The organism is Paraburkholderia sp. GAS41, from assembly GCF_050436545.1.
Lineage (GTDB): Bacteria > Pseudomonadota > Gammaproteobacteria > Burkholderiales > Burkholderiaceae > Paraburkholderia.
The window spans coordinates 57,672-113,094 of record NZ_JBNDMK010000016.1 but is presented as its reverse complement, the minus strand read 5'-3'; the positions used below and the strand labels follow the sequence as shown (position 1 = coordinate 113,094).

At 63.0% G+C, this 55,423-nt stretch carries 55 protein-coding genes, 1 other RNA gene and 1 pseudogene (2 of these 57 only partly in view); 30 read left to right on the top strand and 27 right to left on the bottom strand.

Features of this window, described 5'->3' with window-relative positions; translation table 11 throughout:
- On the bottom strand, positions 1–725 hold the 5' portion of the coding sequence (locus tag P3T43_RS21700; RefSeq protein ID WP_429283151.1) for an ABC transporter ATP-binding protein. Its footprint begins 118 nt before the window's first position; only the first 725 of its 843 coding nucleotides appear in the window; the start codon lies at positions 723–725; its stop codon lies beyond the left edge, outside the window.
- Positions 725–1,765 carry a FecCD family ABC transporter permease gene (locus tag P3T43_RS21695; RefSeq protein ID WP_429283093.1) on the bottom strand — a complete coding sequence of 347 codons (1,041 nt, stop codon included), beginning with the start codon at positions 1,763–1,765 and terminating at the stop codon, positions 725–727. Before P3T43_RS21695 ends, P3T43_RS21700 begins: the two co-directional genes overlap by 1 nt.
- Before the next feature lie 752 nt (positions 1,766–2,517).
- On the opposite strand from P3T43_RS21695, the gene P3T43_RS21690 reads away from it, so the two are divergent.
- The 5 genes from P3T43_RS21690 (at position 2,518) to P3T43_RS21670 (ending at position 5,030) form a co-directional block, all read left to right on the top strand.
- Positions 2,518–2,883 carry an ATPase gene (locus P3T43_RS21690; protein WP_429283092.1) on the top strand — a complete coding sequence of 122 codons (366 nt, stop codon included), beginning with the start codon at positions 2,518–2,520 and terminating at the stop codon, positions 2,881–2,883.
- Positions 2,880–3,194, top strand: a complete 315-nt coding sequence (locus P3T43_RS21685; RefSeq protein ID WP_429283091.1) for a cell division protein ZapA — start codon at positions 2,880–2,882, stop codon at positions 3,192–3,194. The genes P3T43_RS21690 and P3T43_RS21685 overlap by 4 nt, the downstream gene beginning before the upstream one ends.
- A gap of 88 nt (positions 3,195–3,282) precedes the next feature.
- A non-coding RNA gene (gene ssrS, locus P3T43_RS21680) (6S RNA) lies at positions 3,283–3,464 on the top strand.
- Positions 3,465–3,569: 105 nt separating this feature from the next.
- Complete coding sequence (locus P3T43_RS21675; protein WP_429283090.1) at positions 3,570–4,028, top strand: EVE domain-containing protein; 459 nt, start codon at positions 3,570–3,572, stop codon at positions 4,026–4,028.
- A 276-nt stretch (positions 4,029–4,304) separates the two neighbouring features.
- Complete coding sequence (locus P3T43_RS21670; RefSeq protein WP_429283089.1) at positions 4,305–5,030, top strand: SIMPL domain-containing protein; 726 nt, start codon at positions 4,305–4,307, stop codon at positions 5,028–5,030.
- Between the two features lie 175 nt (positions 5,031–5,205).
- Here P3T43_RS21670 and lgt read toward each other — a convergent pair whose 3' ends face one another.
- Together lgt and P3T43_RS21660 are read right to left on the bottom strand one after the other, a co-directional pair.
- Positions 5,206–6,111, bottom strand: a complete 906-nt coding sequence (gene lgt / locus P3T43_RS21665) for a prolipoprotein diacylglyceryl transferase (protein WP_429283088.1) — start codon at positions 6,109–6,111, stop codon at positions 5,206–5,208.
- A gap of 148 nt (positions 6,112–6,259) precedes the next feature.
- Positions 6,260–7,243 carry a LysR family transcriptional regulator gene (locus tag P3T43_RS21660; RefSeq protein WP_429283150.1) on the bottom strand — a complete coding sequence of 328 codons (984 nt, stop codon included), beginning with the start codon at positions 7,241–7,243 and terminating at the stop codon, positions 6,260–6,262.
- A 139-nt stretch (positions 7,244–7,382) separates the two neighbouring features.
- On the opposite strand from P3T43_RS21660, the gene ilvD reads away from it, so the two are divergent.
- Together ilvD and P3T43_RS21650 are read left to right on the top strand one after the other, a co-directional pair.
- The gene (gene ilvD, locus P3T43_RS21655) at positions 7,383–9,056 is read left to right on the top strand and encodes a dihydroxy-acid dehydratase (RefSeq protein WP_429283087.1); all 1,674 of its coding nucleotides are present in this window, start codon (positions 7,383–7,385) and stop codon (positions 9,054–9,056) included.
- 123 nt (positions 9,057–9,179) lie between these two features.
- The gene (locus tag P3T43_RS21650; RefSeq protein WP_429283086.1) at positions 9,180–9,506 is read left to right on the top strand and encodes a c-type cytochrome; all 327 of its coding nucleotides are present in this window, start codon (positions 9,180–9,182) and stop codon (positions 9,504–9,506) included.
- 26 nt (positions 9,507–9,532) lie between these two features.
- On the opposite strand, the gene P3T43_RS21645 is transcribed toward P3T43_RS21650, so the two are convergent.
- The 3 genes from P3T43_RS21645 to P3T43_RS21635 form a co-directional block, all read right to left on the bottom strand.
- On the bottom strand, positions 9,533–10,294 hold the full coding sequence (locus P3T43_RS21645) for a DUF2486 family protein (RefSeq protein ID WP_429283085.1): 762 nt from the start codon (positions 10,292–10,294) through the stop codon (positions 9,533–9,535).
- Positions 10,295–10,366: 72 nt separating this feature from the next.
- Positions 10,367–10,783 (bottom strand): DNA polymerase III subunit chi, encoded by a 417-nt coding sequence (locus P3T43_RS21640; RefSeq protein ID WP_429283084.1) that lies wholly within the window; start codon positions 10,781–10,783, stop codon positions 10,367–10,369.
- A gap of 49 nt (positions 10,784–10,832) precedes the next feature.
- A complete protein-coding gene (locus P3T43_RS21635; protein ID WP_429283083.1) occupies positions 10,833–12,359 on the bottom strand; it encodes a leucyl aminopeptidase in 1,527 nt (508 codons plus the stop codon).
- Positions 12,360–12,492: 133 nt separating this feature from the next.
- On the opposite strand from P3T43_RS21635, the gene lptF reads away from it, so the two are divergent.
- From lptF to P3T43_RS21620, 3 genes are read left to right on the top strand one after another with little or no spacing between them, the layout of a single operon-like run.
- A complete protein-coding gene (gene lptF / locus P3T43_RS21630; RefSeq protein WP_429283082.1) occupies positions 12,493–13,593 on the top strand; it encodes an LPS export ABC transporter permease LptF in 1,101 nt (366 codons plus the stop codon).
- Positions 13,594–13,596: 3 nt separating this feature from the next.
- Positions 13,597–14,745, top strand: coding sequence for an LPS export ABC transporter permease LptG (gene lptG, locus P3T43_RS21625; RefSeq protein WP_429283081.1), 1,149 nt, complete (start codon positions 13,597–13,599; stop codon positions 14,743–14,745).
- Between the two features lie 10 nt (positions 14,746–14,755).
- Positions 14,756–15,130, top strand: a complete 375-nt coding sequence (locus P3T43_RS21620) for a sirohydrochlorin chelatase (protein WP_429283080.1) — start codon at positions 14,756–14,758, stop codon at positions 15,128–15,130.
- A 750-nt stretch (positions 15,131–15,880) separates the two neighbouring features.
- Here the strand turns inward: P3T43_RS21620 and cobA are convergent.
- The 6 genes from cobA to P3T43_RS21590 all read right to left on the bottom strand — a co-directional run bounded on the left by cobA (position 15,881) and on the right by P3T43_RS21590 (position 22,085).
- Complete coding sequence (gene cobA / locus P3T43_RS21615) at positions 15,881–16,636, bottom strand: uroporphyrinogen-III C-methyltransferase (RefSeq protein WP_429283079.1); 756 nt, start codon at positions 16,634–16,636, stop codon at positions 15,881–15,883.
- 74 nt (positions 16,637–16,710) lie between these two features.
- Positions 16,711–18,024 (bottom strand): sulfate adenylyltransferase subunit 1, encoded by a 1,314-nt coding sequence (locus P3T43_RS21610; protein WP_429283078.1) that lies wholly within the window; start codon positions 18,022–18,024, stop codon positions 16,711–16,713.
- Positions 18,025–18,044: 20 nt separating this feature from the next.
- Positions 18,045–19,007 (bottom strand): sulfate adenylyltransferase subunit CysD, encoded by a 963-nt coding sequence (gene cysD, locus P3T43_RS21605; protein WP_429283077.1) that lies wholly within the window; start codon positions 19,005–19,007, stop codon positions 18,045–18,047.
- 86 nt (positions 19,008–19,093) lie between these two features.
- Positions 19,094–19,840: a phosphoadenylyl-sulfate reductase gene (locus P3T43_RS21600; protein ID WP_429283076.1), complete on the bottom strand. Its 747-nt coding sequence runs from the start codon at positions 19,838–19,840 to the stop codon at positions 19,094–19,096.
- Positions 19,837–20,382: a DUF934 domain-containing protein gene (locus P3T43_RS21595; protein WP_429283075.1), complete on the bottom strand. Its 546-nt coding sequence runs from the start codon at positions 20,380–20,382 to the stop codon at positions 19,837–19,839. The genes P3T43_RS21600 and P3T43_RS21595 overlap by 4 nt, the downstream gene beginning before the upstream one ends.
- A 23-nt stretch (positions 20,383–20,405) precedes the next feature.
- Positions 20,406–22,085, bottom strand: coding sequence for a nitrite/sulfite reductase (locus P3T43_RS21590; RefSeq protein ID WP_429283074.1), 1,680 nt, complete (start codon positions 22,083–22,085; stop codon positions 20,406–20,408).
- A 216-nt stretch (positions 22,086–22,301) separates the two neighbouring features.
- Between P3T43_RS21590 and P3T43_RS21585 the strand changes: the two genes are divergently transcribed.
- The 3 genes from P3T43_RS21585 to P3T43_RS21575 all read left to right on the top strand — a co-directional run bounded on the left by P3T43_RS21585 (position 22,302) and on the right by P3T43_RS21575 (position 25,007).
- Positions 22,302–23,243 (top strand): CysB family HTH-type transcriptional regulator, encoded by a 942-nt coding sequence (locus tag P3T43_RS21585; RefSeq protein ID WP_429283073.1) that lies wholly within the window; start codon positions 22,302–22,304, stop codon positions 23,241–23,243.
- 157 nt (positions 23,244–23,400) lie between these two features.
- Positions 23,401–24,561 carry an ABC transporter substrate-binding protein gene (locus tag P3T43_RS21580; RefSeq protein WP_429283072.1) on the top strand — a complete coding sequence of 387 codons (1,161 nt, stop codon included), beginning with the start codon at positions 23,401–23,403 and terminating at the stop codon, positions 24,559–24,561.
- A 188-nt stretch (positions 24,562–24,749) separates the two neighbouring features.
- A complete protein-coding gene (locus P3T43_RS21575; RefSeq protein ID WP_429283071.1) occupies positions 24,750–25,007 on the top strand; it encodes a hypothetical protein in 258 nt (85 codons plus the stop codon).
- 43 nt (positions 25,008–25,050) lie between these two features.
- Here P3T43_RS21575 and P3T43_RS21570 read toward each other — a convergent pair whose 3' ends face one another.
- The 7 genes from P3T43_RS21570 to P3T43_RS21540 form a co-directional block, all read right to left on the bottom strand.
- Positions 25,051–25,758, bottom strand: a complete 708-nt coding sequence (locus P3T43_RS21570; RefSeq protein ID WP_429283070.1) for an NAD(P)H-binding protein — start codon at positions 25,756–25,758, stop codon at positions 25,051–25,053.
- Between the two features lie 52 nt (positions 25,759–25,810).
- Positions 25,811–26,962 carry a Gfo/Idh/MocA family protein gene (locus tag P3T43_RS21565; RefSeq protein ID WP_429283069.1) on the bottom strand — a complete coding sequence of 384 codons (1,152 nt, stop codon included), beginning with the start codon at positions 26,960–26,962 and terminating at the stop codon, positions 25,811–25,813.
- 73 nt (positions 26,963–27,035) lie between these two features.
- Positions 27,036–28,094, bottom strand: coding sequence for a sugar phosphate isomerase/epimerase family protein (locus P3T43_RS21560; RefSeq protein WP_429283068.1), 1,059 nt, complete (start codon positions 28,092–28,094; stop codon positions 27,036–27,038).
- Between the two features lie 58 nt (positions 28,095–28,152).
- The gene (locus tag P3T43_RS21555; RefSeq protein WP_429283067.1) at positions 28,153–29,115 is read right to left on the bottom strand and encodes a substrate-binding domain-containing protein; all 963 of its coding nucleotides are present in this window, start codon (positions 29,113–29,115) and stop codon (positions 28,153–28,155) included.
- A 50-nt stretch (positions 29,116–29,165) separates the two neighbouring features.
- Entirely contained in the window at positions 29,166–30,179 is a 1,014-nt protein-coding gene (locus tag P3T43_RS21550) for an ABC transporter permease (RefSeq protein ID WP_429283066.1), read from the bottom strand.
- Entirely contained in the window at positions 30,160–31,647 is a 1,488-nt protein-coding gene (locus P3T43_RS21545; RefSeq protein WP_429283065.1) for a sugar ABC transporter ATP-binding protein, read from the bottom strand. Before P3T43_RS21545 ends, P3T43_RS21550 begins: the two co-directional genes overlap by 20 nt.
- Before the next feature lie 3 nt (positions 31,648–31,650).
- On the bottom strand, positions 31,651–32,637 hold the full coding sequence (locus P3T43_RS21540; protein WP_429283064.1) for a LacI family DNA-binding transcriptional regulator: 987 nt from the start codon (positions 32,635–32,637) through the stop codon (positions 31,651–31,653).
- A gap of 310 nt (positions 32,638–32,947) precedes the next feature.
- On the opposite strand from P3T43_RS21540, the gene P3T43_RS21535 reads away from it, so the two are divergent.
- From P3T43_RS21535 to ureG, 17 genes and pseudogenes are all read left to right on the top strand, one after another.
- Positions 32,948–33,601, top strand: coding sequence for a protein-L-isoaspartate O-methyltransferase family protein (locus P3T43_RS21535; protein ID WP_429283063.1), 654 nt, complete (start codon positions 32,948–32,950; stop codon positions 33,599–33,601).
- 267 nt (positions 33,602–33,868) lie between these two features.
- Positions 33,869–35,191 (top strand): IS110 family transposase, encoded by a 1,323-nt coding sequence (locus tag P3T43_RS21530; RefSeq protein ID WP_429283062.1) that lies wholly within the window; start codon positions 33,869–33,871, stop codon positions 35,189–35,191.
- Positions 35,192–35,239: 48 nt separating this feature from the next.
- Positions 35,240–35,563, top strand: a complete 324-nt coding sequence (locus P3T43_RS21525) for a rhodanese-like domain-containing protein (protein WP_429283061.1) — start codon at positions 35,240–35,242, stop codon at positions 35,561–35,563.
- 303 nt (positions 35,564–35,866) lie between these two features.
- Entirely contained in the window at positions 35,867–36,109 is a 243-nt protein-coding gene (locus tag P3T43_RS21520) for a hypothetical protein (protein WP_429283060.1), read from the top strand.
- Positions 36,021–36,873 (top strand): annotated as a pseudogene (locus tag P3T43_RS21515) (DUF3443 family protein). The gene P3T43_RS21520 and the pseudogene P3T43_RS21515 overlap by 89 nt, the downstream one beginning before the upstream one ends.
- 529 nt (positions 36,874–37,402) lie before the next feature.
- The gene (gene urtA / locus P3T43_RS21510) at positions 37,403–38,701 is read left to right on the top strand and encodes an urea ABC transporter substrate-binding protein (protein ID WP_429283059.1); all 1,299 of its coding nucleotides are present in this window, start codon (positions 37,403–37,405) and stop codon (positions 38,699–38,701) included.
- A gap of 160 nt (positions 38,702–38,861) precedes the next feature.
- Entirely contained in the window at positions 38,862–40,487 is a 1,626-nt protein-coding gene (gene urtB, locus P3T43_RS21505) for an urea ABC transporter permease subunit UrtB (protein WP_429283058.1), read from the top strand.
- A gap of 1 nt (position 40,488) precedes the next feature.
- Positions 40,489–41,679, top strand: a complete 1,191-nt coding sequence (gene urtC, locus P3T43_RS21500; RefSeq protein ID WP_429283057.1) for an urea ABC transporter permease subunit UrtC — start codon at positions 40,489–40,491, stop codon at positions 41,677–41,679.
- On the top strand, positions 41,676–42,539 hold the full coding sequence (urtD, locus tag P3T43_RS21495) for an urea ABC transporter ATP-binding protein UrtD (RefSeq protein ID WP_429283056.1): 864 nt from the start codon (positions 41,676–41,678) through the stop codon (positions 42,537–42,539). The genes urtC and urtD overlap by 4 nt, the downstream gene beginning before the upstream one ends.
- 858 nt (positions 42,540–43,397) lie before the next feature.
- A complete protein-coding gene (gene urtE / locus P3T43_RS21490; RefSeq protein ID WP_429283149.1) occupies positions 43,398–44,090 on the top strand; it encodes an urea ABC transporter ATP-binding subunit UrtE in 693 nt (230 codons plus the stop codon).
- A gap of 182 nt (positions 44,091–44,272) precedes the next feature.
- Positions 44,273–45,154 (top strand): urease accessory protein UreD, encoded by an 882-nt coding sequence (locus P3T43_RS21485; RefSeq protein WP_429283055.1) that lies wholly within the window; start codon positions 44,273–44,275, stop codon positions 45,152–45,154.
- A gap of 498 nt (positions 45,155–45,652) precedes the next feature.
- Positions 45,653–45,955: an urease subunit gamma gene (gene ureA / locus P3T43_RS21480; RefSeq protein ID WP_074266173.1), complete on the top strand. Its 303-nt coding sequence runs from the start codon at positions 45,653–45,655 to the stop codon at positions 45,953–45,955.
- 19 nt (positions 45,956–45,974) lie between these two features.
- Entirely contained in the window at positions 45,975–46,280 is a 306-nt protein-coding gene (locus tag P3T43_RS21475; protein ID WP_429283054.1) for an urease subunit beta, read from the top strand.
- Between the two features lie 67 nt (positions 46,281–46,347).
- Positions 46,348–48,054, top strand: coding sequence for an urease subunit alpha (gene ureC, locus P3T43_RS21470; RefSeq protein WP_429283053.1), 1,707 nt, complete (start codon positions 46,348–46,350; stop codon positions 48,052–48,054).
- 3 nt (positions 48,055–48,057) lie between these two features.
- Positions 48,058–48,789 (top strand): urease accessory protein UreE, encoded by a 732-nt coding sequence (gene ureE, locus P3T43_RS21465; protein WP_429283052.1) that lies wholly within the window; start codon positions 48,058–48,060, stop codon positions 48,787–48,789.
- Complete coding sequence (locus P3T43_RS21460) at positions 48,776–49,456, top strand: urease accessory protein UreF (RefSeq protein ID WP_429283148.1); 681 nt, start codon at positions 48,776–48,778, stop codon at positions 49,454–49,456. The genes ureE and P3T43_RS21460 overlap by 14 nt, the downstream gene beginning before the upstream one ends.
- Before the next feature lie 12 nt (positions 49,457–49,468).
- Complete coding sequence (ureG, locus tag P3T43_RS21455; RefSeq protein WP_429283051.1) at positions 49,469–50,116, top strand: urease accessory protein UreG; 648 nt, start codon at positions 49,469–49,471, stop codon at positions 50,114–50,116.
- Positions 50,117–50,150: 34 nt separating this feature from the next.
- Here ureG and P3T43_RS21450 read toward each other — a convergent pair whose 3' ends face one another.
- The 7 genes from P3T43_RS21450 to P3T43_RS21420 form a co-directional block, all read right to left on the bottom strand.
- Positions 50,151–50,495, bottom strand: coding sequence for a hypothetical protein (locus P3T43_RS21450; RefSeq protein WP_429283050.1), 345 nt, complete (start codon positions 50,493–50,495; stop codon positions 50,151–50,153).
- Positions 50,441–50,842: a hypothetical protein gene (locus tag P3T43_RS21445; protein WP_429283049.1), complete on the bottom strand. Its 402-nt coding sequence runs from the start codon at positions 50,840–50,842 to the stop codon at positions 50,441–50,443. The genes P3T43_RS21450 and P3T43_RS21445 overlap by 55 nt, the downstream gene beginning before the upstream one ends.
- A 120-nt stretch (positions 50,843–50,962) precedes the next feature.
- Positions 50,963–52,264: a lipid IV(A) 3-deoxy-D-manno-octulosonic acid transferase gene (gene waaA / locus P3T43_RS21440; RefSeq protein WP_429283048.1), complete on the bottom strand. Its 1,302-nt coding sequence runs from the start codon at positions 52,262–52,264 to the stop codon at positions 50,963–50,965.
- A gap of 67 nt (positions 52,265–52,331) precedes the next feature.
- Complete coding sequence (locus P3T43_RS21435) at positions 52,332–53,216, bottom strand: Kdo hydroxylase family protein (RefSeq protein WP_429283047.1); 885 nt, start codon at positions 53,214–53,216, stop codon at positions 52,332–52,334.
- Positions 53,217–53,337: 121 nt separating this feature from the next.
- Positions 53,338–54,339: a lipopolysaccharide heptosyltransferase I gene (gene waaC / locus P3T43_RS21430; RefSeq protein WP_429283046.1), complete on the bottom strand. Its 1,002-nt coding sequence runs from the start codon at positions 54,337–54,339 to the stop codon at positions 53,338–53,340.
- 189 nt (positions 54,340–54,528) lie between these two features.
- Entirely contained in the window at positions 54,529–55,164 is a 636-nt protein-coding gene (locus P3T43_RS21425) for a PepSY-associated TM helix domain-containing protein (protein ID WP_429283147.1), read from the bottom strand.
- Between the two features lie 62 nt (positions 55,165–55,226).
- Positions 55,227–55,423, bottom strand: partial view of a Fe2+-dependent dioxygenase gene (locus P3T43_RS21420; RefSeq protein WP_429283045.1) — the 3' end only. Its footprint extends 487 nt past the window's final position; 197 of the gene's 684 nt are visible here — the last part of the coding sequence; the start codon falls outside the window, past its right edge — the gene reads right to left on this strand; it ends in the stop codon at positions 55,227–55,229.

Below are 55,423 nucleotides of genomic sequence, written 5' to 3'. Positions count from 1 at the left end.
AGCGCAGGCGTCAGTACATCGCGCACCGGGCCGGCGAACGCGCCGCCCTTGCCGTCGAGCAACAGCGCGTGGGTCGCGAAACGGCGCGCCAGGTTCAGGTCATGGGAGGAAAACAGTACTGTACGCTTCGGGCTGCCCGCCCAGGTGCCCAGCGCCTCGAGGCAGTCGATCTGGTGATGCAGGTCCAGATGCGACAGCGGTTCATCGAGCAGCAACAGCGACGCATCCTGACACAACACAGCGGCCAGCGCGACACGCTGACGCTCGCCGCCCGAAAGCGACAGGACATCGCGCGTCGCCAGATCCGTGAGACCCAGCAAATCGAGCGCGCGCTCAGCGGCAGCGCGATCGGCTTCACCTTCCCAGCCCCATCCTGCGAGATGTGGAAAGCGATTGAGCATGACGATATCGAGCACGCTGGTGCTAAATGCGTCGTGTGCGCTTTGCGGCATCAATGCGCGGCGCCGCGCGAGCGGCACCGCCGGCCAGTCGGCCACGCGTACGCCATCGACTTCGACCTGGCCTGCGGCGGGCTGCTGCAAACCGGCCAGCGCCGAAATCAGCGTGGTCTTGCCCGCCCCGTTCGGCCCGGCGATACACCACACCTCACCGGGATAGAACGTGTGCGTGAAGCGTTCGAGCAGCGTGCGCTCGCCGGCCCGCAACGTGATCTGTTGCACGCTGAGCGTGGCAGCCGGCGAGGGGGATGTCGTGCGTGTCGTCATCATGGTCTGCGCAACAGCATCCACAGAAACACCGGCACGCCGATCAGCGCGGTGATTACGCCCACCGGCAATTGGGCCGGCGCAATCACGGTGCGCGCGACGAGGTCTGCGCCCATCACCGCCATGCCGCCGCCGAGCGCCGCCGCCGGCAGCAACATGCGCTGATCGTTGCCGAACGCGAGCCGCAAGGTGTGCGGCACCACCAGACCCACGAAGCCGATGGTCCCGCCCGTGGTTACCGCAACAGCCGCCGCGAGCGATGCCACCAGATAGACGCGCAGCCGCAAGCGCATCACGGAGACGCCCAACGCCTGCGCGGCTGCATCGCCGCGCAACAGCACATTGAGTTGCGGGGCCGCAGGCAGAATCGCCGCCAGCACGATCACGAGCGCAGCGAGTGCCAGCCAGGGCAGACCGCCGCCGTTCAGGTCGCCGGTCAGCCAGAACAACATGCCGCGCAAACGGTCGTCCGGCGCGAGCGTCAATAACAATGTGATCAGCGCCCCCCACCCCGCTGCAATCACCGCACCGGTCAGCAGCAAACGCGGTGAGGTGTCCTGCGGCTCGCCACGCCACACGTTGTGACGCGCGAGACCGAGCACCAGCAGGATCGACACGAACGCTCCGGTGAATGCACTCGCATCGACGAGCCACCACGCGCCACCCGCCATCATGGCGAACAGCGCGAAACTCGCCGCGCCGCCCGACACACCTAGCACATACGGTTCGGCTAGCGGATTGCGCAGCAACACCTGTAGCAGCGCGCCCGCCACCGCGAGCAACGCGCCGCACGCGAAGCCGGCCAATGCGCGCGGCAAACGGAGCGAACGCACGATTTCGCCGGCGAGGTCGGCGGAGGCGCCGCTGTGCGTCGACGGCGGCAGTAGCGCAGCGAGCACGCGCGCGGGCGTGAGCGGCACACTGCCGAGCGCGAGCGAGGCGATCAGCACAGCGAGCGCCAAAACGGCGAGCGCGCACCAGATGGCCGCGGCGCGTCTCGCGTGCATGACCGGCATCCGGCGTACGGACAGACGGTTCATCCGCGCCGCTCCAGCGCCGGAGGTGCGGCGTCATCGTTGCTGTCAGCCCAGCGAAAAGCACGCGCTGCGAGACGATTCGATGCAGATGTAGGCCAGCTCATAGTCCTTGTTCGAGAGAGGCTGCTGGTTTTTGCTACGACGTGCCTCGCTTTCGCGAGCGCGCAGCGGTGTCTCGCGCAGTGCATGCGAAGGGCGCGCGATCACGCTCCTACGCCCGGCGAGATCGTGGACGCAGCCCAGATAGTAACTGCTCGCTATGACCGCGCGGGCATACCGGCCTTACCGCGGATTCACCGGAAAATGCGCATACGACCCATGCCGCAAGTGGCAACCGGCTTCCCACGTCCCTCGCGCAATGGCACACTCGCGGCTTCGCCTATGTGTCACACGTCATGGCCGACCCGCATGAAAATGCCCGCGATTAACATTGCGCGGGCATCATTCAGGGTTGGTTGCGTCGCGATGAATGCCGGTCCCTGTTACCGAATTGGATGGCGCACGCTACGCGAAATCGTTTGCGAGCATGAAAAGTGCCGGAAGTTTATGAATGCCGGCACATGCCGTCAAGAATGGTCAATGCGAGTCCGTTCTGTGCGGCAGCACACGGATAAATGTCAAATTCAGGGGGACGTACAGGTCAATTCCGCCACGCAGGTCTGTGCAAAGCGAGGCTGTTACGTCTCGAAACGAGACAATTGTCGGACCGTGCGATATTCCGCGCTAAAATGCCCTGTCTTTAGAGGACGCAGCACATGCTCACCGAACTCGAAACACTTTCACAGAATATCGGCAGACTGATTTCGATCAGCCAGCGTCATAACGAAGCGCGTCAGGCGCTTGAAACCCAGCTCGCTCAGGCGCGCGCCGAAGCCGATGCAACGCGTGCAGAACTTGCCCAGATGCGTGACGAACGCGATGCGCTGCAAGCGGAGCGCGATGCGCTGTCGGCCAAGATCGACGACGCTCAGGTGCGCCTGAATGCGATCCTCGAAAAATTGCCGCGTGCACGCGCTCACAGCGAACCGGACAACCAGCTCGACCTGCTCGCACCCGCGCACGACGCGCGGCAGGAAGAAGAGGCGGGTAGCGCCGTCACCCGTCACGGAGAAAACGCATGACCACCAAGCAGATCGAAGTATCGATTCTCGGCTCGCCGTATCGTCTCGCCTGCTCGCCGGAAACCGAAGCTGCACTGCTCGAAGCGGTGGCACGTGTCGACGCCGAAATGTCGAAGATCCGCGCGAACAGCAATGTGCGCGGCGTCGATCGCATCGCCGTGATGGCTGCGCTGTCGCTGGCATCGGAACTGCTTAAGCTGCAAGCCAGCGTGCGTCACGGAGAAGCATTTCCTGCTGAGGAAATCCGGCGTACAATGCACCAGATGAACGAACAGCTCGGTACTGTGATTCAACAGTACAGCATGCAGTAAAAAGGTTTAAAGTAGCTGTACGGCCCCATTCGAATTCAAACGAAGTGCTCGATCAAGAGTCAGCAAACGTTTGAGTTCAATCAGTTTAGCTTCCCTGCCTGGTTCGCCAAGGTCATATATTCCTTGAACCAATGCCATGTGCACGGTTGTGGAAATTTGCAGCACGGGTGTGCGCGTCACTCTGTCTGATGTACCCGAAGTGCTGCTAACTGCGACCAATTCTGAACTCCCGGTTCAGGATGCCGGCCTAGCGGCTAAGGCGGGGACCTTATCAAACGGCATCGGACATAGGTCCGGTGCCGTTTTTCTTTTGGGGCTTCGTTTTTAGCCCTTGATTTGCGGCGTTTTCTCTTACTTTTCAACGTTCATCGATTCATGCGCTACTGGCTAATGAAGTCCGAACCGGACGAAGCGAGCATCGATCACCTCGCCATCGCACCGAAGCACACCTTGCCGTGGACCGGGGTGCGCAACTATCAGGCGCGCAATTTCATGCGTGACGTCATGAAGGTGGGCGACGGCGTGCTCTTCTATCATTCGAGTTGCCCCGAGCCGGGCATTGCCGGCCTCGCCGAGGTCGCATCCACGCCCTACCCCGATCCCACGCAGTTCGACGCGAAGAGCCCGTACTACGATCCGAAATCGACGCCTGAGACACCACGCTGGGTGCTCGTCGATGTCGTCTTCAAGAAGAAAGTCCCGCTGATTCCGCTCGCCGCATTGCGTGAGCACGCCGAACTCGCGGACATGCGCGTGCTCGCCAAGGGCAACCGCCTGTCGATTACACCGGTGACTGAAACCGAGTGGCGCTTCATCACGAAACGGCTTGCGTAGTGTGACTTCTCGTCGCGGCACGCTAATTGCCAGGTCGGGGAACCAAGGCCGCTGGCAAGCGCCTAATTGGGTCGCAAGCGCGGCTCATGCATCGGTCACAAAAGCTGATTGCACGCGGGGCCGCACGCCTCGTTGGCAAGCGTCGTGCCATTGGGTAGAACGGTCAATCCCGATGCCGAGCACGCGGCGCCCATTGCGGAGCACCTCATGAACGCTCCGCGCACGCAGCCAGTACACCATCGTCACGCATAACCTGCTCAAGCAAGGAGTCTAACCATGACGCAAAAAGCCGCACGTGCCATTGCACTCGCCGTGGCCCTCGCCGCCCCGCTCGCATTTGCATCCGTCGCAGCCAGGGCGCAAAGCGTCACGCAAGCTGAACCCGCCGGCGTGCTGTCGCTGAACGCCCAGGCAAGCGCCGAAATTCCGCAAGATGTGGTGGACATCACCTTGTTCTACGAACAGGAAGCGAGCGACCCGTCCGCGCTCACCAGCACGCTCAACCAGCGCGCCGACGCAGCGCTGCGCCAGGCCAAGGGCGTAAGCGGCGTCACGGCACGCACCGGTTCGTTCTCGATCTATCCGTCAACCGATCGCGATGGCCGTATTTCGGCATGGCGTGGCCGCACCGAAGTCGTACTCGAGTCACATGATTTCGCCGCCGCTTCGAAGCTGGCCGGTCAGATGGCATCGAACATGCAGGTCGGCAACGTGCAGTTCTCGCTGTCGCCCGAAGCACAGCGCGCGGCGGAGCAGAAGCTCACGGGTGAAGCCATCGCCTCGTTTCGCCAGCAGGCGAGCGCCGGTGCTCAAGCGTTCGGCTATAGCAGCTATTCGATCCGTGAAGTCAACGTCGGACACAACGGCGTGATGCCGCGTCCCATGATGATGATGAGCGCACGCGCCATGGGTGCCGACGCCAAGACGGCCGCGCCGCTGCCGCTCGAAGCCGGTACCTCGACGGTGTCGGTGACGGTCTCGGGCTCCGTGCAGATGAAGTAAGGCAGGGCAACACGCCGGTTCGAACATGCCGGCGCGCTGCGTTGCAGGCCACTGAAACGAGCCGCAGACGAGCAGTCATGCGCGCCACCAGCAAAAACGCCACGGCAGTTCAAGACTTGCCGTGGCGTTTTTTTATTCAGTGCGCGCAACGAACGCAACGCACGTAGCATGACACTCAGTTCGCGCCGACCGCCTTGACCGCTTCGCGACCCTTGCGCCGGTACGCCCAGACCAGCATTGCTATGCCGGCGATAATCATCGGCATCGACAGCCACTGCCCCATCGACATTCCCATCGCCAGCAGGCCGAGGAAATCATCGGGTTCGCGGGCAAATTCCACCGTGAAGCGGGCTACCCCATAGCCGATCAGGAACACGGCGGAAATCGCACCGAGCGGGCGCGGCTTGCGCGAGAAGAACCACAACACGAAGAACAGCGTTATGCCTTCCAGCGCGATCTCATACAGCTCCGACGGATGACGCGGCAGCATATGGTATTGCGCGAAAATCTCGTTGAGATTCCACTTCGCAGCCAGCTCCGGGTGCTTCGCCAACCAGATGGCGTCGTCGTTCGAGGCGCTCGGGAACATCATGGCCCACGGCGCGTTCGGATCGGTCACGCGCCCCCACAGTTCACCGTTGATGAAGTTGCCGAGGCGCCCCGCCGCGAGCCCGGTGGGCACCATCGGCGCGACGAAATCGGTGACCTGCAGCCACGAGCGCTTGCGCTGGTACGCGAACAACACCATCGCGAGCGTGACGCCAAGAAAGCCGCCGTGAAACGACATGCCGCCTTCCCACACCTTGAAGATGTCGAGCGGATGCGTGAAGTAGAAGTCGGCCTTGTAGAACAGCACATAGCCGAGACGGCCGCCGAAGATCGTGCCGAGCACGCCGTAAAACAGCATGTCGTCGATGTCCTTGGCGGTCCAGCCTTGCGCGGCGACGTACGGCAGACGCAAGCGCAGCCGGCCGACGACGATCGCCATGATGAACGCCACGAGGTACATCAGACCGTACCAGCGCACGGCGAGCGGCCCTAGATGGATCGCGATCGGGTCGAAATTGGGATGAATGTGCATCGTATTGTTATGGGCGGTTCGGGTTCAAAAGCGGATTCGATAAATCTGGGCGGGTTGGCATTGGACGGGCCACGACGCGATGCGTTCGCCGCATTCGGGTCATGACGCACAAAAAGGCGCAGTGTAAGCCCCGTAGCTTTCACTCCCCTCATCCGGGCAAACTGGCCTGGGTTTCGAGCGTGGCAACATGCGCCTGCACGATGCCGATAAACCCGGCCAGCACCGGGCTCACCTGTGCCGTGCGCCACACCAGCCCCGTTTCGATAGCCGGCACGGATTCGCGCAGCGGCCGGTACACCACACCGGTGCGGCGCAGGTTACGCAGCGATTGCGGCACCAGTGCGACACCCATGCCCGCCGACACCAGGCTCACGATCGTCTGCATCTGGATCGCCTCCTGGACGACGCGCGGCGTGAGGCCGGCCACGCCGTAGCAATCCATAATGATGTCATAAAAGCCCGGCGCGAGACGCCGCGGGAAGATGACGAGCGGCGCGTCGGCGACATCGCGCAGGCTGATCGGCGCGTCGCGCCACTCGGCGCCGGCCAATGCGGCAGCGTCGCCACTTGAGCCTTCGACCCGCGCGGCCATCTCCGACGACATGGCGATCACCAGCGGCTCCCGCGCGATCGGCAGCCACGATAATTGCGCGGCATGACGCGGCGGCAACGGCGCGATCACGAGGCCGGCATCGATACGGCCGGCCACCAGTTCGTCGATCTGCACGTCACTGGTGGCCTCGGTGAGTTGCAGGCGCACACGCGGAAAGCGAGCGCCGAACTCGCGCAGCAGCGTTGGCAACAGGCCGTAATCGGCAGTCGAAACGAATGCCAGCGACAACTCCCCCGCCTCGCCGCGCGCGAGACTCTGCGCGAGCGGCCGCAAGCCTTCTGCGCTGGCGAGCAGACGCCGCACCTCGGGCAACAGATCGGCGCCCACCTGGGTCAGCTCCACGGAACGCTTGGTGCGCGCGAAAAGCTCGACGCCCAGCGTCTCCTCCAGCGCGCGAATGGCCTGCGACAGCGGCGGCTGCGTCATGGAAAGACGGATGGCCGCGCGACCGAAGTGTTTTTCTTCGGCGACGGCAATGAAATAGCGCAGCTGGCGCAGATCGGGCGTGACAGGGAGCATCATTGATACATTTTACGACCTAATGAGTCAGCAATAATACCTTGAACAGGTTCACCGAAAAACCCCTCTCCGGCCGCCTGCACCGCCATCCAAACCACCTAAACTGAACAGGACAGCGTTGCAACAACCTGGAGTTCCCATGCCCTACAACCGTCGCTCGAAGAACATCACGCAAGGCGTGGCACGCTCGCCGAACCGCTCGATGTTTTATGCCCTCGGCTATCAGAAAGAAGACTTCGACAAGCCGATGATCGGCATCGCCAACGGCCACTCGACCATCACCCCCTGCAATGCCGGCCTGCAGCGCCTCGCCGACGCGGCGGTCGTCGCGGTCAAGCGGGCCGACGCGAATCCGCAGATCTTCGGCACGCCGACGATTTCCGACGGCATGTCGATGGGCACGGAAGGCATGAAGTACTCGCTCGTGTCGCGCGAAGTGATCGCCGACTGTGTCGAGACCTGCGTGCAGGGCCAATGGATGGATGGCGTCGTGGTGATCGGCGGCTGCGACAAGAACATGCCGGGCGGCATGATCGGCCTCGCGCGCGTCAATGTGCCCGGTATCTACGTGTATGGCGGCACGATCCGTCCGGGCAACTGGAAGGGCGTCGACCTGACGATCGTGTCGTCGTTCGAAGCGGTGGGCGAATTCACCGCCGGGCGCATGTCGCAGGAAGATTTTGACGGGGTCGAACAGAACGCCTGCCCCTCGACCGGTTCGTGCGGCGGCATGTACACCGCCAACACGATGAGCTCGTCGTTCGAAGCGCTCGGCATGTCGCTGCTGTATTCGTCGACCATGGCCAATCCGGATCAGGAGAAGGTCGATTCGGCGGCCGAGTCGGCCCGCGTGCTGGTCGAAGCGGTCAAGCAGGACCTCAAGCCGCGCGACATCATCAACCGGAAGTCGATTGAAAACGCGGTGGCGGTCATCATGGCCACCGGCGGCTCGACCAACGCCGTGCTGCACTATCTCGCCATCGCGCATGCGGCCGAGGTGGAATGGAGCATCGAAGACTTCGAGCGCATCCGCAAGCAGGTGCCGGTGATCTGCAACCTGAAGCCCTCGGGCCAGTATGTGGCGACCGACTTGCACCAGGCCGGCGGCATCCCGCAAGTCATGAAGATCCTGCTCGACGCGGGCATGCTGCATGGCGATTGCATCACGATCACGGGCAAGACCCTCGCAGAAGAACTGAAAGACGTACCGGCCAAACCGCGCGCCGACCAGCAGGTGATCTTCCCGATCGAGCAAGCGCTGTACAAGGAAGGTCATCTCGCGATCCTCAAGGGGAATCTCGCGGTGGACGGCGCCGTCGCCAAGATCACCGGGCTGAAGAACCCGGTGATCACCGGACCGGCACGCGTTTTCGACGACGAGCAAAGCGCGCTGGAGGCGATTCTCGCCGACAGGATCCAGGCGGGCGATGTGGTCGTGCTGCGCTATCTCGGTCCGAAGGGGGGTCCGGGGATGCCAGAAATGCTCGCGCCGACTTCGGCGATCATCGGCAAGGGCCTGGGCGAAAGCGTGGGTCTCATCACCGATGGTCGCTTCTCCGGCGGCACATGGGGTATGGTGGTGGGGCACGTCGCCCCGGAAGCCTTCGTGGGCGGCACGATCGCGTTCGTGCAGGAAGGTGACTCAATCACCATCGACGCACACAAACTGCTGCTGCAACTGAATATCGACGACGCCGAGCTGGCGCGCCGCCGTGCTGCATGGCAGCAACCGAAGCCGCGTTATACACGCGGCGTGATGGCCAAGTACTCCGCGTTGGCGCTGCCGGCCAACAAGGGTGCAATCACAGGCTGAACGCCTTCGCGGCATGCAGGGTCAGCCGCGAAAAGCTGAAAAGGGGCGCACGAAAACCGTGCGCCCCTTTCCTTTTATAATGCCTGCACCACAAGTCGGCCACCTGCACCGACGGAGACCAGAATGAAATCAATGTCGTATGCAGCAATGGCGTTGGCGGGCATGCTCGCCATCAGCGCGACGGCGCAGGCGCAACCGGCTCCCGGCCTCGCGCTCGCGCAGCAGCAGAACTGCATGAGCTGTCACTCGGTGAACCGTCCGTTCATGGGGCCAACACTGCATGAAATCGCCGCGAAATACGCAGCACGCGCCGATGCGCAAAGCTATCTCGCGCACAAGATCATCGACGGTAGCACCGGGGTCTGGGGCCAGGTGCCGATGCCCGCGAACACCCAACTCACGCCCGACCAGGCCGCCCTGCTTGCCGACTGGATCCTGACGCTGAAATAGGAGCGGCGTTACCCTCGCGTCAGTCTTCAGTGCCCGCTCGAACGCCGGGCGATCTCTTCATTGACCGCCTCGCGCACCCAGCCGGTCATTTCCGTTTCGAGAGTCAGCGCGACTTCCCGCGTAATCTGATTGATGAGCCACGTGGTGTGATCTTGCAGCGCATCACGGCAACGCGCCTCGATCACCGCGCGCCCTTCACCGGTGAGGTAACTGGCAAACCGTCCGCGCAGGCGTTCGGCGAGTACGTCGGCATCGAGGTTGGGAGCCGGCGCAGGCGCAGCAGGCGCGCGTGAAAAGTGGAACGCGGAGCTGGGCTCGAACGGATCGACCAGCGCGGGCTCGGGCGGCACGTCGAGCTCCGGCGCGGAGGCCAGTTCGAACGGGACCAGCGGCTCGGGTAATGTAAAGGCGTTGACCTGGGCAGGTGTGACGGCGTGGATGGTCACGCCATCGGCGGGCTCCGCGCTGGATTGCTCGGGTGGTTCGGTGAAGGGTTCGGGTTCGGGTTCGTGCGCGGACTCGGCTTCGCGTTCGGCGGCAAGCTCGGCTGCGGGCTCAGTTGCAGACTCCGTTGCAGGCCTGGTTGCAGACTCGATCGCGGGTTCGGCTGCACGCTCGATCGCGGGTTCAACTGCAGACTCCCCCACCGCTTCCGCCAGATCAACCGCTTCACCCGGCGCGGCCTCCGCGCCATGAGTAGATCGGGCATGCGCGGGCTTGCCTGGCACGAGGATTTCGTTCAGAACCGGGATTGAGGTATCGAACGTAGTATCGGACGAATCGGGCACGAATAGACTCCGTCGATGAATGGGGCGAGGAGAAAGCGCCGCCCGCCGGACAGCGCGGGCGGCACAGCGACGCTAGCCGCCCTGCTTGTAGTTGTTTAGAGCATAGCCGCGATCGCGATAGAAGCGATAGCGTTCACGGCCCGCTGTCAGTTCCTCTTGTGCGTTACCGACCACTTCGAGCAATCTTTCGAAGCGCGCGAACTGTGCCGGCACCTCCGCGCCGAGATTCATCAGCACCTGGTAGTGCGGCACGTTGTCGAGATTCGCCGCCAGCACGATTGGCGTTTGCGCGGCGAGCGCGGCATCTGCCATGCAGTGCGGCACGAACTCGAGCGGCGCGAAAGTCCACAACTGCTCATCGAAGGCGCGCAGGCGCGCCGGCTCGGCCAGCACGATAGTGGGCTGGCCGGCCAGGTACGCCTTGCGCGCGAGGCGGCACGCGTACAACAACGAATCGCCGACGTTCGAGTGAAAATCGATTCTCGTCATCGGCGGCTCCGCCTCGGCGCGTCAAGCCGCGCGTCGGTACTGCGATGGATCATTGTGCAGCGCGACCGTCCGCGGCCCGGTCGATCAAAAACTGCGACAGAAGCGGCACCGGACGGCCCGTTGCGCCCTTGGCGGCGCCACTCTTCCATCCCGTGCCGGCGATGTCGAGGTGAGCCCACGGGTACGCCTCGGTGAAGCGCGACAGGAAGCACGCAGCCGTAATACTGCCACCCGGACGACCGCCAATGTTGGCGAGGTCCGCGAAGTTCGACTTCAGCTGGTCGTGATATTCCTCGTCGAGCGGCATGCGCCATGCCGGATCGGAAGCTTCGCGCGAAGCGTCGAGCAGCTCGCCCGCCAGCGCGTCGTCTTTCGAGAACAGGCCGCTGTTATGATGGCCCAGCGCAATCACGCAAGCACCGGTCAGGGTTGCCACATCGATCACTGCCGCCGGCTTGAAGCGCTCGGCGTAAGTCAGCGCGTCGCACAGGATCAGGCGGCCTTCCGCGTCCGTATTCAGCACTTCGATCGTCAGGCCCTTCATGCTGGTGACGATGTCGCCCGGCTTGGTGGCGTTGCCGGCCGGCATGTTTTCGCAGGTCGGGACAATGACGACCAGATTGATCTTCAGGCCCATTTCGGCCACGGCGCGCATCGTGCCGAGTACCGAACCGGCGCCGAGCATGTCGTACTTCATCTCGTCCATGCCGTCGCCCGGCTTCAGCGAGATGCCACCGGTGTCGAACGTGATGCCCTTGCCGACCAGCACCACCGGCGCGGCCTTGGCAGCGGCGCCCTGGTACTGCAGCACGATGAACTGGGGCGGTTCGACCGAGCCGCGCGTGACGGACAGGAACGAACCCATGCGCAGCGCTTCGAGCTGCTTCTGGCCCAGCACTTCGACCTTCAGTTTCCAGTCTTTGGCGAGCTTCTTCGCCGTGTTGGCCAGGTAAGTGGGCGTGCAGACGTTGCCCGGCAGGTTGCCGAGATCACGCGTCAGGTCCATGCCGTTGGCGAGCGCAGCACCTTGCCTGGCGGCAACCTTGGCGGCTTTCTCGTCGCCGCTGTCGACGCTGAACACGACGCGCTTCAAGGCGCGCGGGGTCGTGTCCGGCTTGCTCTTCATCTGGGTAAACTTGTAGGCCAGCTCGCGCAGTGCGAGGATGGCCGCACGCACGCCCCAATCGGCCGAGCGTTCGAGCACCGGCAACTGGGCCAGCGTGAACGTGACCTGGACGATCCTGGTGGCCAGAATGGCACGCCAGGCGGCGCGTACGGCGTCGCCGTAGGCTTTCTGGTTGAACGCGTCCTGCTTGCCGAGGCCAACCAGCAGAACACGCGAAGCGCCGATCCCCGACACTTCGTGGAGGAACAGGGTGGTACCGCTCTTGCCGTCCATGTCACCGGCTTTGATGATACGGGTCAGGAGACCCTTGGTGGCCGCATCGATCTCCAGTGCGGCACCCGACAGCGTTTGTGACTCGAAAATGCCGATCACGATGCAATCGGACTTTCCGGTCAGGAACCCGTTTGACGAGCCTTTGCTCCAATCACAGGCTTTTATGCTAAAGTCCATCGCGCTTGTCCTCGGATAAAATCTGGGCTTAGGATGAAAGCCGCAATTATCCGCTATTTTTCCCGCGGCGGCTGCACGGGGCTGACGGGATGAACCCGGACCAACCCCAAGGCACGCACTCTCATCATCAACAATGATCTTTGAACGCTCCCTCCAGCGCGAACTCGCGTACACGGCTGGTGCCGTGTTCATGGTTCTCCTCACGCTCGTGCTGACCACGATGATGATCCGGATCGTCGGCTTCGCCGCCTCCGGGGAAATCGATCCGCGCGACGTGCTGGTCCTGATCGGCCTGACCGTGATCGGCTATCTGGCGATCATGCTGGTCGCGACCCTGTTCGTGTCGATCCTGTTCGTCCTGACGCGCTGGTACAAAGACTCGGAAATGGTGGTCTGGCTGGCCTCGGGCGTGAGTCTCACGCGCTTCATCAAACCGATCGGCGTGTTTGCGACGCCCATCGTCATTCTCATCATGTTCTTTGTATTCGTCGGCTGGCCGTGGTCGAACCAGCAGAGCAAGCTGATCCGCGCGCGCTTCCAGCAGCGCGACGAGGTCTCGCTGCTCGCGCCTGGCCAGTTCCGCGAATCGGCCGTGAGCCACCGCGTGTTCTTCATCGAGAAGATGTCGCCTGACCAGGCGCGCGTCGAAAACGTGTTCGTGACCAGTACCGAAAACGGCAAGGTCAACGTGGTGGTCTCGAAGACCGGCCATACCGAAACGCACAAGAACGGCGACCGCTTCGTCGTCCTCGAAAACGGGCGCCGTTACGACGGCGAACCAGGCAAGCCGGATTTCCGCATCATGGAATTCGAACGCTACGGCGTGAAGATCCAGAGCCAGCCGGTGGTCAACGTTCCGAGCACCACCGGTACGCCGACGCTCGAACTGCTGCGCAATCCGACCAAGGACAACCTTGCCGAATTCGCGTGGCGCGCGGGCTTGCCGCTGATTGCAATCAACCTGATGCTGCTGGCCATTCCCCTCGCCCACCAGAACCCGCGGCGCGGCCGCACGCTCAATCTGGTCATGGCCGTGCTGATTTATCTGACGTATTCCAACCTGTTGAACGTGGTGCAGTCGTGGGTCGAGCAAGGCAAGATGTCCTTCCCGGTGGGATTGCTCGGACTGCATATCATCGTGGCGGGGATCGTGGCAATCATCTTCTGGCTGCGCGTGCGCAATCGTCCGTTATTTAGCCGGACGATGTTCCGACGCTCGTCGCAGGGGGCCTGACCGATGCGGATCTATGAAAAGTACTTCGCGAGTCAGGTCTACCTCACGTTCATCTTCGTCCTGTTTGCCTTCTCAGGTCTGTTCTTCTTTTTCGACCTGATCAACGAACTGAACTCGGTGGGCCACGGCAACTACAAGTTCCAATATGCCGTGCTGCGAGTGGCGCTGCAAACGCCGTCGCGCTTCTACGAAATCATTCCGGTGGCGGCGCTGATCAGCGCGATCTACGTGTTTGCGCAGATGGCGGCGAACTCGGAGTACACGATTTTTCGCGTTTCGGGTCTCGCGACGAATCAGGCGTTGCGCTCGTTGCTGAAGATTGGCATTCCGCTGGTGTTCCTGACTTACATCATTGGCGAAGTGGTTGGACCATACACGGACCAGTTGTCGGAGCGAGTGCGGCTGGAGGCATTGGGGTCGGCGGTATCCACCAATTTCGAGTCGGGCGTGTGGGTGAAGGACACGTTGACGGCCCGCGCGGACGGCGAGCAGGTGACGCGCTTTGTGAACGTCGGCAAGCTGCAACCGGACGCCTCGATCACCGACGTGCGCATCTACGAATTCGATTCGAAATTCCGCCTGTCGAACGTGCGGATTGCGCAGAGCGGCAAGTATCAGCCGCCGGGCCACTGGTTGCTGAAGGACGTGACGGATACGCAATTGATCGACGTGCCGCCGCCGGCGGGGACGCCGAAGGACGCGCTCAATCCGGTGTACCGCGCCAACCAGACGACGGTGCCGGAGTACTCGCTACGCTCGGAGTTGACGCCGCAGATTCTGTCGGTGCTGCTGGTGTCGCCGGACAACATGTCGATGTTCAACCTGTTCCGCTACATCCAGCATTTGCAGCAGAATCATCAGGACACGCAACGGTATGAAATTGCCCTGTGGCGCAAGTTGCTGTATCCATTTGCGGTGCTGGTGATGCTGGTGCTGTCGTTGCCGTTTGCGTATCTGCATACGCGCGCGGGCGTGGTGGGCGTGAAGGTATTCGGCGGGATCATGCTGGGCATGAGCTTCCAGTTGTTCAACACCTTGTTCTCGCACGTGGGCATGTTGAATACCTGGCCTGCGCCTTTGACTGCGGCCACGCCTGGGCTGGTGTATCTCGTGCTGGGCCTGGTTGGGTTGAAGTGGGTGGATCGGCATTAGGGGTATCGCCATGGCATTGCATGGGATCGTGCTGTTTGGGCATGGCGCGCGGGATCCGCGCTGGGCTGAGCCTTTTTCGCGGCTTGCTGCGAAATTGCAGGCGGTTCGCGGCGACGCTGGGCCAGTGTCGTTGGCGTTTCTTGAGTTGATGCAGCCGGATCTGGTTTCGGCTGTTGCTGCGCAGGTTGTTCTCGGGTGCTCCGCTGTGACCGTTGTGCCGGTGTTTTTTGGGCAAGGCGGGCATGTGCGGAGGGATTTACCTGCGGTGCTCGATGTTTGTCGGGCTGCGCATCCTGGTGTTGATATTCGGTGTTCAACTGCCGTTGGGGAGGATGATTTTGTCCTCGATGCTGTTGCTGGTTTTTGTCTTCGGCAAGTGGTTTAAGGGTTAGGTTTTTTTTGTTGCCCTTCTGGCGGGGTTTGCCTGCGGCGCCTTGGTTTTTGGCTGTTTTCTTGGGGTTGTTGGCCTTTCCTTGTTTTGTTAGTGGTCTATTCGCTTCGCCCCTGTGCGGGGCAGCACTCACTTTCCTTGCCGCCGCAAAGAAAGTAAGCAAAGAAAGCGGGCTCACACCGCCAGCTCTTAGCGAGACATCTCTATTGTGAACCCGAAACGGCCCAACACGAGACCCGTCCTCGCATCACCCATGTCAGTGACACAGCAGTCATCCGTTCCAGCGTCGCGCTGCGCGCCCCGCCGTCGGGCATAACCCATCTGCGGGATATGTAGGTATCCAAACTATATTGGGGATTGCTTCGCCAAGGGATGGCGTCTATGCCTTGGGTGCGGGTACGCTGTAGTACGCGGAACTCCACGTGCTCCAGCGCGCGCCTTCCCATGCAAACCTGACCGCGACGCACGAAGTGCGGAGTGGGATGGATGAGTCCTTTGTCACGAACGTGGGTGGTGCGAGGACGGGTCTCGTGTTGGGCCGTTTCGGGTTCACAATAGAGATGTCTCGCTAAGAGCTGGCGGTGTGAGCCCGCTTTCTTTGCTTACTTTCTTTGCGGCGGCAAAGAAAGTGAGTGCTGCCCCGCACAGGGGCGAAGCGAATAGACCACTAAGAATACAAGGAAAGGCCAACGCCGAAAGAAAACCACCAAAGCGCCACGCAGGCAAAACGCAAAAAGCCACCTACTAAGCAGCACTCAACAACGCATTAACAGAACCAGAAGCCTCCTGCGCATTCCGCGCAGCAAAAGCCTCCCCAATCATAAGAACACTAGGCTGCGCAGCATCAAGCCACTGCTGCGCCTCGCCGCAGGCAAGCCCAGAGAGCGTGAGAGTCAGCGTCCTCTCACGAGCCGTGCTGCAAGCCTCAACGATAGCCACGGGCGTAAGCCCATCCCGCCCAGCATCAATGAGCCCCTGAGCAATCTCAGGCCCACTATCCCGCCCCATGTAAAACACGAGCGAATCTGCCTTCACCTGCTCGCGAATCGCCTCAGTATCAGCAGCCCGGCTATGCGTCGCCAAAGCCACACTCCGCGATACCCCGCGCAGCGTCAACGACCGCTTCAAGGCAGCAGCACTCGCCAGGGCAGCCGTGATCCCAGGCACCACCTCATACTCGATCCCCGCAGCCTCAAGCGCGCGCATCTCTTCGTCAGCACGCCCAAACAACATCGGATCGCCGCCCTTCAGACGCACCACCACCGCATGCTCCTGCGCCGCATCCACAATCTGCTTGTTGATGAACTGCTGCGCAGTAGAAAGCTGGCCGCACCGTTTGCCCACCGCAATCTTGCGCGCATGCGGCGCGTACTCCAGCATCGCCGGCTCGACCAGCGCGTCGTGTAGTACCACATCGGCCAAACCCAACAGCCGCGCGCCCCGAACCGTGATGAGATCCGCGGCCCCGGGCCCTGCACCGATCAGATACACCTTACCCATTCGCCTCAACCCCATTCGTCCGGTTCGTGCCAAATCCCAAGCCGCGTGCGCGCATCGATCTTCCGGCGTGTCCGTTAAGCCGAAAACGCCCGGATCATGCCAGCGGCAACCGTGTGATGCGTCGCTTCATCGATCAGCACGAATGCCCCCGTGCCCTGATGCGAGTCGTACACATCGCACACCAGCGGCTTTTGCAACGTCAGCGCCACCCGGCCAATGTCGTTCATCGTCAGATCGTGACGGTCCGTTGCGTGCGACAACGTATGCACGTCCAGCACCTGTTTGATCGCACCAATCCGCGCGAACACCGTGTTCGTGGTCTGCTTCAGCAGATACTTGCGCTGTGTCGACAACGGCGTGTCGTCGAACCAGCACAGGTCGGCTTCGAGCTTTTTCGCCGGCTCCGGCGCCGCAGCGCGCAGCACGAACGTATCGCCGCGCGACACGTCCACATCTTCCGCCAGGCGAATCGTCACCGTCTGCCCCGCAAAAGCGCTGTCCACCTGCGACGTGCCGCCCGGCACCGGCGCGATAATCTCCGCCACCGTCGCTTCGCGGTTCGCCGGCAACACCACGATCGTGTCGCCTACCTTCACTTCGCCCGCTTCGATGCGGCCCATGTAGCCGCGGAAATCGTCCGCCTGGCTGCCGTCCTGGCGCGCCACCCATTGCACCGGGAAACGCAGCGCCTGGCCCGTGGGAATCTCCACCGGCAGCGCTTCGAGCAGGTCCAGCAGCGGCTCGCCCGCGTACCACGGCATGCGCTCGCTCGCGGTCACGATGTTGTCGCCCTTCAACGCCGACACCGGCACGAAGCGCACATCGTCCAGACCCAGTTGACGCGCGAGTTCCACATACGCATCGCGGATTTCGTTGAAACGCGTTTCGCTGTAGTCGACCAGATCCATCTTGTTGATCGCCACGATCGCGTGCTGCAAACCCAGCAGCTTGACGATTGCGCTATGGCGCTTCGTCTGCGGCAGCAGTTGCGCGACGCCGTTTTCAAACGTGACGCGCGTTGCGTCGACCAGAATGATCGCCGCATGCGCCGTCGATGCGCCCGTCACCATGTTGCGCGTGTATTGCTCGTGACCCGGTGTATCCGCGATGATGAACTTGCGTTTCGCCGTGGCGAAGTAACGGTACGCCACGTCGATCGTGATGCCTTGCTCGCGCTCGGCTTCCAGACCGTCCGTCAGCAGCGACAGGTCGATTTCGTCGCCCACGGTGCGCTTGTTCTTCGCGCGTGACAGTGCCGAGAGCTGATCGCTCAGAACAGCCTTGCTGTCGTACAGCAGACGTCCGATCAGCGTGCTCTTGCCGTCGTCGACACTACCTGCGGTAATGAAGCGCAGCACGCCGAGGTCTTGCGGTTGTTGAATGCTCATGATTTGCTTCCTCGGTGTGCTTAGAAATAACCTTGCTTCTTGCGCTGTTCCATCGCGGCTTCGGACACCTGATCGTCCATCCGCGTCGCGCCGCGTTCCGTGATTTCGGTCACGGCCGTTTCGGCGATGATCTTCTCCAGATCGTCGGCGTCGCTCTCCACCGGGCAGGTGCAGCTGATATCGCCCACGGTACGGAAGCGCACCTGCGCGATTTCGCTCGTCTCGCCTTCACGCATCGGCGTAATGGGCGTGACCGGCACCAGCAGGCCGTTGCGACGCACGATTTCGCGGTCATGCGCGTAATAGATCGACGGCAGTTCGAGCTGCTCGCGGGCAATGTATTGCCACACGTCCAGTTCGGTCCAGTTCGAGATCGGGAACACACGCAGGTGTTCGCCGTTGTGCAGACGCGCGTTATACAGGCTCCACAGTTCCGGGCGCTGCGCCTTCGGATCCCATTGGCCGAACTCGTCGCGGAACGAGAAAATCCGTTCTTTCGCGCGGGCCTTTTCCTCGTCGCGGCGGGCACCGCCGATCAGCGCGGTATATTCATGTTCGGCGATCGTTTCGAGCAGCGTCACCGCTTGCGCGGCGTTGCGCGAATCCGTTTCGCGGCGCAGACGCACGGTGCCGCGCTTCATTGAATCTTCGACGTGGCCCACCACCAGTTCCGCGCCAATCTCTTCGGCACGACGGTCGCGAAAGTCGATCACTTCCTGGTAGTTATGGCCCGTGTCGATGTGCACCAGCGGAAACGGCAGCACGGTCTTGCGGTTCGCGCCGAGGCCGAATGCCTTCAGCGCCAGATGCAGCACGACGACCGAGTCCTTGCCGCCCGAGAACAGCAGTGCGGGCTTGCTGCATTCGGCGACCAGTTCGCGCAGGATGTGAATCGATTCGGCTTCGAGCCAGTCGAGGTGATCCATCCGGTTCGCCGTGTTGGTGAGCGGTGCGTTGACAGTGGAATCGAGCGTCGTGCTCATGTTCGGGTCCTTCCTAAGTTCGTGTCGCAAGCGGCTGCCCGCGTCACGCAAAAAATTCCATCGGGAATCGAGATCGGTTCCGGCGCTCAGGCCGAGGTGTTTTCGCTGACGACGGCGATCGGAATCGTGGTGACGTGCAGGCCGCATTCCTTTGAATCGCGCGACTCCCACCACCAGCGTCCTGCCCGGCTGTCTTCGCCGGGACGGATCGCCCGCGTACACGGTTCGCAACCGATACTCGGATAGCCGCGCGCGTGCAGCGGATTGACCGGCACGTCGAACGCCGTCAGGTAGGCCCAGACATCGGCTTCGGTCCAGTCCGTCAGCGGATTGAACTTGGCGATGTTGCGCGCCGCGTCGTGCTCTTCCTCGTGCAGTTCGGCACGTGTCACCGACTGCTCGCGGCGCTGGCCCGTGACCCATGCACTGACGTCCGACAGCGCCCGGTTCAGCGGTTCGACCTTGCGAATCTCGCAGCAACGCTTGCGCAGGTCGACGCTTTCGTAGAACGCGTTCAGGCCGTGCGACGCGACGTACTCGTCGACCGATGCCTGTTGCGGATGAAACTGTTCGATCGCGTAGCCGTAGCGCTCGCGCACCCGGTTGAGCATGTCGAGCGTTTCCGCATGCAGGCGGCCGGTGTTCAACGAGAAGATGCCGATCTTCACGTCGCGCGAGAGGATCGCGTGCGTGAGCAGCATGTCTTCCGCCGCGAGGCTGCTGGCGAGCTTCACGTTCTCGTGGCGTGTTGCGATCGAGTCGAGCAGTGCGTTCAGGCGCCCGATCTTCGCAGCCAGCTCCGGCTTCACCGACGCAGCAGTAGCGGTAGTCATGCCGAAGCCTTCTGCGCAGCCGCCGTCGCAGCGCGGCGACGGAACAGCGGCGACGGCTCATCCACGGCGCCTTGATACTGCACGGTGAATTCGTCGAACGCTTTCAGTGCATCGTGAAGGTCCTTGTCGGCACGCACGGCGTACGCGTCGAAGCCGCAGCGGAACATGAACCGCAGCTGATCGCGCAGCACGTCGCCGATTGCACGAATCTCGCCCTTGTAGCCATAGCGCTCGCGCAGCAGTCGCGCGATGCTGTAGCCGCGACCGTCGCGAAACACCGGGAAGTCCACGCCGATCAGCGCGATCCTGTCGAAGTCGGCCACGATGTCAGCCGGTTCGCTGTCCGCGGCGAGCCACACGCCAATATCCCCGGCGCTGCGCGAAGCCGTCAAGGCCTCACGCTCAGCCTGCCACAATGCGAGCGGCACCAGCACCTTGCCGGCCGGCAGCGTGTCCACTGCGGGCAAGCTGCCGTCTTCCGCTGCACGCACCACCGTCCAGTCATCGTTGACGATCGTGCGGTTCTTGATGATAGAAGCCATCTGTTCAATATCCTTTGTCGCGGTTACGCGTGAGCCGGTTGACGCGAGGCGTACACGCGTTCCTTGAACGGGGTGATGCCGATGCGGTTGTACGTTTCGATAAAGCGTTCGCCTTCCATGCGTTGCTCGACGAACGTATCGATCACCTTCGACACCACGTCCGGCATCTCTTCCGCCGAGAACGACGGGCCGATCACACGGCCGAGATGTGCGCCCGTGGCGCCCGTACCCTGCTCGCCGCCGAGCGTCACCTGATACCACTCCGAACCGTCCTTATCGACACCCAGAATGCCGATGTTGCCGACGTGATGGTGACCGCACGCGTTGATACAGCCCGAGATGTTCAGCGACACGTCGCCGAGGTCATACACGTAGTCCAGATCGTTGAAGCGCTCCTGGATGGCGAGCGCAATCGGAATCGACTTGGCATTGGCCAGCGAGCAGAAATCGCCGCCCGGGCAGGCGATGATGTCGGTCAGCAAACCGATGTTCGGCGTCGCAAAACCTTGCGCCTTGGCCTTTTCCCACAGCTCGAACAGATCGCGCTTCTGCACGTTCGCCAGAATCAGGTTCTGTTCGTGCGACACGCGAATCTCGCCCAGCGAATACTGATCGGCCCAGTCGGCCACGGCTTCCATTTGCGCATCCGTGGCGTCGCCGGGAGCGATCGTGCTCGGCTTCAACGACAGCGTCACGGCCGCATAACCCGTCACCTTGTGCGGACGCACGTTGCGCTCCACCCAGCGGGCGAAGCCACGGCTTTCGAGCAGATGCTTTTCGAACGAGGCGTCGGTATCGGCCAGCTTTTCATACTGCGGCGGCTGGAAGTACTGCGACACACGGTCGACTTCGGCTTGCGTCAGCGTCGACGGACCGTCCTTCAGATGCTGCCATTCCTCTTCGACCTGCGCCGAGAACTTCGCCGGGCTCAGGGCCTTCACGAGGATCTTGATGCGCGCCTTGTACATGTTGTCGCGGCGGCCGTAGCGGTTGTACACACGCAGCACGGCTTCGCAGTAGGTCAACAGGTGCTGCCACGGCAGATCGCGACGGATGATCGCGCCGACGATAGGCGTGCGGCCCAGGCCGCCGCCGGCCAGGATATCGGCCACCAGTTCGCCCTGCTCGTCGCGCTTCAGGTACACGCCCAGATCGTGGATCTGCACGGCGGCGCGATCTTCCTTCGAGCCCGACACCGCAATCTTGAACTTACGCGGCAACCAGGCGAATTCGGGGTGGAACGTCGACCACTGACGCAGGATTTCAGCCCACGGACGCGGATCGACCACTTCGTCAGGCGCGACGCCGGCGAACTGGTCGGCGGTGATGTTACGGATACAGTTGCCCGAGGTCTGAATGCCGTGCATCTGCACGGCCGCGAGCTTGCGCAGGATTTCCGGCGTCTCTTCGAGCTGGATCCAGTTGTACTGGATGTTGGAGCGCGTCGAAAAGTGGCCGTAACCGCGGTCGTGTTCGCGCGCGATCGTCGCCAGCACGCGCATCTGGTCGCTGCGCAGGTTGCCGTACGGAATCGCGATGCGGTGCATGTACGCGTGGCGCTGCAGGTACAGACCGTTCTGCAGACGCAGCGGACGGAACTCCTCTTCGCTCAATTCGCCCGACAAGCGGCGACGAACCTGGTCGGCATATTGCGCGACCCGTTCATCGACGATGGTCTGGTCGTACTGATCGTATTGGTACATTCGGGGACCCCAATTTTGCGTTACACGCCGCGCTCCGGTTGCGCCGCGCAAAGATTCCAGCCTTTGTCAGTGCGGTTGAGCGGACCTTCCAGACCCCCGCTCATTTGCTAATGACAAAAACAGATATCCATATTGAAAAAGATGGGGAAATAGTAATAAACTCCCCATATACTTCAAACGACTAAAAAATTCTTTTGATATGCTCAGAGGTTATATATGAATCTGCACCAGTTCCGCTTCGTGCGCGAGGCCGTGCGGCAGAACTTCAACCTCACCGAGGCGGCCAAGGCACTGTATACAAGCCAGCCTGGCGTTTCGAAGGCGATCATCGAGCTGGAAGACGAGCTGGGCGTGGAAATCTTCACCCGCCACGGCAAACGCGTGCGCTCGTTGACCGAACCGGGGCGCATTATCCTCGCTTCCGTCGAAAAGATCCTGCAGGAGGTCGAGAGCCTCAAGCGGGTCGGTAAAGATTACGCGGCGCAGGACCAGGGCAACCTCGTCATCGCCGCCACCCATACGCAGGCCCGCTACTCACTTCCGGCCGCCATCGCCGAATTCAAGAAGCGTTTCCCGAAAGTTCACCTTTCGATTCTGCAAGGCAGTCCGACCCAGGTGGCCGAGATGGTGATTCACGACCAGGCGGACCTGGCGATCGCCACCGAAGCGATCGCCAACTATAAGGAACTGGTCTCGCTGCCGTGCTTCCAGTGGCATCACCTCGCGGTGATGCAGCCGGATCATCCGTTGCTCGACCGCAAGCTGCTGTCGATCGACGATCTGACCCAATATCCGCTGATTACGTATGACGCGGCGTTTGCAGGCCGTAGCAAGATCAACGAGGCGTTCCGCCTGCGCGGACTGGTGCCGGATATCGTGCTGGAGGCCATCGACGCCGACGTCATCAAGACCTATGTGGAACTGGGGCTGGGCGTCGGCATCATGGCCGATATCGCCTTTAACGCCGAGCGCGACCGCCATCTGCGGGCGATGCCGGTCGGCCATCTGTTCGGCAGCAACGTGACCCGCGTGGCGCTGAAACAGGGGGCCTATCTGCGCAGCTATGTATATACGCTCGTGGAACTGCTGTCGCCGAGCATGAACCGCAAGCTGATCGAGCAGGCGCTCAAGGGCGAACACGAAAGCTACGAGCTTTGAAGAGTGATGTGTACCCCCCAACCTGCCGCTGCGCGTCAGGCCCCCGATGGGGCCCAGAAAAACTTGCGGCGGCCCGGCGTTTTCCTGGCGCGCCAGACCTTTGCATGACGCTTTTTGAGCCGCTTCAATTTTCGCTTCCCGCTACGGAGATTTCCCGATGACGTCGTATAAGAAGACCCTGCGCGGCTTGACCGTGCTCGGGGCCCTGCTGGCCACAACGGCCGCGCACGCCGACCTGAAAGTCGGTATCGATCTGTCGAGCACCGGCCCCGCAGCCGTGATCGGCATCACCAGCAAGAACGCGATGCTGATGTGGCCGGACACGATCGCCGGCCAGAAAGCCGACTACATCATTCTCGACGACGGCTCCGATCCGGGCGCCGCAGTCCGCAATATCCACAAGCTGATCAACGAGGACCACGTTGACGTGATCGTCGGGCCGAATATCACGCCGGCTGCGATCGCCGCGCTGGACCCGGTCGCGGAAAGCCAGACGCCCATGATTACGCTGGTGGGTTCGGCGAGCGTCGTCGAGCCGCAGGAAGGCAAGCGCGTGTGGGCCTTCAAGATGGCGCAGACCGACAGCGCCATGGCCGACGTCATGACCCGCTACATGTCGAACCACAACGTCAGGACGGTGGGGTTCATCGGCTTTGCCGACGGCTACGGCGAAAGCTGGCTCAACGAGTTCTCGAAGTTCGCCGCACTCCGCCACATCCAGCTGGTGGCGACCGAGCGCTTCAACCGCACGGATGCAAGCGTCACAGGACAAGTGCTGAAGGTGATGGCGGCGAAGCCCGACGCGATCCTGATCGCCGGCGCCGGCACGCCGACGGTGTTGCCGCAGCGCACGCTGATCGAGCGTGGCTTCAAGGGGCCGATTTACCAGACGCACGGCATCGCGACGCCGGAATTCATCAAGCTCGGCGGCAAGGATGTCGAAGGCACGCTGTTTCCGACCCAACCCGTCGTGGTTGCACGCACGCTGCCGCCCGATCATCCGGCGAAGAAGGCAGCGCTGGCGTTCGTGAACGCGTATGAAGCGAAGTATGGTCCGGGCTCGGTCACGCAATTCGCCGGCGATGCGGCTGGTGTGTATCCGCGGCTGCAGGATGCCGTGGCGCGCGCGCTGAAAACCGCGCAACCGGGCACGCCGGCATTTCGCACCGCGCTGCGCGACGAACTGGAGCATGCGCACGAACTGGTCGTCCCGAACGGGGTGGTCAATACCAGCGCGAAGGATCACGTCGGCCTCGATCAGCGGGCGAGCGTGATGGGGACGATCAAGGATGGGAAGTTTACGTATCTGAGCCAGTAAGCTGTCCGCGAGCGGATGGACCGCAGCCGGTATACACGGCTTGCGGTCCCACTGACCCGCGCGGCCTGGCCCCGTTCGCTACGAGTTTGCAGGGTCTACGTCACTCGCGAGTGTTCTTCATGGAACTGCGCAGCGGCGACGCGTTGTTGTTACAGTAGTTGTCTTTCTCCCCTTCAGCCGTCCCCATCATGCGCACCACCCGAGCCATCCATGCCGTCGAGCGGCTGAAAACCCGCAGCGGCAATCCGCAGTTTGCGGCAATCAGCCTGTCCGGCGGCCTGTTTTACCTCGTCGACAAATCGAGCGGCACGGACAAGAAAGTCTCCGACCCGCTGACGCTCGACGATTTCGTCAAATTCGTCGACGCATTCGGGCCGCCGAAGCCGCGCAAGGCGAGCAAGCTCGACCTCGCGTTCGAAGAGCAGATCAAAAACAGCAAGAGCTGAAACGCGCGGCCAGCGTGCGCCGCCAGGTAGCGGCTAAAGAGAGTTACCGGCACATCGGCGGCGCGCGATGCAGCGCATCGTTCTCGATGATATTGACGCCGCGCGTATCGTTGCTGAGCACCTCGGTCACCAACGCGCGCGCCACCCGTTCGACGGAAATCGAGCGCCATTTCAGCGGCAGATACACCCCCACATGTCGCGCGACGGTCTCCAAAGGACGACTCTCGACACGCTCACCCATCAGGAACGAAGGACGCACGATTGTCAGCACCGGATAGTCGAGCTTCTTGAGTGCTTCCTCCACGTCGCCTTTCACCTGGCTGTAGAAAGTCCGTGCCTGCGGATCGGCGCCGATCGCGCTGACAATCGCAAAGTGCGACGCGCCATGTCGACGCGCGATACCCGCAATCCGCAGCGGATACTCGTAATCCACCTTGCGAAACGCGTTCTGCGAACCGGCCGTGCGGATCGTCGTACCTAACGCGCAGATCACCGAATCGACCTGGAAGATGTCCGAATCGGCGTCGGGCCAGTCGTAGTCGATCACATGCTCGACGACCCGGTTGGTCCCTGCCGAGCCCGTTACCGCGGATCCCGAGGCGCGACGCACCAGCACCCGCACCTCGCCGACCCGGTCGTCGCGGGCGAGCATGCGCAGGCACGCCGTGCCGACGAGACCCGTGCCGCCGAGCAGCAACACAGTCTGTTTGCGGACCACATTGGCGTGGCGGGACGCGAAGGGAGTCGACATGCGTGAGTCCGTCAAAAAGGGCACCACCGCATCTTACCGCGTCGACGAAACGTTATCCGTTCCGCACTGCCTGCATCTGACCATGCGCCGCGCTGCTGGCGAGGACCGCCTCGATGAAATGCAGCCCGGCGACACCATCGTCGACCGTCGTGAGCAGCCGGCTTTCCGGTGGTGGCGCCTGGCCCGCATCCAGCGCCTCGATCTGCAATGCAGCGTCCTGATAGAGTTGCGCGAACGCCTCCAGATAGCCCTCGGGATGTCCCGGCGGGACTCGTGTGGCATGCGCCGCGATGGCGCTCTTCACCCGCCCTCGCGTCAACCGTTGTGCCGCGCCGCCCAGCGGCGTGAACCACAGTTCGTTGGGGTTCTCCTGATCGAAGGCGAGACCCGCTTTCGTGCCATAGACGCGCAGCCGTAGCGCGTTCTCCGCGCCGCTCGCCACCTGGCTCGCCCACAGCATGCCGCGCGCGCCGTTCCTGTAGCGCAGCATCGCCTGCACGTGATCGTCGACGCGACGCCCCGGCACGAAGGTGTGCAATTCGGCTGACAGCGCTTCCGGCTGCATGCCGGTCACGAACGACGCGAGGTGATACGCATGCGTGCCGATATCGCCGAGGCAGCCTGCGGGGCCCGCCTGCTGGGGATCCGTGCGCCAGCCAGCCTGCTTGTTCGTGCCGGCTTGCTCGATGGGCTCCGCCAGCCAATCCTGCGCGTATTCGACCTGCACGACGCGCACCTCGCCGAGTTCGCCCGCCTCGACCAGTTCGCGCGCATGACGCACCATCGGATAGCCAGAATACGTATGCGTCAGCGCGAACAGCCGGTTCTTGTCACGGGCGAGTTTCGCCAGAGCCTGCCCCTCGGCAAGGGACACCGCGAGCGGTTTGTCGCAGATCACGTGGATGCCGGCTTCGAGAAATGCAGTGGCCACCGGCGCGTGCAGATGGTTCGGCGTCACGATCGCCACCGCGTCGATGCCGTCGTCGTTGCGCGCGGCTTCCGCCCGCGCCATCTCGCGCCAGTCCGGATAACTGCGGGCGATCCCGGCTTCCGCCGCACTCGCGAGGGCCCGCTGCGGATCGGACGACAACGCGCCCGCCACCAGTTCGAAGCGGTCGTCGAGGCGCGCGGCGATCCGGTGCACCGCGCCGATGAAAGCGCCCTGGCCGCCGCCCACCATGCCCAGGCGTAACTTTCGTGTCATGGAAGATGCTCCTTTGATGATGCGTGAGGCTCGCGACGCCACATCCGTTGCGCCTGCTGCCTGTGCCCGCGGCTCAGATACCCAGCACGCGCTGCAACTGCGCCGTATCGACACCGCTGCCGGCGAAGTCGTCGAAAGAATGATCAGCAACCCGAATGATGTGCCGGCGGATAAAGTCCGCGCCCTCGCGCGCACCCACTTCCGGATGCTTCAGCGCACACTCCCATTCGAGGACCGCCCAGCCCGGATAATCGTATTGCGCCATCTTCGAGAAGATCGCGCCGAAGTCGATCTGGCCGTCGCCGAGCGAGCGGAAGCGGCCCGGACGTTCCGTCCAGTCGCTGTAACTGCCGTACACGCCCGCCTTGCCGGTGGGACGGAACTCGGCATCCTTCACATGGAAAACCTTGATGCGTTCGTGATAGATATCGATGAACGCGAGGTAATCGAGTTGCTGCAGTACGTAGTGGCTCGGATCGAACAGGATGTTCGCGCGGCCCTGTCCGCCCGTTCCGCTCAGACGCTCCAGAAAGCGCTCGAACGTCACGCCGTCGTGCAGATCTTCGCCCGGATGCAACTCGTAGGCGACATCCACGCCCACCTCGTCGAATGCCTCGAGAATCGGCGACCAGCGGCGGGCCAGTTCATCGAAGGCGGCCTCCACCAGACCTGCGGGACGTTGCGGCCACGGGTACACATAAGGCCATGCGAGCGCGCCGGAAAACGACACGTGCGTGTCGAGCCCAAGCCGCCGCGACGCCTGCGCCGCCAGCTTCAGTTGCCCGATCGCCCATTCGGTGCGCGCCTGCGGATTGCCGCGCACATGCGGCGCGGCAAAGCCGTCGAACAGCAGGTCATAAGCCGGATGCACGGCCACCAGTTGACCTTGCAGATGCGTCGCCAGTTCGGTGATCTGTACGCCCGCGTCGGCCACCACGCCCAGCAACTCGTCGCAATACGTCTGGCTCGCCGCGGCCTGTTCGAGGTCGATCAGGCGGGCGTCGACCGGAACCTGGATGCCCTCGTAGCCGAGACTGGCGGCCCACGTCGCCATGTTTTCCAGCGTGTCGAAGGGCGCCTTGTCGCCCAGGAACTGGGCCAGGTAGATCGCCGGTCCCTTGATGGTTTTCATCGTATCCGTCCTCGGTTAAAAGGTTGGACCGCGCGCCGCCGGGCGCGCGGCCGGCGCGTTAAAACGGCGAATCCGGGAAGTAGTAGTCCTTCGCATTGTCCTTCGTGACGAGTACCGACGGAATGATCGTCTTCGGCGGCAGCGTCTGGCCTTTCAGACGAGCTTCAGCCGTCAGCTTGATGGCGTCGTAGATGAACTTCGGCGAGTACGTGACGTCTGCGTTGATGATCTTGTCGCCGTCCATCACACGCTTGATCATCTCTTTCGATCCGGCGCCGCCCAGCACTTCCTTGATGTCCGTACGCTTCGCCTGATCGATCGCCTTGAGCACACCCACCGACATGTCGTCGTCAGCCGACCAGACTCCGTCGATATGCTTGAAGCGCGTCAGGTAATCCTGCATGACCTTGAAGGCGTCGTCGCGATTCCAGTTGGCGTATTTCGCATCGAGCACCTTCACGCCCGGACAGGCCTTCAACGCCGTGGTGAACGCGGTATAGCGTTCGTTGTCGAGCGTGGTGGGAATTCCGCGCAACGCGACGATGTCGCCCTGCCCGTTCAGGCTTTTGCAGAAGTACTCGCCGGCCAGTCTGCCGAAGGCCGTGTTGTCACCGGCCACGTAGGCATCCTGCGCGCTCGTGTCGGTCAAACCGCGATCCACCACCGTGACGTAAATGCCCTTTTTCTTCACCTGCGCCACCGGCTGGGTCAGCGAGGCCGATTCATGCGGGAAGATCACGAGCGCATTGATCTTGTTGACCGTGACCATGTCCTGCAACTGGTTGGCCTGTTCCGGCGCGCTCGCCGACGTTTTGAGGATCACCTTGAGATCGGGATGCGCCTTCTCCATGTCCTCTTTGGCCTTGTTCGCCCACCAGTCGATGCCGCCCGTAAAGCCGTGATCGGCCGTGGGTATCGCCACACCCAGAATGACCTTGTCGTCGGCACGCGCTGCGCCCGCTGCTCCCAGAATCCCCAACGCCAGCACGCCGGCGCTGATCGCTCGAATGACCTGCTTCATGTCGTGTCTCCTATGTCGACCAGTTTTAGTGCTTGCCCACCGCCCCTTCCTTACCGCCGCCCGCGCTGCAAAAACGCCACGACGATAATCACTGCGCCCTGCACCGCCGCGTTCAGATACACGCTGATGATGCTGGTGAGATTCAGAATGTTGGCGATCACCGACAGCAGGATCGCGCCGATCACCGTGCCGATCACGCGTCCTTCTCCGCCCTTGAGCGCGGTACCGCCGACCACTACCGCCGCAATCGCCTCCAGTTCCCACAGGATCCCGGTAGTAGGTGTGGCCGAACCGAGCCGCGGTACGTACAGCACGGTCGCGACGCCGACACAAATGCCAAGCAGTACGTAAGTAATGATCTTTACCGTATCGACGCGGATCGCCGCATAACGCGCGACCTGCTCGTTCGAACCGATGGCCTGCACATGCCGGCCGAACGCGGTACGGTTGAGGATCAGCGTGCCGCCCGCCGCCACCACGAGAAACACCCAGATCGGTACCGGCACACCGAGCAGACTCGCGTAATAGACGGGACTGTAGAGATCGGTCAGCGAGTTGTTGAGCGTGAGCGCACCGCCGTCGGCCAGCCACGTGAGCACCGCGCGAAAAATCCCGAGCGTCCCCAGCGTGACGATGAACGGTTCGATACGCCCCTTGGTAATCAACAGACCGTGCGCCCAGCCGAACAGCCCACCCAGCACGAACGCCAGCACGATGCCAATGGCGATGATCGTCAGCGGTGCGAAGCTGTGTCCGCCGACGCCCGCCGACAAGCCGTTCATCAGCCAGATCATGCTGCCGGCGATCAACGCGGCCATCGAGCCGACCGACAGATCGATACCGCCGGAAATAATCACGAAGGTCTCGCCCACCGCGATGATGCCGATAAACGAGGTGCGCGTGAGCACGTTCATCAGGTTGTCGACGGTAGCGAAATCGTGATTCAACAAGGTGCCGGTGATGCAGAGCACGATGAGGCCCACCAGCGGCCCCAGCCCATACAGATGATGGGCGAGACGCATGGCTCGGCCGGATTGTGCGGCTTCAGTGGGTGCCGGTCGCATGAGCGATCAACTCCTCTTCGGTCAGGTGGTCGAGATCGAGCGTGGCCTGCAGACGGCCCGCGCGCATCACGGCGACGCGATGGCACAGGCCGATCAGCTCGATCAGTTCGGATGAAATGACGATCACAGCCCGTCCTTGCGCGGCGAGCCGGTGAATCAGGAAATAGATGTCGCGCTTGGCGCCGACATCGACGCCGCGCGTGGGTTCGTCGAGCACGATCACGTTGGGCTCAGGCTGCAGGAACTTGGCGAGCGCGAGCTTCTGCTGATTGCCGCCCGAGAGCATGCGGGCGCGGCTCGACAGATCGCCCGTCCGAATACCGAAGTCACCGACTGCCTGCTTGAGCGCGGCACGTCCCGCTTTCAGATCGAGCAGCGGATGCGCGTAATGCTCGAGCGTCATCAGCGTGAGGTTGTCCTGCAGGTTCAGATCGACATGCAGCGCCTTGCCCTTGCGATCTTCGCTGAGATACGTGAGCCCGTGGCGCATGGCGTCGCGCGGCCGCTTCACTTCGACGACGCGGCCGCCGATCTCGATGCGTCCGGCACTGCGGCGGCGCAAGCCGAGAATCGCCTCGAAGGCTTCCGTGCGCCCCGCGCCCACGAGGCCCGCGAAACCGAGCACTTCGCCTGCACGCACCTCGAAGCTCAGATGCTCGACCCAATCCGGCACGACGAGGCCTTCCACCTTCAACGCAACGGGCGCGTCGGCGCTCACCGTGGCCTTGTCCGGGAACATGTCGGAGACGTCGCGCCCCACCATCAGGTTGGCCATCTGCTGGCGCGCGAGACCCGCGGTTGCGCCGCGCGCGACGAAGCGGCCGTCGCGCATCACGATCACCTCGTCGGTGATGTGCTCGACCTCATCGAGCTTGTGCGAGATGTAGATGATCGTCACGCCCTCGGCCTTCAGCTTCGCCATCAAGGCAAACAGGCGCTCGGTTTCGGACGGCGTGAGCGTGGCGGTGGGCTCATCCATGATCAGCAGACGCGCGTGGCGCGACAGCGCCTTGGCAATCTCCACCATCTGCTTTTCCGCGACGATCAACGCGCGCACCTTCGTATCAGGCGGTTTCTTCAGACCGACCTGCGCGAGAAAGCGCGTGGCCTCGGCGCGCATCGCCGCGTCGTCGAGCAGCCAGCCGCGGCGCTTTTCGTGGCCCAGATACATGTTCTGCGCAATCGACAGATGCTCCGCCAGATTGAACTCCTGGTGGATCAGCACGATACCGGCGGCTTCCGCCTCGCGCGAACTGGCGAATTGCTGCGCCTCACCGTCGATCAGCAAGGTGCCCGTGGTCGCCGCCTCGTAGCCGGCGAGGATTTTCATCAGCGTCGATTTGCCCGCGCCGTTCTCGCCGAGCAGACCGTAGATGCGGCCCGGCGTCAGCTCGAAGCTCACGCCGTGCAGCACGCGCACCGGGCCGAAGTCCTTGCGGATGTCGTCGAAACGCACGGCGAGACTCATGGCTTACGCACTCCCGCGAATCACGAGCCGGTGCGGCAACAGCACGCCGGGCACGCTTGCCAGGGGATTCGCCAGCCGCTGCAGCAGCAGGCGCGCGGCGGTTTCGCCGAGCTCGCGCATTGGCTGGGCGATGGTCGTGAGCGGCGGATCGATCTGCGCGGCGAGCGAAATGTCGTCGAAGCCGACCACGGCGACGTCGGCCGGCACGCGCTTGCCGACACTGCGCAGGCCGTGGATCACGCCGATTGCCAGGGTGTCCGAAACGGCGAAGATCGCACTCGGCGCGTCGCGCTGCGTCATCAGCAACGCGGCGGCGGACGCGCCGGCTTCGTAGTCGAGACTGTTCAGGTTCATGCGCCAGCGCTCGTCGGGTGTGATGCCGGCCTCGCGCAGGGCGTCGAGGTAGCCTTGCTGGCGCTGCCGCGCGTAGAGGTAGGCGACATCGGAATTGATCAGGCCGATGCGCCGATGCCCTTGTGCCAGCAGATGCCGCACGGCGTCCCCGGCGGCCCGATAGTTGTCGATGCCGACATACGGCACGCCGACCGCCGGATCGAACTCGCAGCACGCCACCCACGGCAGCGCGCCGGACTCCTCGGCGAGCGCCTGCTGCACCGTGGCAGGATCGAGGCAGATGGCGCCATCCGCGCGGCGGCGGCGCAGCAGGTCGAAGTAGCTGCGCTCGCGGCCCGGATCGGCGCCGGTGTCGCACAGCAGCATGAAATAGCCGTGCTGGCGGGCCACCCGGTCAATGCCGCGCACGATTTCCGCGTAAAACGGATTGCCGACGTCCGGCACCATGGTTAGCAGCAGGCGGCTTTCGGCGGTGCGCAGGTTGCGGGCGAGTTCGTTGACGCGGTAGCCGCTCGCGTCGACCGCCGCCAGCACCTTGTCGCGGGTGGCCGGACGCACATTGGCATGGCCGTTCAAAACCCGCGACACCGTCGCGACCGAAACGCCTGCCTGCTCCGCGACGCCTGAAATGGACATGCCCTCTGCCGGGCCGGGTTCAGATCGAGGCGTTGGAGTTCCAGACTGGCGCGGTTTGGGCACGTTGTTTTGACGCAAAAATGTAATCGATTACATTTTTGCGCGATGGTTCGGCGAATCGCAAGGACAGTTTTGTAGGGATTAACACGGGCCGGGTTGCCACCAGGGTCACGCCCGAATGCCGCACGATAGCCGCGCGATGGCGGCCAGGTTGCCCGTCCGCAGACGGGTTGCGCCCCCAGTTTGGTACAATTCCACCGTTGTCCCGAACCCCCACGGGTCGCACCTAAACCGAACCGCCGAATCCACCATGAATATCGAACAAGCGCGTTTCAACATGATCGAACAGCAGATCCGTCCCTGGGAAGTGCTCGACCAGGACGTGCTGAATCTGCTGTCGATCGTCAAGCGTGAAAATTTCGTCCCCACGGTCTACCGCGAGCTCGCTTTCGTCGACTTCGAAGTGCCGCTGCCGGCTGGCCAGCACATGCTGGCGCCGCGCATCGAAGCGCGCGTGTTGCAGGAACTGGCGGTGAAGAAGCATGAAAGTGTGCTGGAAATCGGCGCGGGGTCGGGCTACATGGCGGCGCTGCTCGCGAACCGCGCGCAGCATGTGCTCACCGTGGATATCGAACCGGAACTCGCCGAACTCGCGAAGGCCAATCTGGCTGCTAACGGCGTGCAGAATGCGGAAGTCGTAACCGGCGACGCCTCGCGCGGCTGGCCGGCAGCGGCGCCGTACGACGTGATCTGCGTCTCGGGCGGTCTGCCGGTTCTGCCGCAGGAGATCCTCGAGCATCTGAAGGTTGGCGGCCGTCTGGCGGTATTTGTCGGCACCGCGCCGGTGATGAAGGCGCAGATCATCACGCGCATCGACGAAAAGCAGTACCGCATTGCCGATGTGTTCGAGACGTACGTCGAACCGCTGATCAACGCCCTGCAGCCGCCGCGCTTCAAGTTCTGAGCATCCCAAGCCCCTGACCGCGCTCGGCGTTCGCAAAGAAACGATTCTGTCCTATAAAAAGGGAACGGCAACGCCGAGATGACCGACCTGGCATTGGTGCGAGCCCGTGGCGTTAACGGACGTCACGGTGTGAGCCCGCTTCTGAGCATGGTCCGGGAATCGTCGGCGACAGTGGTGAGCGGCGCAAGCCGCATCCCGTTTGAGAGATCGAGTCGAATTCGACGCTTCCCATGGCGCTGCCGTTCATCAACGATAGTGGAGCAAGCCATGGCGATGCGCAAGCGAGACGACGAGGTGTTCCCGAACGCGGCGGGGATCGATGTGGGCGGCTCCAGCCACTGGGTGGCCGTGCCGCGCAGTGCGACTGACGAGCCCGTGCGTGAATTCGGGGCGATGACCGATGACCTGAACGCGATGGCCGACTGGCTGCTGGGCTGCGGGGTCGACACGGTGGCGCTGGAGTCGACCGGGGTCTACTGGATACCGGTGTACGAAGTGCTCGAGCAAAGGGGCCTGAAGGTCTGGCTGGTCGATGCGCGACAGATGAAGTACGTACCCGGGCGCAAGAGCGACGTGCAGGATTGCCAGTGGTTGCAGAAGCTGATGAGCCTGGGACTGCTGCGGGCGGCCTGGCGTCCAGACGGCGAAGTCTGCGTGGTGCGGGCGGTGGCCCGCCAGCGCGAGGTACTGCTCACTGAGCAGACGCGCTGGGTGCAGCGCATGCAGAAGGCGCTGGTGCAGATGAATATCCAGCTCACCGAGGTGCTCAGCGACGTGATGGGGCAGACCGGCCAGGCGATCATCCGCGCCATTGTGGCCGGCGAGCGCGACCCGCAGGTCCTGGCGCGGCACCGCCACGGCCGCGTCAAGGCCAGTGCCCAGGAGATCACCCGGGCACTGACGGGCAACTGGCGCGACGAGCACCTGTTCGTGCTGGGTCAGGCGTTGGCCATGTACGACGACATGGCCAGGCATCTGGGCGAGTGCGATGCGAAGCTGCGGGCACTGTTGAGCGAGCGCGGCACGAGTCGTGTCGAGCTTGGAACCCCACCCAGGGCTGGCACCCGGTCGTGCGCGCAATTCGAGGTTCGCCAGGCGCTGGCCAACTGGGCCGGCGTGGACCTCACGCGCATCAACGGGCTGGGGGTGACGGTGGTGATGAAGCTGCTGTCGGAAATCGGTCCGGACCTGAGCCGCTTCGCTACCGTGAAGCACTTCTGCTCGTGGCTCGCGCTATGTCCTGCCACGAAGATCAGCGGCGGCAAGGTGCTGTCCTCGGGCACCCGGCGCTCGGCCAACCGGGCCCGCCAGGCCCTGAAGATGGCGGCCATGACCCTCTCGCATTGCGATTCCGCGCTTGGCGCGTTCTACCGCCGGCTGTGCACCCGCATGGACAAGCCCCGCGCCAATACCGCCGTCGCCCACAAGCTGGCCCGCATGGTGTACTTCATGCTCACCCGCGGCGAAGCCTTTGTCGACCAGGGCCAGCAGCGCTATGAAGAACAGCAGCGCCAGCACAGCATCGCCGCCCTAAAACGTCGCGCCGCTGCACTGGGCTTCCAGCTCAATCCCATGGAGACTGCCCCATGACACAGGCCGCCCTTTACGCCCTTTATTTTGTTTCTTGAGAGACTTTCGATGCAAAACCTGACTGCTCCCGCTCTGGCCGAATGGCTCGCCGATCAATCGCGTCCCGCGCCCGTGCTGCTCGACGTGCGCGAACCGTGGGAAATCCAGACGGCGTCGATGGCCGGCGTGGTGTCCATTCCGATGCGCGAGATTCCGGCTCGCAGTGAAGAACTCGACGACGACGTAGAGATTGTGTGTATCTGCCATCACGGTGCGCGCAGCGCGCAGGTGGCGATGTTCCTCGAATCGCGCGGGCATAAGAACGTGTTCAATCTGCAGGGTGGGATTGATGCGTGGTCCCGGCAGGTCGATCCGGCTGTGCCGACTTACTGATTTGATTCTTGGTTTGCGTGGGCCGCGCGCGGTGGGGTCACCGGCGGCCTCGCTGCTTCATCTCTTTCCCCAATCCCCACACCAATCCCATTTAACACGCCAGCGTGCCAGTTCGCGCAGCTTCATGCTGTGTCTTGCGGCGAACGCGTTCGAGGCTGGCCCTGCGGACGCGTCGTGTCCGTCGCCCGCTTCCTCTCCAGTTCAAACCACAGCGTAGTTTCGCGCCGTCCATTGGGAAATTTCTCGCGGCCTCATTAGTTGATTGAAGGCAACATGCTCCGACCCATTTTTCGGAGCAGTCTGATGAGATTCGTGATGATCACGCTGGCCGCGGCAACACTTTCGCCGCTCACTTCTTACGCCGTACTCGGGGGCGCACCCATGAGCGGGGCATCCTCTGCGATATCGCTTCGCGCTTCGCCGTCTGCCGCCTCGACCAACCCGTCGACCTCTTCCACTGCGGCCTATTCGGTGCACGAATCGCGCGACGCCGACGGCATCAAGCTGCGCAACCTTCGGTTCCGGCTACACGTGGGGCGGGATTAAACGGGCCGACGTCACGATTGGCGAAAAAGTGGCGAGCAATCTTCCCGTCCAGGTCATCGCTGATGGTTCGTTCGCCGCGCCGTCGGATTGTGTTTCACGCGGCGGAACGAACCTGGGATCAGTTGCCAGCCTCACCGCAAACGGTGTAATCGGCATCGGGGCGGGCATACGCGATATGCCCGGCGCGGCGCAATCCGTCTTGCCGGCGACCTATTACTACTGCACCTCGTCTGGCGCATGCACCAATACGCGCGTTCCACTCGATACTCAAGTGATGAACCCGGTCGCCAACTTCGCATCGGATAACAACGGCACGATCGTCAGCCTGCCAGGCTTATCGCCCAACGGTCAGGACATCGCAACGGGACTGCTGACATTCGGTGTAAGCACCCAGAAAAACAATGCATTGCCATCAGCGGCGACCATTGTGCCGCTCGATCAGAACGGTTTTTTCACGACGGTGTATAAGGGCCGCGCGTTCAGCTTTAGCGCGATCGACAGCGGCACCAATGTCTACGGCGTCCCGGACGCGACCATTCCGGTCATGTCCGATTGGTTCACCCCGTCGACGCTGCTCAGTTTATCGCGTCGATAAAGCCGACCACCGGCGCAGGAACAGCCAGACCGCCGCAAGCGATATTCTCGGCGCTCCGATGGACGGTGGCTTCCTCTGGGGCCTGCCGTTCTTCTACGGTCGCAACGTGTACACCGTGCTCGACGGTGCGCGGATCGGCTCTCAGACCGGTCCCTTCGTCGCGTTCTGACTGCCGTGCGTGCCGCGCGACTAACGCGCGGCACGCGTCTTGTGAATCTCCCTCCCGAACGCCGGCGCCATTCGTCACACGCGTTCGAACAAAAGCCCCTTCGCTCAACCAGAACGCAGCCGTACGCGCTGGAATCGAGTTCGCCGAATCGCGCTCACTCGTCTTCGTGTCGCCTCCCCAGTTGCGTCTTATGCAGCCACCCTCCCGCTCATGCACAACGGCGACGCGGCGATGCACCGCGGCCGCTCTTTGGCGTTTAAGGACGCTTCGTTGCAGCGCGGCGCGCACCGCAACAAGGCGTCCCACCGTGACGTGCACCAGGTTTGCGCTCATCGGGCATATCGCCACGCAATGACCCAGGACAGCACGACCGCATCGCAGCGCGGCTAGCGCCTGATCGCGGTTAGTTTTACCGCTTGGCATGTGCCTTGCAGTAGTGGTCTGGCAAACCATGCTGGACAGCCTTGGATGGCTGAAATCGACGCCCATAAAACACTCTTCACTAATCACTAATGGCAAGGGGTAGCAAATGAAACGTCGCAGTCTGTTGAAGCTCGGGTCAATGTCTGGCGCGTTGGCGCTCGCCGGCCAGAGCCCGTTTGCTCATGCCCAATCGGACACGGGTCCGATCAAGGTCGGTATCCTGCACTCGCTGTCGGGCACGATGGCCATTTCGGAGACCTCACTGAAAGACACCGCGTTGATGACGATTTCGGAAATCAACAAGAGCGGTGGCGTCATGGGACGGCAGATCGAGCCGGTGGTGGTCGACCCCGCCTCGAACTGGCCGTTGTTCGCCGAAAAGGCGCGCCAGCTCATCACCCAGGACAAGTGCGCGGCGGTGTTCGGTTGCTGGACGTCGGTGTCGCGCAAGTCGGTGCTGCCGGTGTTCGAAGAACTGAACGGCCTGCTCTTCTATCCGGTGCAGTATGAAGGCGAAGAAATGTCGCGCAACGTGTTCTACACGGGCGCCGCACCGAACCAGCAGGCCATTCCGGCCACCGAATACCTGATGAGCGCCGAAGGCGGCGGTGCCAAGCGCTTCTTCCTGCTCGGCACGGACTACGTTTATCCGCGTACGACGAACAAGATCCTGCGCGCCTTCCTGCAGTCGAAAGGTGTCCAGGAAGCGGATATTCAGGAGGTCTACACACCGTTCGGCCATAGCGATTATCAAACCATCGTCGCCAACATCAAGACCTTCTCGCAGGGTGGCAAGACTGCGGTGATCTCGACCGTCAACGGCGACTCGAACGTGCCGTTCTACAAGGAACTCGGCAACCAGGGGCTGAAAGCGACGGATGTGCCGGTGGTGGCATTCTCGGTCGGCGAGGAAGAACTACGCGGCATCGACACCAAGCCGCTGGTCGGCAACCTCGCTGCATGGAATTACTTCATGTCGCTGCGCGATCCGGAAAACGCCAAATTCAAGGCGATGTTTGCCAAGTGGGTGAAGGACAACAACCTGCCCGGCGGCGACAAGCGCGTCACGAACGATCCGATGGAAGCCACGTTCGTCGGCATTCATATGTGGAAGCAGGCCGTAGAAAAAGCCAAGAGCACGGATGTCGACAAGGTGCGCGTGGCGATGATCGGCCAGACCTTCAATGCGCCGTCGGGGTTCGTCCTGACGATGGATGGCAATCACCATCTGCACAAGCCGGTGATGATCGGCGAAGTGCGTGCCGACGGCCAGTTCAACGTGGTGTGGCGCACCAAGACGGCAATCCGCGCGCAACCGTGGAGCCCGTACATCGCCGGCAACGCGGGCAAGCCGGATGTGGTGAGTTCGATTCCGGCGTTCCTGCGCCGTTCGCGGGTCGCCTGAGGTCACGCAGGGCGTGCAGTGCACGCCCACCACGCGCCAGTCGCGCCGGCTGCGTCCGGCGCAACTGGCAAACGTACGCGTCTGTCTGGCGGTTCGACGGCGCGGCATCCTCGACGGGTTCGATGCCGCGCCGCCCTGCAGGTCAATTTCAAAGGGCATCATGGCGTTTTCCATTTTGAGGCTCGCACGGCGCAGTATCGGCGCGCTGGGTATCGCGCTCGTCACCAGCGCGCCGCTGGCCGCGTTCGCGCTGACCCCGGCCGACATCGCGCCGCTCGCGGGCGACGACTTCGACGCGAAGTCCGCGGCAATCGACAAACTGATCGCCAATCACGATGCGCCTTCCCAGGCACTGCTGAAGGCATTGTCCGAGGACAGCGCGCTCACGACCGATTCCGGCGAAGTGCTGCTGCAGGACGGCGACGCCACCAAGGATGCCATCACCGGCAAGGCGGTCAGCGCCCCCGACGCGCAACCGGTCACGCTGAATAACCTGCTGCGTTCGAAAGTCTCGGGCGCGTTGTCCGGCTCGCAACTCGACTCGCCGGTTCTGGAAACGCGGCGCGCGGCCATTAACGCGCTGCTGCAAAATCCCGATCCATCGATGAAGCCGCTGATCGACGCGCAACGCGCCAAGGAAACCGACCCGGACCTGAAAAAGAAACTCGACACCTTGTGGGCCATGACGGCGCTGCACAACAGCGACGCCGCCACCCGCCTCGAAGCCGTGCAACTGGTAGCCGCACGCCACGACCTCGACATGAACGAACTGTTGCGGCCGCTCGTCGCGCGGAAGGCGGATGGGACTTTCGTCGAAAGCGATGACCGCGTGCGCGCCGCGGCGCAGGCTGGCCTTGACGAACTCGACGCCATCCAGCGCCGTAGCGCCATTGCGGGCACGCTGTTCGCGGGTCTGTCGCTCGGCAGCGTGCTGTTGCTGGCGGCGCTGGGACTCGCCATCACCTATGGGCTGATCGGCGTCATCAATATGGCGCATGGTGAATTCCTGATGATCGGCGCCTATGCGACGTATGTCGTCCAGAACCTGTTCCAGCGCTTCGCGCCTGGCGCGTTCGACTGGTATCCGCTGCTGGCTGTGCCGGCTTCGTTCGTTGCCGCGGCGCTGGTGGGCATGGTGCTGGAGCGGCTCGTACTCAAGCATCTGTATGGACGTCCGCTCGAAACACTGTTGACCACCTTCGGTATCAGCCTGATCCTGATCCAGGCGACACGGATGATCTTCGGTGCGCAGAACGTTCAGGTGAGCAACCCGGCCTGGATGAGCGGCGGCGTCACCGTCATGCCGAGCTTGATCCTGCCGTACAACCGCCTCGCGATCCTGGCGTTTTCGCTGATCGTGGTGGGCATCGCGTGGGCCGTGCTGACTAAAACACGCCTCGGCCTGTTCGTGCGCGCCGTGACGCAAAATCGCCGCATGGCTGCTTGCGTCGGCGTGCGTACGGCACGCGTCGATTCGTACGCCTTCGCATTTGGCGCGGGCATTGCGGGACTCGGTGGCTGCGCGCTGTCGCAGATCGGCAATGTCGGCCCGGATCTGGGTCAGAGCTACATCATCGATTCGTTCATGGCCGTGGTGCTGGGCGGCGTCGGCCAACTCGCCGGCACGGTGATTGGCGGCTTCGGCCTCGGACTGATCAGTAAGGCCATCGAACCGTTCTGGGGCGCTGTGCTCGCGAAGATTGCGGTGCTCGTGCTGATCGTGCTGTTTATCCAGAAGCGGCCGCAGGGTATGTTTGCCCTGAAGGGCCGCAGCGCGGAGGCATGAGATGACATCAGCAACCTCTCCTGCTTCGGTCACCTCATCCGGCTCCGGCGAACCGCAGGGCGCCGGACGCGCCGTGCAATCCGGCTTTGCGCTGGGCCTGCCGGCGCGCCCCGCGCTGCTGTCGCGGCCTGCCTGGATCGCACTGATTGCGCTCATCATCGCGATCGGACTCGGCGTGCCGCTCTCCGCACTGGTGCTGCCGGAAACCAGTGCGTTCCACCTGTCCGCGTACATGATGACGTTGACGGGCAAGTTCATGTGCTACGCAATCGGCGCGCTCGCGCTGGATCTCGTGTGGGGTTATTGCGGCATCCTAAGCTTGGGTCATGCGTTGTTTTTTGCGCTGGGCGGCTACGCGATCGGGATGTATCTGATGCGTTCGATCGGTCACGAGGGTGTTTATCAGAGCGACCTGCCGGACTTCATGGTGTTCCTCAACTGGCATGCGCTGCCGTGGTACTGGGAGGGCTCCCAGCATCTGTGGTTTGCGTTGTTGCTGGTGATCATGGTGCCGGCCGTGATCGCCTGGGTGTTCGGCTTCTTCACGTTCCGCTCGCGGGTCAAGGGCGTGTATCTGTCGATCATCACGCAGGCCATGACGTTCGCCGCGATGCTGCTGTTTTACCGCAACGAAACCGGCTTTGGCGGCAACAACGGTTTTACGGATTTCAAACGGATTGGCGGCTTTCCGATTACGCATCCGGGTACGCGCACGGCGCTTTTTCTGATTACCTTTGCGGTACTGGTGCTGGCGTTTCTCGGTGCACGGGCGATCGTCACGTCGAAGCTCGGACGGGTCGTCACGGCGGTGCGCGATGGCGAAACCCGGCTGATGTTCCTTGGCTACAGCCCGCTCGGCTACAAGCTCTTTATCTGGACGGTGTCTGCGATTCTGTGCGGGATTGCTGGGGCGCTGTATGTGCCGCAGGTGGGCATCATCAATCCGGGCGAGATGTCACCGGGCAATTCCATTGAAATGGCGATCTGGGTGGCGGTAGGCGGACGCGGCACACTGATTGGACCGATCATTGGCGCGTTTGCGGTGAATGGCGCGAAGAGCTTTTTCACGGCGAATTTCCCTGAATACTGGCTGTTCTTTCTTGGTTTGATTTTCGTGCTGGTGCCGTTGCTGTTGCCGCGCGGCATCATGGGATTGATCGAAACCGTGCTGCACAGGAAGAACCGCTCATGAACGAGAACCCGATGGTGCCTGACCTGGCTTTACCGGAAGACCCGAACGAAACCTCGCTGAGCGGCGTAGCGGATTTTGGGCGCGTGGTGACACCGGGCGAGATCGACGTATCGCACGGGACGATTCTGTATCTCGAGGATGTGACGGTTAGCTTCGACGGCTTTCGCGCCTTGAATGCACTGACGCTGTCGATTGATGTGGGCGAATTGCGTTGCATCATCGGACCGAACGGCGCGGGCAAAACAACAATGATGGACGTGATCACCGGGAAGACCGAGCCGGATTCCGGCAAGGTTTTTCTGGGGCAGACGATTGATCTCACGCGGATGAACGAACCTGCGATTGCGCGTGCGGGGATTGGGCGCAAGTTTCAGAAACCGACCGTGTTTGAGCAGCATCCGGTTTGGGAGAATCTCGAACTGGCGATGAAGGCCGACAAGGGGTGGTGGGCGTCGTTGCGAGCGCGGCTCGATGGAGAGGCTCAATCCCGGATCGAAGAAACGCTTTCGCTGATTGGACTCGAGAGCGAGGCGAGGCGGCTTGCCGGAGAGCTTTCTCATGGACAGAAGCAGCGGCTCGAGATTGGGATGTTGCTGATGCAGCAACCGGCGCTGCTTTTGCTCGATGAGCCTGCGGCTGGCATGACCGATGACGAGACCATGCAGTTAGCCGAGCTTCTTAACCATTTGCGGGGCACCTGCTCCATGATGGTGGTTGAGCATGATATGGAGTTTGTTGCTGCGCTTTCTGGCGATGCCGGGAAGGTGACTGTGATGGCCGAGGGCCGGGTTCTGGCTCATGGGACGCTTGATGAGGTCAAGCGGGATGAGACTGTTGTTGAGTCTTATCTTGGGAGGTGAGGGTTTGGTTTTTGCCTGGCTGGCGGCTTTTGTTTTCGTTTTTTTGGGTTTGGGTTTGGGTTTGGGTTGGGTTGGTTGTTTGCTTCGGGTGTTGGCCTTTCCTTGCTTTGTTATCGGTCTATTAGCTTCGCCCCTGTGCGGGGCAGCACTCACTTTCTTTGCCGCCGCAAAGAAAGTAAGCAAAGAAAGCGGGCTCACACCGCCAGCCCGTAGCGAGACATCTCTTTTCTTGAACCGGAAACGGCCAAAGACAAGATCCTCCCTCGCACCACCCAACCCAGTGACAAAGCACTCATCCACCCCGCGCGCGCACTCCGTGCGCCCCGGTACGGTTCACCATGAAAAACCCCGCGGCGCAAACAGGTCCCCAGTTTCGTGGTTTAGCAGTTTGGCGGTTAGCGGTTAGCGGTTAGCGGTTAGCGGTTAGCGGTTAGCGGTTAGCGGTTAGCGGTTAGCGGTTAGCGGTTAGCGGTTAGCGGTTAGCGGTTAGCGGTTTGATTTTGGGGTTGAAGGCGTGAGTATCGTTGGCGTCATTAATGGGGGTTATACCCAACGGCGGGGCGCGAAGCGCGACGCTGAAGCGGATGAATGCTTTGTCACTATGGTGGATGGTGCGAGGACGCGTCTCGTGTTGGGCCGTTTCCGCTGGCAGACCGAGATGGCTCGCTACGGGCTGGCGGTGTGAGCCCGCTTTCTTTGCCTACTTTCTTTGCGGCGGCAAAGAAAGTGAGTGCTGCCCCGCACAGGGGCGAAGCGAATAGACCACTAACAAAACAAGGAAAGGCCAACACCGCAAGAACAACAACAAACCAAGGCGCCGCAGGCAAAAACCAGCAACCCACAAAGGACACCCAACAAATGCTAGAAGTAAACAACCTAAACCAATACTACGGTGGCAGCCACATCCTCCGAGATGTGAAACTAACCGTGCCGGACGGCAAACTAACCGTTCTATTAGGCCGCAACGGCGTAGGCAAAACCACACTACTCCGCTGCCTGATGGGCGTAGTCCCAACCAAAAGCGGCGCCATCGCGTGGCGCGGAACGCCGCTAACAAAACTGCCAACCTATGCCCGCGTAGCAAACGGCCTAGCCTACGTCCCGCAAGGCCGGGACATCTTCCCGCGTCTGACGGTCGAAGAAAACCTGATGGTCGGCGCCGCCAGCAAAAAAGCCCCTTCCAAAATCCCCGACCGCATCTACGAACTCTTCCCAGTCCTGAAGGATATGCGCAGCCGTCGCGGCGGCGATCTGTCCGGTGGACAACAGCAACAACTCGCCATCGGTCGTGCCCTCATGAGCGAGCCGCAACTGCTCATCCTCGATGAACCCACCGAAGGCATTCAACCCTCCATCATCCAGGACATCGGCCGCACACTGCGTCAACTCGTCGAAGAAATGGGCCTCACCGTCCTCCTCGTCGAGCAGTACTACGATTTCGCCAAGGCCATCGCGGATCGCTACTGGGTCATGAGCCGCGGTGAAATCGTCGCCGGTGGCGAAGGCGTCAATATGGACTCCGATGGTGTTCGCGCCCTCATCGCGGTGTAACACCAACATCGGCCCCGCTATGCGTCGCACGCCCCCAACGCGCGGCAAGACGCACATGCTATTCTCGCCAGATTCTCCCGGCGTGTTCGTGGCGCAATGACAGAGGTCGCGCTCACTCGCAACCTTTGCCATCGCGCGCCGCCGGAACCGCCGTCACGCATCGCCCTACTACATCGACCTGCATGTCGCTTCATGAAAACCACGCCACGCTAGCCACGGCGCACACCTCTTCACACGGAGACTGGCGCGCCCGGCTCGAACTCGGCTTCGCGAAGCACGTCGAGCGCACGACCCTCGCGCATCGTCTGCACGACGGCCCGCTGCGCGTGCAGCGCCCGCTCTACCCAGAAGGTCAGGCCATCTGCCATGCGGTGATCGTGCATCCGCCTGGCGGCATCGCGGGCGGCGATCAGCTCCATATCGACGTGTCGCTCGAGGCCGGTGCACATGCGGTGCTGACTACGCCCGGCGCCACCAAGTGGTACAAGTCGAACGATCGCGCGGCGCGACAGCAGATCGACGTACGTGTCGGTCCTCACGCGAAGCTCGACTGGCTGCCGCAAAACAATATCGTGTTCGATCACGCCAATGCCACGCTCGAATTCACGTTGTCGATGGCGGAGGGCGCCACGGCGCTCGGTTGGGATGCCACGCAACTCGGCCGCCAGGCCGCGGGTGAGCGCTGGTCCACGGGCTCACTGCGCGCGATTTCGCGTATCGTCGGTCCGGCAGCACAATTGCTGTGGCTCGAACGCGCGAATCTCTGCGCCGCGGACCCACTGCGCGATGCGCCCCAAGGCCTCGCCGGTTTCCCCGCCTACGGCACGTTGTGGGCGGTGGGTCCTGCCTGCGACGACGCCCTCGCCGAAACGCTAACCGCCCAACTCCCGTTCGACGACGCCATGCGCGCAGCCGCCACATGCGTCACACCAGGCGTAGTGCTAGTGCGCGCCGTGGCGCGATCAATGGAATCGCTGCAGCGTGCGCTGACGCAGTGCTGGCTGCAACTGCGTCCCATCGTGCATGGTGTCGAGGCGGTGCCGCTGCGGATCTGGACAACCTGAAAAACGGATCGGCACACGCAGTGCCCGACGCGCAGCGGACGCAATGCCCAATACGCAAAGAGGCACGCACGTAGGTACTAGCGGCGTGATCCACTTTCACTGCCGCACCAAACCGGCGCACATTTGCGCCTCACGACGGTGCAAATCATCCATGAATGCCCCGCTCCGGGCTCCCGCACCGCCATGGCACATAGCTTGCGTTACAGAGCCACCGCAATGTCACGGCTCCCGAACGACGGCCGCCAGTTTGCCTACGGATCGCCAACGAAACAACATGACTTGATCGCCTCCGCACCACGGGAGCCGCACACCGGTGTCGCCACAATGTAACGATTTCGTTAGCTTTACTGGATATCCTTGCAAGCTGATCTGGCGTTAAGCTTGTCGCGGTTCGTCGCCAGGCCCATGCGGTTTTTCAGGCGCGCTCGACGAGGCGCGTCCCGATAGCATCCGACGCTAGTCCCACCCGGGACGAACGTAACCCCAACCCTACATCCGATGAAGCTGACACCCCGCGAGAAGGACAAACTGCTGATCTTCACCGCCGCATTGCTGGCCGAGCGCCGCCGTGCGCGCGGCCTGAAACTCAACTACCCCGAGGCGATCGCGTTCATTTCGGCAGCGCTGATGGAAGCCGCGCGCGACGGCAAGACGGTCGCCGAAGTCATGCACTACGGCACCACGCTCCTCACGCGCGACGACGTGATGGAAGGCGTGCCCGAGATGATTCCGGACATTCAGGTGGAAGCCACCTTCCCCGACGGCACGAAGCTCGTGACCGTCCACCATCCGATTCCTTGATCCCGCCCCGGAGCCCCTGATGATTCCCGGCGAAATTCTCACCGACGACGGCGAGCACGAACTCAACGCGGGCCGCGCAACGGTGTCGGTCACCGTATCGAACACCGGCGACCGTCCCGTGCAAATTGGTTCGCACTACCACTTTTATGAGGTGAATCCGGCGCTGGCGTTCGATCGCGAAGCGGCGCGCGGCTTCCGTCTGAACATCGCAGCCGGTACCGCCGTGCGTTTCGAGCCCGGCCAGGAACGCACCGTCGAACTGGTTGCGTTGGCAGGTAACCGCGTCGTTTATGGCTTCAACGGCAAGGTCATGGGACCGCTCTGACGCCCGGCATGCGCCTCGTCATCGTGCGTCGCACTCACTTGCCTTGCCACTTTCCGGATTCCTTTCCATGACTTTACATATTGGCCGCCGCGCATACGCGGAAATGTTCGGCCCCACGACCGGCGATCGCGTGCGACTCGCCGATACCGAGTTGCTGATCCAGATCGAGCGCGACTTCACCACCTACGGCGAAGAAGTGAAATTCGGCGGCGGCAAGGTGATTCGCGACGGCATGGGCCAGTCGCAGCGCGTGCACGCTGACGTCGTGGACACGGTCGTCACCAACGCCGTGATCCTCGATCACTGGGGCATCGTCAAGGCGGACATCGGCATCAAGAACGGCCGCATTGCGGCCATCGGCAAAGCAGGCAATCCGGACATTCAGCCCGGCGTGACGATCGCGATCGGCGCGGCCACTGAAGTCATCGCCGGCGAAGGCCTGATCGTGACGGCCGGCGGTATCGATACGCACATCCATTTCATCAGCCCGCAGCAGATTGACGAGGCGCTCGCGAGCGGCGTCACGACGATGATCGGCGGCGGCACCGGTCCCGCGACCGGCACCAATGCGACCACCTGCACGCCTGGGCCGTGGCACCTCGAACGGATGCTGCAGGCCGCCGACGGTTATCCGATGAATATCGGCTTTCTCGGCAAGGGCAACGTCAGCCGACCCGATCCGGCGACCGAGCAGATCGCCGCGGGCGCGATTGGCCTGAAGCTGCATGAGGACTGGGGTACGACGCCGGCGGCAATCGACAACTGCCTGTCGGTCGCCGACGACACCGACACCCAGGTGGCGATCCATACGGACACGCTCAACGAGGCCGGCTTCGTCGAAGCGACGGTAGCGGCCTTCAAGGGCCGCACGATCCATACGTATCACACCGAAGGGGCAGGCGGCGGTCACGCACCGGACATCATCAAGGTATGCGGCGAGGCGAACGTGCTGCCGTCGTCGACCAATCCGACCCGGCCGTACACGGTCAACACGCTCGAAGAACACCTCGACATGCTGATGGTATGTCACCACCTGGACCCGTCGATTGCGGAAGACATCGCGTTTGCCGAGTCGCGCATTCGCCGCGAGACGATCGCCGCCGAGGATATCCTGCACGACCTCGGCGCGCTGTCGATGCTGTCGTCGGATTCGCAGGCCATGGGACGCGTGGGCGAAGTCATCATCCGCACGTGGCAGACCGCGCACAAGATGAAGGTGCAACGCGGCGCGCTGCCTGAGGACAACCTGCGCGCGGATAACTTCCGCGCAAAGCGTTACGTCGCCAAGTACACGATCAATCCGGCCATCACGCATGGCATCTCGCACGAAGTCGGCTCGATCGAACCCGGCAAATGGGCCGACCTCGTATTCTGGGAACCGGCGTTTTTCGGCATCAAGCCGTCGCTGATCCTCAAAGGCGGCATGATCGCGATGGCGCAGATGGGCGACCCGAACGCCTCCATTCCGACACCGCAACCGGTCCACTACCGCGATATGTTCGCCACGCGTGGCGGCGCGCTCGCACGCACGTCGCTCACCTTCGTCTCGCAGATGGGCGCGGATGCCGGCATCGCCGAGCGCTACGGTTTGACCAAGCGCATCGTACCGGTGAAGAACTGCCGCAACATCTCCAAGGCCGACATGATTCACAACGCGTGGCGCCCCGCCATCAGCGTCGATCCGGAAACCTATCAGGTGATCGCGGATGGTCAGTTGCTGACCTGCGAGCCGGCCACCGTGCTGCCTATGGCGCAACGCTACTTCCTGTTCTAAGTCATGCGAACCATCGATAAACTCATTGACCCGAAAATCAGGCTCGCGGCCGTGCTGGTGAAGCGCGCGCCGACGCTCACGCTCGATTTCGACGCCCGTCGCAAGAGCCGTCTGGCCGCCACACTCGACAACGGCGAGGACGTCGCGCTGGTGTTGCCGCGCGGCACGGTGCTGCGCGACGGCGACATTCTGGTGGCGCAGGACGGTGCGCTCGTGCGTGTCATCGCGGCAGCCGAAGCGGTATTGATGGTCACCGCGCGCGATGGCTTGACGCTCACGCGCGCGGCCTATCACCTGGGCAACCGGCACACGCCGGTCGAAGTAGGCGCGGCTTATCTGAAGCTCGAATACGATCCGGTGCTCGCAGACATGCTCAAGCGGCTCGGCGCGATGGTCGAGCAGGTGACGCTGCCGTTCCAGCCGGAGTCGGGCGCTTATGGTGGCGGGCATAAGCACGGGCATGACGAGACGTTCGCTGAAGACTATGCGCTCGCACAGCAGGTGTATGGCGAGCATCATGGGCAAGAGCATGGACATGCTCACGGCGCCGGTCATGCCCACGATCACGGCGAGGCTCATAGCCACGATCATGATCACGGCGCTGGTCATACCCACGCGCACAACGAGCCTCACAGCCACGACCATGGGCACGACCACCCGCACGACCACAGCGACTGCGACGCCTCCTGCGATCACGATCACAGCCATGACCACTCGAAGCATGCGCATCGCTGAACTCACGGCCTTGCTGCATCTCGCGTCGCCGGCCTTGCCGATCGGCGCGTTCAGTTATTCGCAGGGCCTCGAAGCCGCCATCGAAGCGCACCTGATCACCGATGCCGACAGTGCCCGCGACTGGATCGCTAGCGGCCTGACCAACGTCCTCGCACTCGGCGAACTGCCGTTTCTCGCGCACCAGATCGAACGTTGGCATGCGCATGACGCGGCGGGTCTCGCGCTCGCCAATAGCGAATTCCTCGCGAGCCGCGAATCCGCCGAACTGCGCCGCGAAACGGAGCAGATGGGCTGGTCGCTGCGGCAGTTGTGCATTTCGCTCGAATGGGGGGACGCAGAACGCCGTGCCACACTCACAGCGCTAACACCGTTAGCCCAGCCAAGCGCGTTTGCCTTCGCCGCCTTTTCCCATGACGTGGCCGCAGACGCCGCACTCGCGGCCTACGCATTCAGCTGGGTTGAAAACCAGGCGGCGGCTGCGTTAAAAGCCGTCCCGCTGGGACAATTGGCAGGACAACGCATTATCGTGGCATTGCGCGGCCCCATCGACGCCGCCGTCCAGCGCGCGCTCGCCACGACGCCCGATGACATCAACACCTTCGCGCCGCAACTCGGCATTTTGTCGGCACGTCACGAGTCGCAATACTCGCGCCTCTTCCGCTCATAGAACAGACCCATCATGAACGCACCTCAGCATCACACCGCCCATCGCACGAAGAAACTGCCGCCGCTGCGCGTAGGCGTCGGCGGCCCGGTCGGCTCGGGCAAGACCACGCTGCTCGAAATGCTCTGCAAGGCGATGCGCGAGCGCTACGACCTGGTCGCCATCACCAACGACATCTACACGAAGGAAGATCAGCGGCTGCTGACGGTCGCCGGCGCCTTGCCGGCCGAGCGCATCATGGGCGTGGAAACGGGCGGCTGCCCGCATACCGCGATCCGCGAAGATGCGTCGATCAATCTGGAAGCCGTCGACCGCATGCTGACGCGCTTCCCCGATGCCGACATCGTCTTCATCGAATCGGGCGGTGACAATCTCGCCGCAACCTTCAGCCCGGAACTGTCGGACCTGACGATCTATGTGATCGATGTGGCCGGTGGCGAGAAGATTCCGCGCAAGGGCGGCCCGGGGATCACGAAGTCGGACATTCTGGTGATCAACAAGACCGACCTCGCGCCGATGGTCGGCGCGAATCTCGAGGTGATGGCGTCGGACGCTAAGAAGATGCGCGGCGAGCGGCCGTTTGTCATGAGCAATCTGAAGACGCTCGACGGCCTTGCCGAGGTGATTGCGTTTATCGAGAAGAAGGGGTTGTTGATGGTGTAAGGCGCTCGGTCGCTGCGGATCGCGGCACGCGTTCTCAGGTCTGCGGATGGCATTCCAGCAGGAACGCCATCCTCCCGGTCGCGTCCCTGGACGTATAGAAGTGCACCATCTTTTCGTTGAAGTCGGCTGCGCGCTGTGCCGGGACGCTGATCGCATCGATGCCGTTCGACATCAGCACGGCGTTCATCATGAAGCGGGACGTGCGCTTGTTACCGTCGAAGAAAAACTGCTGCAGCGCGCCGAAGAGAAAAAAGGCGCAGCCGCGTTCGAACGCATTGCCGACCTGCTCGATGAGCGCCCGTGTGCCGGCGGCAAAGACCCGATTCAGTTCGGGCGCGTGTAGTGCGTTTCTTCGCCCTCGCCACGAAACGTGCCCCACTCGAGCGCCTCGTTGCGCGCGACGATGCGGTGGAGATCGCAGAAGGTCATCTTGTCCAGCGCAAACCGTTCTCGTTGAACAGGCGAAAGTAGATACTTCGAGCTGTCTGCGAGATTCAGGACCTGCTCCTGGTCCGAGACCTTCCGGCCACCGACGGTTACTCCATCCAGAAGCGTCTTTACCTCAGGAAACGTAAACGGATTACCTTCGAGCACGCTTGCATCCCAGACGAACTCCGGCAGCATCCGATGGAAGCGAAAGCAGACTCGTTTGATCGAATGGGTCGGCAGATCGCTGGGAATCGCGGCGCGGTTCCACTCGAAGCCAAGGTCGGTGAAGAGTGTCATAGGTGGATCATCGAGAAAGCGTTGGGCGGCGCGCAAATGTGAGCGCCCCTACCCGTTGTTCGCAGAATATGCGATTTAGCGCCGCACGAAACGACACGCCGAGCCAGGCATCGCCGCCCATCACTCCGGCAACAACGCCATCAACACATCCACCGTCCGTGCGGTCGCGCCACGATGGCGCGCCGCGAACGCGGAAGCCGCGCCGCCCATGGCCGTGCGCCGCGGTTTGTCATTGAACAGTTCACGCAGCGCCCGCGCCAGATCCGCCGGATCCTGTACCTGCACCGCGGCGCCCGCCGCCACCGCATCCGCCGTCGCCTGCGTGAAGTTGAACACGTGCGGCCCGATCAGCACGGGCACGCCAACCGCACACGCCTCGATCAGATTCTGGCCGCCCAGCGGCAACAGACTGCCGCCGATAAACGCCAGATCCGAAGCCGCATAGTAGGCGCCCAGTTCGCCCATCGAATCGCCGAGCAGCACGCTCACCGTCCCCGGCAACGCACGCGCGACGCCCTGCGCCGACGCTCCCGCTGCGCCCGGCGCCCACGTCGAACGGCGCTCGTAACGCAGCCCGGCCCTCTCGACCAGCGCCGCCACCTCGTTGAACCGCTGCGGATGACGCGGCACCAGGATCAGCAGGGCGTCCTCGACGCCCAGCGCCGCAAACGCCTGCAGCACGAGTTCTTCTTCGCCCTCGCGCGTGCTCGCCGCCACCCACACCGGCCGCTCGCCGATTGCCGCGCGCCAGGCGTGGCCACGCGCCGCCAGTTCGGGCGGCGTGCTCATATCGAACTTCAGATTGCCGAACACCGCCACGTTGCGCGCGCCCAGCGCCGTCAAACGTTCCGCGTCCGATGGACTCTGCGCCAGCACCCGCGAGAAGCCGCCGAACACCTCACGCGTACCCTTGCCGAACCTCGCGGCGCGCTTGAACGAGCGCGCCGACATCCGCGCATTGGTGAGCACCAGCGGCACATCGGCACGGCGGCATTCGTCGATCAGCGTCGGCCACACTTCGGTCTCCATCACGAGTCCGAGCGACGGCCGCCACGCGCGCAGAAAACGCCGCACCGCATGCGGCATGTCGTACGGGACGTAGCTTCGCAAGACGCGGTCGCCGAAAATCTGCTCGCTGGTGGCGCGCCCGCTCGGCGTCATATGCGTCAGCAGAATGCGTGCATCGGGCCGCGCTTTCATGAGCGCCTCGATGAGCGGCTGCGCGGCACGCGTCTCGCCGACCGACACCGCATGCACCCAGATCAACGGCGCATCATCCTCGGGCAGCCGTCCGCGCGTATGGCCGAAACGCTCGCCGATATGCTGGCGATAGCCACGCTCCTTACGCGAACGGATCAGCAGGCGCAGCACTGCGAGCGGCGCCACGATCCACCAGAGCGCGTTGTAGATGATCCTTAGCATCCGCGCTCCGCGCTCAGGTCCAGCTTGAAGTGGAAATCGGCGCGGTCCCGCGCAACGCCGGCGGCGCTCAAACCAGCGCCCTGCCCTTGAGGCGTTCGAGGATGCCGAGCGGCGCGCATTCGGGCTGCGCCATCGCCTTGACCGGCAGGAAGAACGTCTGCTCCATCATGAACTGGCCGGACATGACGGCATGCGAAGTCTGATCCGAGAAGCACACCCACACGCAGCCCGGCGGAAACGGCATGGTCTCCTGCGGGCTCGACTTCTGGTACTCGAGATCGGCCTTCATGCCGTCGTGCAGTTTCAGCATCAGATGGTCGTACTCGCTGCGCGGCGACTTGGTCACGTGCAGCAGGTTCAGCAGCCACGCGGATGCGGGCAACTGCGGCTTGATGCGCGGCAGGAAGCGCTTCGCCATGTCCTCGAACGGTTCGCCCACGCGCCACACCCGCGGTGTGCCCAGCGGGTTCACGTTGGTGAAGACGCGCAGAATGCGCTCGCCGTAGTTCGGGCGCGACGGGAAGGCGTCCACGTGCAACCGGCTATCGTCCTTGCGCCACGAGGTCTGGCGCGTTTCCACCTGATGCAGCCGCAGGCTCGTGGGCGCGACGCGCAGCTTGCCGTCGTACTCGGGGAAGAGACCGTCTACCAGCGTGCGGGCGTTGGTCTGATACCGCGCAATCAACGCGCGCACGGCCGATTGCGTCACCGCGTCGCCCGCTACGCCGTGCAACGCGCCGCCGTTGGGTTCGAGACTGATGTTCTTGCGATTCGGATCGGCCAGCGCCGGGTCGAGCAGCGCCTGCTCGCCACCCTCGATCGCAAAGCGCAGATTGGGAAAATACAGCACCTTGCCGCGTTCGACGCCGGCCAGCAGCGTCTCGCGCGGCACGGACAGGTTGTGTCCGTGCCAGTCAGCGCTTGCAACTTCGATGATCTGGGTCTCGTTCATGGTCGCCCTTGAAAAGCGGGTGATGCGTAATTCAGGTGTCGGCGGGCCGGTCTGCTGTCCTGCGGCGTAGCCGCAGCCGTAGCCGCGTTTCACCGTGGCCCGGCCGGTCAGCTGATGAGCGCTATAACAGCCCGAAACCGGTCAGCGCGGCCTTCACCTGCTGCAACGTCGGCGGCTGGCCAGCCGTGCCGAGATTGACGACGTTCGGTGACCAGTAGCCGCCGGTGCGCCAGGCGGTCGCGAAATTGTACAACTCGACTGTGGGCCGCTTCAGCGCAGCGGCAATATGAACCAGACCGGTGTCGACCCCGACCGTAGCGGCGGCACCGTCGATCAGCCCGACCACCGCCGGCAGCGACAGGCGCGGCGGGACGATGGCCGCCGCGCCGAATTCCTTCGCGAGCCGCTCGCTGGTGAGGCGCTCGGCGTCGCTGCCCCACGGCAGCACGATCGAGGCGCCGCGCAGCACCAGCGATTGCCCCAGCTCGATCCACGCGGCGTCGGGCCACTGCTTGTCGGCGCGCGAGGTGGCATGCACGAACACCACATACGGCACCGGCAGGTTCAGATTCGCCTCGGACAAAGCCAGCGCCGCGCGACCGGTGTCGATGCCGAAATCGATGTCGTCGGTTGACTGGGGCTTTGGATCGTCCAGCGCGGCGGCGACCAGCTGGCGCGTGCGTTCCACGACGTGGGTACGCGGCTCGATCGGCACACGCTTGTCGTAGAAGAAGCGTACCGGCCACTCGTAGCCGGCGCCGTCCGTGCGGTTGCCGAGCCCCACCACCGGCCCGCGCGCCATGCTCGCCACCCACGCGGTCTTGATGAGCCCCTGGCAGTCGATCACCAGGTCGTACTTCTCGGCGGCGAGCGCGCGGCGAAACGCGCCGATTTCACGCCAGTTCTCGAGCGACAGCAGCCGTTTGCGCCAGCGCCGCAGCGACACGGGGATGGCCCGGTGCACGCCGCTCACGAGCTGCACCAGCCCGACGAAGCTCTCTTCGACAAGCCAGTCGATCTGTGCATGGGGGTGCCGGCGGCGAATATCCGCGATGACCGGCATGTTGTGAACGACGTCGCCCAATGACGACACCCTCACGATCAGGATCTTTTGCACGCTCAAAAGGGGAACGCCGGGAAGCCGGCCACAAGATGCGTTGAAAGGACCGCAATTTTAGCGCGTCGCGTGCAAAAGCCATGAAAAAACGCGGCGCGGCAACGGATTACCGCGCCGCGTGGGCGGCAAGCGAGTCTGGCGCGTGTGGGCGCGCCTCGTTTCGACCCTCGCCGGGTCAACCGGTCGACGCCCGGGTCAGATCAGTCCAACACAGAGCGCCGCCACGATCGACCCGATGACGAGCACCGCGCCCACCGTCTTGCGACGGTTCAGTTCGGTCCACAGCAACACGCCTGACAACGACAGCAGGATGAGACTGCCGGCGAGCGTATCGATCACCAGCACCCACCCCACGCTCATCCCGACGCCCTTGTGCAGGTTGGTGAGCGTCGCCAGAAACGAGTTCTCCGTGCGCTTCACGGTGACGAAGTCGTTGCCGACCCAGTACTCCGCCGAGGTGTTTTCCTGCGGCGAGGCGAAGCTGATTTGCCAATGTTCCGGCTGGAGCATGCTGCGCTCGCCCCACGCGACCCGATGCGCCGGCTCGTTTTGCGCGCGGCCCGGTTTGCCGGTCAGCTTCAGTTCCTGCTTGAGCCATTTGGCCAGCTCGCGCGGCGATTCGGGCGCCGGTTGCGGCAGCGGCACCTGCACGGTGGACACCACCGGTTCGCCCGTCGAGACCCGCAGCGGGCCGCCGCGATGATTCAGCAGGAAGCCGGTGGTGCCGAACAGCAGACCGAGCGCCGCGCCCCACAGGCCGATCCAGCCGTGCACCTTGCGCAGCCACTTGATGAACGTGAGGCGGCGGGCGCTTTTCGGTTGCCGCGGCAAGCTCGTCGCGGCGACGGTTTTGGGCTTCGAGTCGAGCTCGACGCCCTCGATAACAGGTGCAGTCACGTTTCACTCCAAAGACGCAACAAGTTGTGATAACAACCAACGAGACTACGGCGTGCCGCGTCGTCGGCCTGAGTTGAGTTCAGACGTTGAATGGCCGTGTCCATATCGAACAGCAGCGCACGTTGCGTATCGCTGCGTACGAGACTCTGGGCCCAGAAGAAGCTTGCCAGCCGCACTCCGCGCGTGACGGGTG

What these genes read in the sequence shown, in the direction of transcription:
- P3T43_RS21535 (WP_429283063.1), top strand. Translation starts at nt 32,948, where the DNA reads ATGAATATCGAACAAGCGCGTTTCAACATGATCGAACAGCAGATCCGT.
- P3T43_RS21555 (WP_429283067.1), bottom strand. Translation starts at nt 29,115, where the DNA reads ATGAAGCAGGTCATTCGAGCGATCAGCGCCGGCGTGCTGGCGTTGGGG.
- P3T43_RS21460 (WP_429283148.1), top strand. Translation starts at nt 48,776, where the DNA reads ATGCGCATCGCTGAACTCACGGCCTTGCTGCATCTCGCGTCGCCGGCC.
- urtD (WP_429283056.1), top strand. Translation starts at nt 41,676, where the DNA reads ATGAACGAGAACCCGATGGTGCCTGACCTGGCTTTACCGGAAGACCCG.
- P3T43_RS21695 (WP_429283093.1), bottom strand. Translation starts at nt 1,765, where the DNA reads ATGAACCGTCTGTCCGTACGCCGGATGCCGGTCATGCACGCGAGACGC.
- P3T43_RS21585 (WP_429283073.1), top strand. Translation starts at nt 22,302, where the DNA reads ATGAATCTGCACCAGTTCCGCTTCGTGCGCGAGGCCGTGCGGCAGAAC.
- lptG (WP_429283081.1), top strand. Translation starts at nt 13,597, where the DNA reads ATGCGGATCTATGAAAAGTACTTCGCGAGTCAGGTCTACCTCACGTTC.
- P3T43_RS21485 (WP_429283055.1), top strand. Translation starts at nt 44,273, where the DNA reads ATGTCGCTTCATGAAAACCACGCCACGCTAGCCACGGCGCACACCTCT.
- P3T43_RS21560 (WP_429283068.1), bottom strand. Translation starts at nt 28,094, where the DNA reads ATGAAAACCATCAAGGGACCGGCGATCTACCTGGCCCAGTTCCTGGGC.
- P3T43_RS21540 (WP_429283064.1), bottom strand. Translation starts at nt 32,637, where the DNA reads ATGTCCATTTCAGGCGTCGCGGAGCAGGCAGGCGTTTCGGTCGCGACG.
- P3T43_RS21650 (WP_429283086.1), top strand. Translation starts at nt 9,180, where the DNA reads ATGAAATCAATGTCGTATGCAGCAATGGCGTTGGCGGGCATGCTCGCC.
- P3T43_RS21445 (WP_429283049.1), bottom strand. Translation starts at nt 50,842, where the DNA reads ATGACACTCTTCACCGACCTTGGCTTCGAGTGGAACCGCGCCGCGATT.
- P3T43_RS21435 (WP_429283047.1), bottom strand. Translation starts at nt 53,216, where the DNA reads ATGAACGAGACCCAGATCATCGAAGTTGCAAGCGCTGACTGGCACGGA.
- P3T43_RS21685 (WP_429283091.1), top strand. Translation starts at nt 2,880, where the DNA reads ATGACCACCAAGCAGATCGAAGTATCGATTCTCGGCTCGCCGTATCGT.
- P3T43_RS21530 (WP_429283062.1), top strand. Translation starts at nt 33,869, where the DNA reads ATGGCGATGCGCAAGCGAGACGACGAGGTGTTCCCGAACGCGGCGGGG.
- P3T43_RS21675 (WP_429283090.1), top strand. Translation starts at nt 3,570, where the DNA reads ATGCGCTACTGGCTAATGAAGTCCGAACCGGACGAAGCGAGCATCGAT.
- urtA (WP_429283059.1), top strand. Translation starts at nt 37,403, where the DNA reads ATGAAACGTCGCAGTCTGTTGAAGCTCGGGTCAATGTCTGGCGCGTTG.
- ureC (WP_429283053.1), top strand. Translation starts at nt 46,348, where the DNA reads ATGACTTTACATATTGGCCGCCGCGCATACGCGGAAATGTTCGGCCCC.
- ilvD (WP_429283087.1), top strand. Translation starts at nt 7,383, where the DNA reads ATGCCCTACAACCGTCGCTCGAAGAACATCACGCAAGGCGTGGCACGC.
- P3T43_RS21620 (WP_429283080.1), top strand. Translation starts at nt 14,756, where the DNA reads ATGGCATTGCATGGGATCGTGCTGTTTGGGCATGGCGCGCGGGATCCG.
- P3T43_RS21575 (WP_429283071.1), top strand. Translation starts at nt 24,750, where the DNA reads ATGCGCACCACCCGAGCCATCCATGCCGTCGAGCGGCTGAAAACCCGC.
- P3T43_RS21475 (WP_429283054.1), top strand. Translation starts at nt 45,975, where the DNA reads ATGATTCCCGGCGAAATTCTCACCGACGACGGCGAGCACGAACTCAAC.
- waaA (WP_429283048.1), bottom strand. Translation starts at nt 52,264, where the DNA reads ATGCTAAGGATCATCTACAACGCGCTCTGGTGGATCGTGGCGCCGCTC.
- ureE (WP_429283052.1), top strand. Translation starts at nt 48,058, where the DNA reads ATGCGAACCATCGATAAACTCATTGACCCGAAAATCAGGCTCGCGGCC.
- urtB (WP_429283058.1), top strand. Translation starts at nt 38,862, where the DNA reads ATGGCGTTTTCCATTTTGAGGCTCGCACGGCGCAGTATCGGCGCGCTG.
- P3T43_RS21550 (WP_429283066.1), bottom strand. Translation starts at nt 30,179, where the DNA reads ATGCGACCGGCACCCACTGAAGCCGCACAATCCGGCCGAGCCATGCGT.
- cysD (WP_429283077.1), bottom strand. Translation starts at nt 19,007, where the DNA reads ATGAGCACGACGCTCGATTCCACTGTCAACGCACCGCTCACCAACACG.
- P3T43_RS21640 (WP_429283084.1), bottom strand. Translation starts at nt 10,783, where the DNA reads ATGACGAGAATCGATTTTCACTCGAACGTCGGCGATTCGTTGTTGTAC.
- P3T43_RS21520 (WP_429283060.1), top strand. Translation starts at nt 35,867, where the DNA reads ATGAGATTCGTGATGATCACGCTGGCCGCGGCAACACTTTCGCCGCTC.
- P3T43_RS21565 (WP_429283069.1), bottom strand. Translation starts at nt 26,962, where the DNA reads ATGACACGAAAGTTACGCCTGGGCATGGTGGGCGGCGGCCAGGGCGCT.
- ureA (WP_074266173.1), top strand. Translation starts at nt 45,653, where the DNA reads ATGAAGCTGACACCCCGCGAGAAGGACAAACTGCTGATCTTCACCGCC.
- P3T43_RS21660 (WP_429283150.1), bottom strand. Translation starts at nt 7,243, where the DNA reads ATGCTCCCTGTCACGCCCGATCTGCGCCAGCTGCGCTATTTCATTGCC.
- P3T43_RS21545 (WP_429283065.1), bottom strand. Translation starts at nt 31,647, where the DNA reads ATGAGTCTCGCCGTGCGTTTCGACGACATCCGCAAGGACTTCGGCCCG.
- P3T43_RS21690 (WP_429283092.1), top strand. Translation starts at nt 2,518, where the DNA reads ATGCTCACCGAACTCGAAACACTTTCACAGAATATCGGCAGACTGATT.
- P3T43_RS21670 (WP_429283089.1), top strand. Translation starts at nt 4,305, where the DNA reads ATGACGCAAAAAGCCGCACGTGCCATTGCACTCGCCGTGGCCCTCGCC.
- ureG (WP_429283051.1), top strand. Translation starts at nt 49,469, where the DNA reads ATGAACGCACCTCAGCATCACACCGCCCATCGCACGAAGAAACTGCCG.
- urtE (WP_429283149.1), top strand. Translation starts at nt 43,398, where the DNA reads ATGCTAGAAGTAAACAACCTAAACCAATACTACGGTGGCAGCCACATC.
- P3T43_RS21525 (WP_429283061.1), top strand. Translation starts at nt 35,240, where the DNA reads ATGCAAAACCTGACTGCTCCCGCTCTGGCCGAATGGCTCGCCGATCAA.
- P3T43_RS21580 (WP_429283072.1), top strand. Translation starts at nt 23,401, where the DNA reads ATGACGTCGTATAAGAAGACCCTGCGCGGCTTGACCGTGCTCGGGGCC.
- P3T43_RS21595 (WP_429283075.1), bottom strand. Translation starts at nt 20,382, where the DNA reads ATGGCTTCTATCATCAAGAACCGCACGATCGTCAACGATGACTGGACG.
- lptF (WP_429283082.1), top strand. Translation starts at nt 12,493, where the DNA reads ATGATCTTTGAACGCTCCCTCCAGCGCGAACTCGCGTACACGGCTGGT.
- P3T43_RS21600 (WP_429283076.1), bottom strand. Translation starts at nt 19,840, where the DNA reads ATGACTACCGCTACTGCTGCGTCGGTGAAGCCGGAGCTGGCTGCGAAG.
- P3T43_RS21590 (WP_429283074.1), bottom strand. Translation starts at nt 22,085, where the DNA reads ATGTACCAATACGATCAGTACGACCAGACCATCGTCGATGAACGGGTC.
- urtC (WP_429283057.1), top strand. Translation starts at nt 40,489, where the DNA reads ATGACATCAGCAACCTCTCCTGCTTCGGTCACCTCATCCGGCTCCGGC.
- lgt (WP_429283088.1), bottom strand. Translation starts at nt 6,111, where the DNA reads ATGCACATTCATCCCAATTTCGACCCGATCGCGATCCATCTAGGGCCG.
- P3T43_RS21610 (WP_429283078.1), bottom strand. Translation starts at nt 18,024, where the DNA reads ATGAGCATTCAACAACCGCAAGACCTCGGCGTGCTGCGCTTCATTACC.
- P3T43_RS21570 (WP_429283070.1), bottom strand. Translation starts at nt 25,758, where the DNA reads ATGTCGACTCCCTTCGCGTCCCGCCACGCCAATGTGGTCCGCAAACAG.
- P3T43_RS21635 (WP_429283083.1), bottom strand. Translation starts at nt 12,359, where the DNA reads ATGGACTTTAGCATAAAAGCCTGTGATTGGAGCAAAGGCTCGTCAAAC.
- cobA (WP_429283079.1), bottom strand. Translation starts at nt 16,636, where the DNA reads ATGGGTAAGGTGTATCTGATCGGTGCAGGGCCCGGGGCCGCGGATCTC.